A 57,671-nucleotide genomic window follows, 5' to 3' on the forward strand; every position below is an offset into this window, starting at 1 on the left:
TGGTTCGCGCTGACCTGCTCACGGTTGACTTCGGCGACCGAAACGAGCGTCTTGCCGATCTTGCCGGCATAGATGCGTTTGCCGCCGGTAAAGAGGGGCCAGGTCAGGTTGGCATCGATCGTCGTTACGTTTTGCGAGATGAGGGGCAGCGTTAATGTGTTCTGTCCGATCTTATCGAGAAGGGAGGAGATGAACTGGTCGTTGGGGAGGATGGAATGGACATACTCTTTCGCCGGATCGGTAAACTGGTTCAGGGACTGGCGTACCTCGACCGGGTTCGACATATGCACATAGGCTCCCGCGGCACTGATCGTGGGGTACCAGAAAGCGTTGAGCTTTTGCTGTTCGTTCTTCGCCAGCTCCACTTCTTTTCCGGCTATACGGAGGCTCTTGTTCTCGCTTTGCAACAGCGTAAGGGATTGCTCGAGCGACAAGTCCATCGTCTCTGTCTGTCCGGAGGCAAAGGCAGGTAAAAGCCACAACAGGGCAATGCTGAAGTGCGTAAAGTTATACATCATAAATGCGTCTTTGTTTAGTTTGTGCGAAATTTATGATGTATAACAAGGCGACCGCCTTTATTGTTCCCTTGCTCCTATCCTTTCTTTTTAAGGTCAGGCAGGAACCAGGTGACCAATCCGATGAGGGGCATATAGCCGCAGACGTTATAGACCGCCTCTATCCCGTAACGGTCAGCCATGTTTCCCAGCACGGCCGATGCGATCCCCGCCACCCCGAAGGCAAAGCCGAAGAAGAGGCCGGAGATCAGCCCCAATTTATAGGGTAGCAATTCCTGTGCGTACACTAAGATCGCCGGGAATGCGGACGAGAGCGTCAGGCCGACGCAGAAGCTCAGCACCGCCGTCAGGTAGAGGTTCTCCACATGGGGCATGATAAGGGTGAAAGGCGCCGCTCCCAAGATAGAAGCCCAGATCACGTACTTACGCCCTACCCGGTCGCCGATCGGTCCGCCCAACAGCGTCCCGATTGCCGTTGCGATCAGGAACACGAACAGGTAAAGTTGGGAGGCTTGCACGCTGACGCCGAACTTATGGATGAGGTAGAAGGTATAGTAGCTGTTCAGGCTCGCCATATAGATGTACTTGGAGAAGATCAGAATCAGCAGGATCGTTATCGAGAAGACGGTCTTTCCCATCGGCAGGGGTGTTTGTATGTGCACCTTCGCCGTCACCCCTTCCGCTCTCTTCAGACGGAGCAGCAGGCCTTTGTACCAATGTCCGACGGGGATCATCACCATAATCGCGATAAAGGCAAGGATCGAAAACAAAGCGATATGCCGTCGCCCGTAGGGAGCGACAAACACGGCGGCAAGCAGCGGTCCCAATGAGCCGCCTAAGTTTCCCCCGACCTGGAAGAGCGACTGTGCCAATCCCCGTTTCCCGCCCGATGCCAGCGACGTCAACCGGGAAGCCTCCGGATGGAACACCGACGAGCCGATCCCCACCAACGCGACCGAGCATAGCACAAACGGCAGCGTGTTGGCAAAGGCCAGGCTCAGTAACCCCACGAGCGTAAAGCTCATCCCTACCGGCAGCGACCATGCCGACGGCCACCGATCGAAGAACAACCCTGTCAATGGTTGGCACACGGATGCTGCCGACTGGTAGACAAGTGTTATCAAACCGATTTGGGCAAAACTCAACCCCAAATCATCCTTAAATAGTGGATAGACAGCCGAGATAACGGACTGTAGCGTGTCATTCAAGCAGTGACATATACTCAAAGCGACCAGTACGCGGAAGGTGATCCCCGTTGTGGCCTGTACCCTGTTCTGTTCCATTAATTAACCTTATTGCCTCTTTCGATTGCAAAAGTACATATAAATCAGCGAAACGACGGTAGGATTGTTCGAAATAACCGAATTAACACTTACATTTTAATAAGAGAGGGAGGCTATCGGCTAATTAATAGGTAATTAAGGCATATCCGGACGGAATGAGCGAAACCCTTATTCAATATCTTTATGGTTCTTTACGTAAAAGGGCGTGAGCCAAACTGGATATAGCTTGTTCTATACTCGAAGTCTAAAACAAAAAGCATGAATAATGATTCTTTATCTTAGTGTACTGCACCGGAGCTGAAAAGGCTTCTGTACGTCCATCTCTCCCGAAACCTACGCCAAATTCCCCCTATCTCCCTTATCGCCCTGATGTATGGAGGTCGGTTCGCTCCGGGCAGTATCTAAGATTTTATCGCATGGTCTACTCTTTTTCCCCTCCCGGTTCGTGAAGGATGAAGGTCGTCGCACCGATCGTTACAATGGCGCCTTCTTCGATCCGTATCTGTTCTTTCTTCCCGACAAGGACGTTGCACAGGAATGTCCCGGTAAGGCTTGGGAAATCGCGCAATGTGTAAACGAGCTTTCCTTCCTTGTCTTCCTTTACATTAATAATACAGTGTTTACGGCCCATGCTGGGGTCGCTCGTGATGATGGGGACGTCGACTCCGTCGGTGTCTTTGTTGCGGCGGCCGATCACGTTGTCGCCCATGACAAGGGGCAGTTCTTGCTTGAAGCCGAACGTGTTCTCGATTACCGTGATATAGCCGCAGGAGAAGTCGGGTTCTTTCACTTCTTTCTCCTGGCCGCTCTCGTTACGAACGACTTTGCGTCCTAACTTGATCTTAAACTGTGAACCGCATTGAGGACAGACAAACGCCAGCACTTTCCCTTCCGGGTATTTAGTCTCGTCAAAACCGATCTGGTTGTCGCACTTGGGGCAGAAAACTCTCTTCATATCTTATTATTGGATCTTGTCATATATCTTTGGACAAAGATACGGTTTTTCCCTTACATAACACAAAGACAGCACAGTTCTGCGGCTATCCTGCAAATCCGTGCCATCCGTATGCAAAGGTTACGGCCTTCGCGTTCAATAGGCCGCCGGCGTGCTCCACCCGCCCGACAGCGACAGGTTGTCGATGCCTAACAACGGCAGGTTGACCGGAACCGTGACGGTTATATTCTTCACCGGGGCAAGAACGACCTTTAAAGTGGTGTTCAACAGGGGGCCTAAGATAGGAATGCCGGTCAGAATGTCATCTATATTGGCAATGTCTCCAATCCGGACGGAGAGCGAAAGGGAGTGGGCTCCGTCTGTCTGCGTCGTATAGGATTTCAGGCCGAGGTCAAGGAACGAATAGTTCGATTTATACCGTTTGTTCGAAGGGACCGATGCCTGTATGGGGTCCGTGATATTAACAAACGTCCCGTTCAGCAGCAGGGAGCCGTCGACCACATTGTCCACCAGCAGGCCGCCGACAAGCGTATTACTGGACACCTGTATCTTGCGGACGTCGAACACGCCGTTCAACCCTCTTATCAGGATGTCTTTTTCATCGTACGAACTGGCGGAGGTGAAACCGTATTGGAACAAGTGGTCGCCCGTATAGTAGTCCTTGACCGTGAGGTTCAGATCCATCGTCTTCGGGAAGTTGCGTATGGTGACAATAGCGTTACCGGCTGTCGCATTGTTCCACGGGTTCAACAAGGCTCCTAACCCGGACAAGGCTCCTTGTTGGTTGGCATTGCCGGTCAGGACAAGCCCGATCTGGTTGACCAACTGCTGGAGCAGGATGTCGTAAAGGACATTGGTGACGGGGATAAGCAAGACGCTGGCAAATGCGTTCACCGCGTTATCCAGGCCGCCGACTAAGGTAAGGAGCAACGTCCCGATTCCCGGCTGGTTCAAGGCGGGCTTCAGGAGGTCGGGCAGGAGATTGTTCACCTGGTTCTGGATGATGTTCTTATAGCCGATCTGTGTGACGATATTGTTCGTCAGCTTGTTCAGGGCAGTCTGGGCATCCACGAAGTTACGGTGCAGGTTCAGCATCCCGACCACCCGCTGGAGCAGGACGTAGGGGTTCGGGTTGGTGTCCGAGAAAGCCACTTTCGACCAATAGTACTCGGAAGTATCTGTAAAGGGGGCGTTCGGCAATACGATGCGTGCATCGGTCATTTGCCCCTGGAAGTTTGTCAACACATCTGCATAGACCGTGCCGCCCGATGTGGCCACAGGGAATAAGTTTTTCTCGACATTTCCCAAGAACACGGCTGTATAACTTCCTTTCGGCAACGTGTCTTTTACGGCGGCAAGCGGCCAGACCGTATATCCGGAAGTCGAAAGGACGACCTTCTCTTTCACGAACGTGCCGGCCGAGTTATAGATAACATAACGCAGGTTGCGTATGCGCAGGTCGGCCCCGGTGATAGCGGTTTTCGTCTCTCCCCACCCGGTAGTGAAGTCGGCGACGAAGTAGCCTTCCGGCACATCGCCTGTACTTCCGGTGCTTTCCTCTTCTTCGGGAGCGGGCAGGACCTCCGCCGCCTCTTCCAGTTCATTACTGCAACTAAAGGCGGTGACCGCAAGCAGCATACCGATTACCACCGGTAATATGTTTATCTTTCTATTTGCTCTCATCCTGTCTATATATATTATAATGTTATTGTAACCCATATCATAAGGTCATTCTAACCCGCATAACAAAGCTATTGCAACCCGTCCCATGCATTGTCATCGAGGTTGATATTCTCGCTCCATTGGAACCCGAAGTTGATGTTTACATAATCGCCGGCAACCTTTACCCAATGGTTGGGCGTAAACGTAATCCGGTTACCGGACACGACACCTGGATTATCCGCAATCTTAACCGTATAGCGGTCTGTCACGGTTCCATATTTCAAATCCAAATAAAACAATGTCTTACGTGCATCCATCGTCGGCAACATATACAAGTTAAATGTAACCTTCCCGCTCTGTGGAGACAGTGTCACAAGTGATTTGACACCCGTATCGCCCGCCGTCTGCCATAGCAAAGGTGTCCCGTCCAATGCCCGCGTCGCCGTAACCAACTGCTCCGCTGCCAATGTCACAGTCGTTACATAAGCCGGTATATTCGATACAGTCAGCGTAAATCCGCATACAATACGCTTCAACTCCCCATGCACGCTATTGATCTGGCTGGTCTTGAACGTATTTCCCACCACAGCCGCATCCTTATAGCCTACCCCGATACAGGAAAAAAACTCGGGTATCACCGTCGGGTTAACAGGCTTCAGATACATATTCGCCTGTGTTGCGCTCCCTGTCGCTCCTATATCGAACCGGCGGCTTCCCCACGACTGGTTGGCAAAGTTATAGTCCACCTGGTTATACCCAATTGCCATTATCTGGTAGCTCGACTCCGGAAGCAGATTCAGTTTGGTGGAGATGGAGGGATAAGAACTCACATCCACCTGCTTCGCATGCTCGTAATCCGGGACAAAGTTAGCCGGATCGTTGCTCAAACTCTCATCCGCTTTACGAAACGGCAGGATAAGTATCCTGTTCACGGAGATAGTGGCATCGCCGGGAGCTTTCGTTTGTCCCGAAATGTCATTAATAATATCGAAACGCACAGATACAGATTCGTCCGGCCGCATCGATAACACCTCTTCTTTCGAGCATCCGGCCAACCCTACAGCCCAACTGATCCCAATTAAAAAACAAAACAGACGACTCATCTTTTCCATACTATCTGTGCGTTGTCAATTTATATCCTTATTGAATAACCAGATTATGAATCAACTCCCATGCCGGGCTGATTGTAATCACTATATTCTGATCCGTCAGCAAGTCAACCGGAGCATCATCGTCTCCCGGATCACCCGGCTCGCCTGTAGTCGTATTGGCTTTCGCTTTCATACCCAATGAATAGAAATGGTTAGCCTGGATGTCGAATGTCGTCAGGTTACCTGAACTGTCTTTCACAACCCACTCTTTGATAACAGTACCGTCAGCCGTATAAAGCCCTAACGTCAGGGTGACACCGCTTACCGGGATCAGGAACAAACCTCCCAACTGCGAATTAGGGACTTTCACGACACCCGCACCAGACAAATCGTTACCTGAATACACGCCGCCAACTACCGGCTGGGTAGTAAGATCAAGGTCGATAATCCGGAAAGGAGTGACAGCCGTATTGATACCGGAACCGGAGGTCAGGTTAACTTGTTGGTTGACATTATTTACAGTCAGGCGCAGATACTTCACGGCCTGTCCATCCAATGTCTGGGGTACATTTTTAAAATATCCTAAAACACCTGCCACCTTACGAATCATCTCGATGCTCACACGGGCACCTCCTTTATCCGATATCTGTGCGGCTGCGAAACCTGAGAATATCTCCGATTCATTGCCCGAAGCCGTAACCGAAGCAATCACATTTTCAAATTTCACAGAGCCCGACATGGCCGGTAGAGTAAACATATCAGATGCATCACGTCCTACTGCCAGAAATTTATAATCACCTGCCGGTAACTTATCTGCGTCTGCTACTGCATAGCGTTTGAAAGAAGTCCCGACTGTCCAATCTGAAATAGTAAAGGTCTTAGCCCAATAGTAGTTTGTTGCATCAGTCGACACAAATGCATAGACTTTCACATCCGTCACATTCTGAGTAGCTTCCTGACTGTACACAGCCCCTTTCGTATCCTTTCCGTCACTCAGTTTATTGACTGCCGAAATCTCAAACACAACATTTCCATCGTAGCCCTCCACATCCGGGGTTACTTCGTCTTCACTGGAACACGCCGCCATCAACATGGTGAACACTGCTCCCATCATAAAATACTTCATAACAAAACAAGCTTTAAATTAATAAAAGAGAAAACTAAAAAAAAGAAAATCAGATATCCAGGTGATGAATCAATGTCCACTCACCATTGATAAATGTCCATATTTCCCAGGAAGTCGTTTCGGGACTATAATCCACGGAGATGACAGATATTTTATTTCGTGATAATGTCACATTAAATTCCGGAAATTCTATTGCAGAATTTTTGTCGGTATTGTTCGGGTTAAAGAACCGGAGGTTTACTTTTGAATTTGTTCCGGTCACAGTCGGAGCCAGAAAGAACTGGTTTACCGGCAGCAAAGAGGCTGTCTTTACAACCCCGGTATTCCCCGCATACACAAAATGGGGATCAACGGACTGGTAAACCGAGCTAACCTTTTCTTCCACATGCGTAAAGTCAGAAGGGAAATTATTGCAAACGAGCAGTAAATCCGCTTTTGCCCGTTTCATCATTACATCCGTAGTCTGAAAACCTGATGTAAAATCAAGAGTGGATGTCGCCATATACAGATCGGTCTGTTCGGAACCATTCGCATGCAGGATACGAGGGTCCGTATCTTGCGTTACGTTTCCCCAGATAGTCAGTTCATAGCGACCATCGGGTATATCGTTGAATGCAATCGTGTAAAACTGTGCGTCATCAATAACAGGAGTAAAAGAGGATGAATCAGCAACTTCACCGGTTAAAAGATTATGTAAGGAATAATGAATCGTACCCACAAAATCCCGAAACGGAAGAGTCTCATCTTTCCGGCTCAACTGCGGAATCTCACTGATATTTATATATTGTTTATCCTCGATGAATACTTTTACCGTAAATTGGGCGGGACATTCCTCCAAATCCTCTTTTATGCAGGAGCTAACCGACAACAATGAAACCAATACCCAAATATAAAATAGAATCCTGTTCATAACCTTTCTTTTCGTTTATTGCGATTAAACAGGGGTTTTCTAATATTTGTTTCAAAAAAACGACCACTTATTTCTTAAAAAACAACAGGTTATGCGACTTTAGCAATAATATAGGATTGTTATAGATATAACTGTTATTTTAAAGACAAAAGCCCAAACAAAACAGAACGAAAAATTGTATTTACATATTGAAGGAAAATCATGACTATCTGATTTGTTGCAAACACGTGCCATTCACTGTCAATTCGTTTTGTTTTGGACGTTTTTACTGACATGCATATTCTTGTTTTTATGCTTTTTAGCCAAAAGAGCGCTTGTTTTTATACCTTTTCCTTCAAATCATCTAAATGATTTTTCAAATGATCTGAATGCTTTAGGAAAAACATTTGGATGTTTCAGGCAAACCATGCGGATGAATCCGCAATATCATTTAGATGATTTTGCCGGACGGACTGTAACAAAGCAAAAAAGGGGTGTGTAAAGGCTCTCGAAAGGCCCTAAAAAACTATTTTTACATCTCATACGCCCTATAAGGAAGACATTTCGTGATTGACGTTTTGACAGAAATCCGCCCTTTGGACCGACATTCCTATTCATTCTTCTGCACCATTCCGGTTTTCCGGAGACAGAAAAATACTTTCTGGTGACCCTGCGAACAAAATGACAATCGTAAACCCGATCTCCTTGTCCTGTTTGCAAACATTTTGGCAAATGGACGCATACGGACGAATCTAAGGATGGTAAATTCGACATTTTGACAATTTGTTTATACGGATATGTACAACACCGAATGTTTTAGGAAAAACTTTGATCGGAAAGGACACATGCTTTCCGAAAAGAGGATGCATGCTTCTTGGAAAAAGGGCGCACCCTCTTAGAGCATCCGATAATTGAGCCGATATTCAATGAATATCAAGGAGCCGATATTTTCTCTATATAATTAGAAGAGCCCAATTATAGGCAAAAAAAAGGCTATCCATCACGGACAGCCAATCTTCATTGTTAACCTTAAATCTAATACCATGAAAAACACAGTGCAAATATATGCACTTTATGTTATGTAGCATACATTTTTGTTTGGAAATCTCATCTCGTTAACCAGATTTAACGAAAACATGCTACAAAACATAGTTTTTCATCCTTATTTCATTCTCGTATCGGCTCCCCACATGAGTTTTTCACGGAGAGTCTGATAAAAAGTATGATTGTACCGTTTGATCACTTTGGTTGTATAATCAGCTTTGCTCACCCGCAGTTGTATACCGGTAGGAAATATTTCGGAACGGCCGTCGAGAGCGATCAGAAAATATTTATTCCGGCTTTCCACCCCTAAAGTGATCGTAAAAGAATCCGGAATTACCAACGGACGGACATTCAGCGAATGCGGAGCCACCGGACTTAAGACCAGATTCTTACTTTGCGGAATTATAATCGGCCCATTCACGCTCATCGAATAGGCTGTCGAACCTGTCGGAGTGGATATAACCAAGCCGTCGGCCTGATAAGAAGTCAGATATTCCCCGTTAAGAGCTGTATGAATCGTAATCATGGAAGAGGTGTCCCGTTTTAAAATAGCGATTTCATTCAAGGCATAATTATAACCGTGAAACACCCGGTCTTCCGTATGAAGGCGAAGCAACGTTCGCTCCTCTATCTTATAGTAGTTTTTGAATAATTCATCCAACGTATCTTCGATATCATTGCTTGCCACATCTGCCAAAAATCCGAGACGGCCGGTATTGATCCCTAAAATAGGAATGTCCTGTTTATTCACCCGTGCAGCCGTGCGCAGGAATGTCCCGTCACCTCCCAGGCTTAACGCCACATCCAAATCGAACTCGTCGCTTGTCAGGATGCCTGATACCGGCGGTTCGTAATTCAATGCATCCGTAAGAAAGAGGTAAAAGTCACGGTCGACAAAAATCTCTGCCTCCAAAGAAGCCAGCTTTTCAAATAAACGCTTAATCACAAGTTGCTTGTCCGCCTGATATTCACTTCCGAAAACCCCAACCTTTTTCATCTCCAGTCTTTAATTTTCAATTTTCAATTTCCTATATGTTCATATAACGAACCAACTCTTCCATCCGCTGTTGCAACAGATCGTCCACCATCCCTTTTTCCATAAAATAATAGAGAACCGTATAATTAAAGCGTTCAAAACTACGGATCACAGGAGAAGCATCCTCCAGGTCAATCTTGATAATCAGGCGCAGCCGCCCGGTTATCTTATCCGTATTAGAGAGTAGGCTCAGGACATGCGCATTATTAGCCTCGATCAAGCGGGCCACATCCGTCAGTGAATAATCCTGGGGCATCACTTCCAACACGAAAACACTTCCGGCCGCATCGGCGTTGCAAAGCTCGGAAAGTATATCGATCAGTTTATCACGCGTAATGACCCCGCGGTATTCCCCCTCCAGATTTACGACCGGCAAAAGGCTCAACTGATAACGGGTCATCAATGCCAACGCTTCATAAATATGGGTATCTTCCTGAATACTTGGCGAAAGCAGTACCGGATCTCCGATAGTAGCAGCCGGATCAGGCATCGCCAACAGGTCTTTTTCCGAAACCAGACACCGATATATATTTTCGCTCAACAATGGCAGATGCTTTAACTTAAAATCGTCCATCAAAGCCAATGCGTATTCTCCAGTGTCAAAACTTTTTAACACCGGAAGTTCCTTCGTTATGAAATCTTTCACCAACATTCTTCTGTATATTCCCTAAATACTGCTAAATTTGCCGATACTTTTGTGCAAATGTAATGAAAGAAAAAAGATATAACGATATACGATGACAAATTTAAGTGTAAACATTAACAAGGTTGCAACCATTCGTAACGCACGCGGTGGCAATGTACCAAACGTATTAAAAGTAGCATTAGATTGTGAAGCTTTCGGTGCACAAGGGATTACCGTTCATCCCAGGCCGGACGAACGTCATATCCGGTACAGTGACGTATATGCCCTGAAACCGGAAATTAAAACAGAGTTTAACATAGAAGGTTATCCTTGCGAGAAGTTTATAGACCTGGTACTGAAAGTAAAACCGACGCAGGTGACACTTGTCCCGGATGCTCCCGATGCCATCACATCCAATGCCGGTTGGGATGTAAAAGCCCATTTCGAGCTGTTGAGCGAATTAGTCGATACCTTTACTTCACACGGCATCCGTACCTCTATATTTGTCGGGACGGATCTTGAAAACATCGAGTCGGCAGCTAAGACGGGAACCGATCGTATCGAATTATACACGGAACCTTATGCGACTCTTTATCCGGTAAATCGTGAAGAAGCAATCGCCCCTTTCATAGCCGCCGCCGGGCTTGCCAAAAACCTGGGACTGGGCGTAAATGCCGGTCATGACCTGAGCTTAGAGAATCTGGCTTATTTCCATCAAAACATACCGGGACTGGATGAAGTATCCATCGGGCACGCCCTGATCTGCGATGCTCTCTATCTTGGTTTGGAAGAAACAATCAGATCATACAAAGAATGCCTTCAATAATTTATAATTTATAATTTATAATTCATTAAATATGAGTATTTTACTTTCCCTACAAGCCGTAGGGGCACAAACAGCAGAACAGATGCCGGACCTCACGGCCGTTACAGCACCCACCGAAGCTGAAATCAATGTAATCGACCTGGCTTTCAAGGGAGGGTGGATTATGGTTGTCTTATTATTACTGTCGTTGATGGCATGTTATATATTTATCCAACGCCTGATGGTCATCCGCCGGGCCGGTAAAGAAGACGAGACGTTTATGAACCGTATCAAAGACTACATCCACGAAGGGAAAGTCGATTCGGCCCTGAACCTGTGCCGGAGCACCAACACTCCTTCCGCCCGTATGATCGAGAAAGGTATCACCCGCCTGGGACGTCCGATGAACGACGTACTGGTAGCAATCGAGAATGTGGGCAACCTGGAGATTGCCAAACTGGAAAAAGGATTTCCGCTGATCGCCACTACAGCTGCCGGTGCTCCAATGTTAGGGTTTCTCGGTACGGTGACCGGTATGGTCCGTGCTTTCTTCGATATGGCAAATGCAGGAACGAATGTAGACGTGTCCCTGCTGTCCGGAGGTATCTATGAAGCGTTGGTAACGACGGTAGGTGGTCTGGTAGTCGGTATCATCACGCTGTTCGCTTACAACTACCTGGTTTCGCAGGTAGACAACGTTGTGAACAAGATGGAAGCACGCACCATGGAATTTATGGACTTATTGAACGAACCTGCTAATTAATTATGGCTTTAAAACGAAGAACAAAAGTAAACGAAAGCTTCAGCATGGCATCTATGACGGACGTCATATTCCTGCTGTTGATTTTCTTTATGGTTACCTCAACGGTGGTCATTCCGAACGCCATCAAGGTGACACTCCCGCAGGCGCAAAAGCAGACTGCTGCCAAGCCGCTGACGCGTGTCACAATCGATGCGAATCTGAATTACTTCGTCGCTTTCGGTAACCAGCGGGAAAAACAGGTGTCTTTCGAAGAGATCACCCCGTTCCTGCAAGACAGTTATGCAAAAGAGCCCGAGATGTTTGTAGCTTTGTATGCTGACGAAACGGTCCCCTATAAGGAAATCGTGCGCATTCTGAACATCGCAAACCAGAATAAGTTCAAGATGGTGCTTGCCACAAGGCCAAATAGTTAAAAGTGGAAAGTTGAAAGTTGAAAGTGGCTTCGCGTCGCTATCTTTTTCACTTTCAACTTTCAACTCTCAACTTTCAACTTTCAACTTTCAACTTAAAAAATTATGAAGTTAAATAAAGATGACATATACGGTATAGCGGGTTCGGTGGCTTTCCACCTGTTCATTCTGCTGATTCTGGGGTTTACGGTCCTGAAGACTGTCGTTCCCGATGAGGACGGCGGTATTCTGGTGAACTTCGGGAATGTCAATGCGGCAGCAGGAACATTTGAGCCTAAATATACCGGACAGGAACCTCCTCAGGAAACGACTACTCCCCCTCCTCCCGTACCCGAACCGAAGGTTGAGACACCCAAGGAAGAGCTGGTAACGCAAGACATAGAGGAAAGCGTTGCGATCGAAGAAGCGAAGAAGAAAAAAGAAAAAGAAGAGCAACGCAAGAAAGAGGAGGAAAAGAAACGGAAAGAGGAAGCAGAAAAAGAACGCATCCGCAAGGAAGAGGCCGAGAAGAAACGTCTCGCCGAAGAACGCCGTAAGAAAGAGCAGGCCATCAGCAACAAGGTCGCAGGTGCTTTCGGCATGGGCAACCAGGAAGGGAACAGCCAGGGGGATGCAACATCCGGAACCGGCAACCAGGGTAGCCCGTTCGGTAACTCCGACCACGGAGCCAATGAAGGCGTGGGCGGCTACGGTTCGTTCAACCTGAACGGCCGTTCGATCGGTGCAGGAGGTCTTCCCCGTCCTGCCTACACGATCCAGGAAGAGGGACGAATCGTGATCAACATTACGGTAGATCCGAAAGGAAATGTTATATTTGCAGAAATAGGCAAAGGTACCAATATCGACAACGGTTCCATGCGCAAGAGTGCTCTGGATGCGGCCAAACGCGCCAAATTCAACAGCATCAGCGGGGCAAACAACCAGAGTGGCACGATCACCTATCTGTATAAACTAAAATAGAAATAAGATGAAGAAAGCAATTGTATTCTTAGCGAACGGTTTCGAAGAAATGGAAGCCTTAGGTACCGTCGATATTCTGCGTCGCGGAGGTATCGAAGTGACAACTGTTTCCATCACAACCGACCCGGTTGTCATTGGTGCACACAATGTTCCGGTCACAGCCGACACTACATTGGACAATGCCATATTAAACGATGCCGATGCCCTCATTCTCCCCGGAGGTATGCCGGGCGCATCGAACCTCAACAATTCGGAGGCTCTCAAAGAAGCATTGCTCCAGCAATACCGCGAAGGCCGTATCGTAGCAGCCATCTGTGCCGCCCCGATGGTATTGGGTGGCCTGGGATTATTGAAAGGCCGTAATGCGACCTGCTATCCGGGCTTTGAACCGAAACTGATCGGCGCGAATGTCACCGGTGAAGCCGTCGAAGTTTCCGACAACGTGATAACCGGCAAAGGCCCGGGATTAGTCATGAACTTCGGCCTCGCCCTTGTAGCAGCCATCAAAAACGATGCGGTTGCGGAAGAAGTCGCCGCCGGATTGCTTTTGTAAAATAACGACCGGAACACTTTTCCAGGTCCGATAAAGGAGGATATAATTTCGTTATTCGCATGCATAGCGCAGCAATACCGGATTATCATCCTCCTTTATCATTTCAAAACCTTCCTTACCAGTCAGGTCGGCAGCTTCCCTAATCGCATATAGAGAACCGGGGACAGATGTCTTCATCAGCCTCCTGCCCTTATCAACCGACAGGCAAGCATTAGGCGAAACGAGGTTCGTATGCGGATAAAACAAATCCTGTTTCTTGTCATATAGCGCCATAAACGGTTTCATCTGCTCCCCGTCATATTTCGAAACCGTATAGAATGCAAAGGCATACCCTTTCGTTTCAAACAGATCGAATATTTGTACACGCGGACCGTCCGGCCTTACTTTCGTCGTAAAATCAGCCGTCAACGTTAACTCATCATACGACCATTTCATTTTGCCGGTCTGGAAAAGCCATGCCGGTTCGATCCGGTTTTCGCCAACCCGGTAAACGGTATCGTTAAAGTAATGGAACATATATAAGCAATCATCGAGGTCATAGGTAAAAGTCTGCCCCATAAACCCCTCCGTTCCCATTTCCCGGTCACGTTTACATAATGTGTCCATCCGGGCGGCCTGTACATCATAGCAATATAAGTCCGGCATAACCGAATTACCGGTTGTCAGATAATATATTTTCCCATTCTTATACCTGAAATTATCCATCCAGGTTTCTTCCGGCAACTTGAAAGAATGCAGGAAGCGACCGTCAAAATCATAGACAGTCATTTTACGGCCGAAGTAATCCATCACATATAAAGAATGCTCCTTTTCAACCGGTTGGATGGCTTTGGCAGACACATATTCCTCCGGTCCCTGTCCAACCGCACCTATATGCTGAAGGAAACGGCCGGACTTGTCAAACTTATAAATCAGATTATCAGATATCAACCAATAGAAATCGGAGCTTTCCTCCAGCACTGATATATTCTTGATCAGACAATCGTCCGTCGTTTCGAGCGGTATCGCATCACCCTTCATTCCCAAAGCATCAAGAGACAACTCCTTATCCGGATCGATCAGCCCTGCATCATTCAACGTCAAAGACAATAAGCCTGAGTCTGTTTCCCGCTGGCAGGAACAAAACAGCAACCCCAATAAAAGCCCTGTCAAATTCAATGTTTTCATCTCTTTTTATTTTTTATAGGTATCCAATAGAAGTAATTTAAAATCAAGTTATCCCGATCCGGGGCATTCTCCAAATTATACGGAAGTTCCTTTTTCCCCTCTTTGAGATGGTCGGCCGGATCATATATCTGTAAAAAACAGGTTCCCTCCTCGTTCAGATAAACAGGGAACCGGGTATCCATTGCGATCGTCTGCCCCTGAATAAAAAACTCATAGCCTGAATCCTTTATCTTTAGATCTTTATAGAGGATAGCCATCGTGGTACACCTGTACAACTTTTCTTTCACGAGATAGTCGGAACGGTACTGTATCCACCAATAGTCTTTAGTTTCCCAAAAACCGGTTATGCATAAACGCCTGTTATTTTTCAATACATGCGTCTTATTTCCCAACCGTGCCCCGTCCTTTCCCATGTTACAGGTGAAAACCGGAAGGCAGCTATCCCCTTTCAACAGGTACAGCGTATCGTTCAACAAATACTTATAGAATCTGCCTTCCACCCCATTACCGGCCACCTGCAACGGGCAAGCCATGCTATCGGGCAGAGTCGTCGGTTTCCGTCCTTTTCCCCTGATAGGCAAACGGACAGGCTCCCCGCCGAAAGTTTTTATTCTGAATACAGCCGGATCGGGAAATTCATCTGTTAACAAGACAAGTTGTCCGCCTCCCGTACAATCGACCCCCGTATATGTATACGTCCGGTCGAGCAGCATACGTCCATTTTCCTTTCCATCGGACGAGAAAGAAACCAGTTCCGCCGTCCTCCCGTCCAGCCCGTATAACGTGCTGGTTAGCGTGTCGAGTGCGAAAGAGCTAAAACTGTCCGATGAAAGAAAGCGATGTCTTAACTTCCCGGATGGAAATTCGTAACAACGCAATTCACCGTCTGCCAATACGTATAAAGATTCTCCCATAACCGTCATCTTAGAAAGATCCTTCGGATGGAAACCACTCGTACTATCCAGGAATAAAGCTCCATAGTTCCGGATCTGATAGCCGGGAGAATCATCCAGTACGATGCAATCGATATTTTGTAGCTTTTCGATATCCAACACCGGCAAAGGTTGTTTTCTCCCGCAGGAGAAACAACTTATAATAAAAAGCAAAACAAGTACTTTTTTCATAATTCCTTTCTTTTCAGGTAAAAATAAACAGCAACCGGATACAAATAGGATGTAGGAGCAGATTTAACAAAAACGAGCAAACAGATTGTCCAAATATTGGACAATCACTGCTTTGTCGTAGCCAAAGCATAGTTTTAGCCTCCCTAAAGCTATGCGTTACGTCCCGTAACTAAGTACCATGCGTAAATTTTGGTGCGGTTGCCCGTTTCAACTATCTTTGCAACCGTTTTATAAAGAAGAAGGAGTAGTGCTATGAATAATTTAAAAGGGTTTGCCTTTGGTATATTGACATCCGCGACATTCGGGTTAATCCCGTTGTTCACGTTGCCTTTGATGGCGAAAGGGATGCAATTCGATTCCATCCTGTTCTATCGTTTCCTATTTGCAGCACTGGCTTTGACGGGTATTATGGCCGCAAAGAAAGAATCTTTCCATGTGGAAAAGAGGGAAATCCCGGTATTGGTGCTATTAGGCTTTTTCTATACCGCCTCGGCCATGTTCCTGTTCTGGGGATATAACTTCATGTCGGCCGGAATCGCTACGACGCTACATTTCACCTATCCGATATTCGTGACGCTGATCATGCTGCTCGTCTTCCGGGAAAAGACATCCTGGATCACCTTGATGGCGATCGTATTGGCTATTTGCGGAGTGGCGCGCCTTTCGATCAATGAAGGAGAAATGAAGCTGAGCGCGGTAGGTGTTTTCATCGTTTTGTTGTCCGCGGTAGGATATGCGCTCTACATCGCAACCGTCAATAAATCGCGCGTACAAAGGATGACCGGGCGCAAACTGACCTTTTACGTGTTCATCGTCAGCACGATTCTGTTTGCCATCAAAGCCGGAACCAACGAAGGCATACAACCGGTTCCCGACATAATGTCTCTTGTCAATCTGATTCTGTTGGCGATTGTTCCGACGGTTATCTCCAACATCACCCTCGTTCTGGCTGTACATAATATCGGAGGGACGCTCACCGCCGTATTGGGAGCCGTGGAACCTATCACCGCCGTTTGTGTCGGGGTATTGGTTTTCAGTGAGCCGTTCACTCCCGACCTGGCGACAGGCATCCTACTTATCATCATCGCCGTAACCCTGATAATCCTATCCAAATCTATACAGGGCACACTACGGAAAATATACAGGAAAGCGACTCATTCACAGATACTGAAATAAGTCTTTACAATCGATGTCCTACGTTTATAGTCCCGTGAGCCGACGATACTTACTCTCGCAAAGAGAACTTACGGCAGCCCTATTACAGGCCAGATCCAATATATACGAATAAAAGGGAAAGAGTTGCCGCAAAAAGGAATACATTGCGTGCGGTATGTCCCAATGTGCGGTTCAAGGCTCTTCCTTCCAGCACGAACAGTTCCCGTGTCGTATAAAAGCAAAGGGCGAACAGGATTCCGAATAAAAACAGAATCCACCAGGGGGCATCCAGAATAAGCGGGAGAACCAGGATAAACGCGATACATTCATTCAGGATATAAAACACCCGCCCGAAGCGGCGGCCGAACAAAACGATCGTAGTCCGTTTGCGGGTAGCCTTATCCTGCTCGTAATCCCGATAATTATTGACAACTAAGATATTCACAGACAACAATCCCAATGCCACAGACAATAAAAAAGACAATAAGGAGAAGCTCAGCGTCTGTACATAATAGGTGAAACAAACGGGTATAACCCCGTAAAACAATAATACGCAGACATCCCCCAGCCCGTTATAGGCCAAAGGAAAAGGGCCGGCAGAATAGGCCAGCACACATATGGCGATCGCAATCCCCACCCATATCAGCCGCCAGTCCGCAAAACAGATCAGCAACAAACCGAAGAGGCAGGCCAACCCCAACGTAACAAACGTGCCCGTCAGCATAGCCTTCGGCGTGATCCAGCCTTGTGCGACCGCACGCTCCGGTCCTAACCGGTCTTCCCGGTCGGCCCCCTTCTTAAAATCGAAATAATCATTAGCAAAGTTACTGGCTATCTGGGCAAAAAGAGCCACAAGGAAGCACAATACCGCCGGTACGATATCGAACGCCCCGTCATAATAGGCCAATGCACATCCCAACAAAACCGGACTGACAGAGGCTGGCAAAGTTCTGGGACGTGCCGCCTCCGCCCAAGCCCCAACAAGAGATTTTTGATCTTCCATATCTGTTTTCAGCATAATTTGCGTGCAAAAATAAAAACAAAAAGGGCACATATTTGTTTTTTAAGTAATAATTCATATATCTTTGCAGCATGAAGAATTTCCTATTCATATTGACTCTGCTGTTCGGTATGTTGCTTTTTGTACCCGAAGAAGTACAGAAGGATCATACTATGCTTGATCTGCATACACAGAAAGAGGCTATTATGATGGAGAAAGGGACTTCCGATATGCAGCATAACCTGGAAATCCTGAGTAGCGACCTCAAAGGCAGCAATTGCCTGACACCTCGCAGAACAATCCAGAATGCCGGCAATACATCAAACATACGGTTACTGAAAATTGAAGAAAAGGCAATCCAGTTCTTTCGCCTGAAAGAAATCAATCTTCTCCGGAAAGTATCCGAAGAGGTGACAATATGTCAAACCATTAACTTCTCATCCCTCCTTTGCCGCATGGGATACCATGTGTATGGCCTGCGGAAAATCATTATTTAATTGTATGTGAATAATCTGATTTCGTATGGGACATTGGTTCCATACCATTCCCTTATTGCATTTTTTCGAATGCGAACAATACATTATTCACCTTTAAATTAAATAATTATGTCTACTAAAAAGAATAAATTCAGCATCTATATTTATGTCGTTATTACTATTGTCGGTTGTGTACTCGCTTGCAGTTCCATCATCCCGAATGATTATCTGAAATTAGTGATCGTTATGGGAGCACTCGGCGTGGGCCTGTATGGTATCATGAGAGGTCTTAGCACTCCTTCCACCACGGAAGAAACAGCTATCGATGAAAAATAAAGAGTCGTTTCACAACTAAAAAAGTACAGACATGAAAATAAATAAAGATCTTGTGGATGCAACTATGATGTTGGCATTCATTATTTTGGTATTAATTGGAACAACCGACTTCTCTAATATGTTATTAAAAGAAATAACAATGGGTAGTCTTGCCCTGCTAAGTGTAGCAATGATTGCTTTACGGGTCATTCAAATGCGGCAGGAAGCCAATAGTCCTCGTGAAGAAGAATACAAATATTAAATAATTCCTAACCACCCTAACTGAATGTCTATTAGCTTCCTGTTGTTTGCTTCGGGGTGATCCCGAGGATTTCCGAGGTACGTTTTTCTGCCTATAAAACAACTTGCTGTTTACTTGGTCACGGTAAATATTCTTTGCCGGGCAACAGGAAGCAAGACATTTTAATAGATTCACAAACTAAAAGGATGAAGGGGCCATGATAACAAGTCTGACGTTATTGATTCTTTCGCTGGTTGCACTTTACATAGGAGCCGGCTGGTTGGTTCAAGGGAGCTCTGCTTTAGCTCTCAAAGCCAAAGTTTCACCGTTGGTGATCGGTTTGACAATTGTCGCATTCGGCACAAGCGCACCGGAACTGGTTGTAAGCCTGAATGCCACGCTCAGTGGACAGGGGGATATCGCAATCGGGAACATTGTAGGCTCGAACATCTTCAACATCGGGGTTATATTAGGAGTCTCGGCAACCATCTGTCCGCTTCAGGTAAAAAAACAATTGCTTCGTATCGATATCCCGGTCATGCTGGCCGCAACCCTATTACTGACCGTCCTTTTCTGGAACGGGACATTAAGCCGCGTAGAAGGCTTTTTCTTCCTGGCCGGTATTATCGTTTATACATTATTCAGCCTGTTCTATTCCCGCAAACATGGAGAAGGGCCGAACCTGGAACTCGAAGAACAGCCTAAACACTGGGCTGTCGACACACTGGCGATCATAGGCGGACTGGCCGTCTTAGTCTGTGCCTCCCGCTTATTGGTGGACAACGCGGTTTCAATCGCCAAAGAGCTCGGCATGAGCGAAGCAGTTATCGGACTTACGATCGTTGCAGCCGGAACCAGTATGCCGGAGCTGGCAACCTCCATCGTTGCCGCCTACAAACGTAAAACGGACATCGCCATAGGGAATATCGTCGGCTCAAGCTTATTCAATATACTGGCTATAGCTGGTTCCTGCTCGCTTGTACATCCCATCGAAGCTAAAAATGTAAACTACATCGACCTGTTGGTCATGCTGGCCATATCCGTCCTGCTATTGCCACTGGTAAAAAACGGACAAAAAATATCCAGGACAGAGGGGTTCGTCTTGATTCTCTTCTATGTGATTTACATATTCTGGCTACTTCGCGACACCATCTGACGACATTTATGCAAAAACACAAAAAAGAGATGCATCAAAGCAATACAACTTCGATACATCTCTTTCTGTAAATGATTTTTGTGAACTACCGCACACTCACTTTCCGGCAAGAACCGTCAGAAAGCCGGACCACATAAACGCCCGGTTGCAAACCTGTGATCTGGTTGCTGCCGGAAGAGAGATGCAGGTGACGGACGATGCGGCCTCCAATCGTCAAGACCTGTGCCTCGGCAGGTACCAGCCGGTCGATATAGACAACATCGCGGACGGCGTAGATACGGTTTCCGTCTTCAACGACGGCATTGGCGGTCGGATCGTCAATCGGCTCGACAGAGGCACGGACATAGATATCGTTGTAGACGGAACGGATGCGGTAGGTTCCGTTTGTCGACGGCTCGACTGTTTTCCAACGTCCGGTACGCCCGCTTTTATATTCCACGACCAAAGTCGACGGGTCATAACCTTCGGCTACTTCCGCTTTGACTACGAACGAGTAGCCTTCCTCAACGGTCGTCACGTTTGCAGAAAGCAAGACACTATCGTTCGGTTCGAACGATATATCATAGTAGGAAGGGACATAAGGCGGAACCACGACATCTTTCTCGAAGTTGGCAATCAGTGCGACCTCTCCTGTCACGGTCAATTCATATGGATTCGCCGTCTGCCCGTCACTCCAGCCCTTAAAGTGATAGCCACTATTCGGAGTGGCGGTCAGCGTCAGCTTCGCCCCTTCGGGATACAAACCGCCTTCTTCCGGGGTGGCATCAGTAATGACCGTCACGCTGCCCATGGCGGCATCATTGGGGGAGACGGTGACTTTGAAGAACGTTCCGGGGACAAAATCTTTCTCTGCCACGCCGCTTGTCAGGTCATCCATTATGGCGATTGCTTTTACGGTCATCTGCTCGTTCAGGGTAAAACTGTCGTTATAAGGTGTGCTCTCAGATGTAGGGTCCGATCCGTCAAGCGTATAATAGATCTTGGCACCGGCCAAAGCCGTTATCGTAACGGTTGTCTCCTGTTTAAACGGGGTCTTCCCCTCAATAACCGGGGCACTCAAACCAAAGACAGGATTATTATTGGCATCAAACTTCCAGGTCTTCGCAAAAGGCCCGTCGGGATGGGCGGCGTTGTATTCGTTTACATATTGATTCATTTGGGTAATCCAGGCATCGCCTTCCATTTTATTTAATCCTTCAATTTTCAGGCTTTCATCCGTTGGTTCTACATCTGTAGCAATACCCTCCAAACCGTCTTGCTTTTGATAAAAGTTATTTTTGGTACTAATAATGCCTTCCCCTGGTAAACATAAAGCAAAAGATGCTTTCGCCTCTCCAGCACTCGTCACCTTCCCCTTACTGAAGCCAAGTTCAATAGTCGTAGTACGGCCTTTCTCCGCCTGCACCACGCCAAATCCACCGACAAATTCGGCTCCCGATATATCAGCAAAGTTTCCGCTATTTATAATTGAAATATTACCTTCATTAGATGGAGATTCCGCCGGTGTCAGTCCTATAATACCGCCGGTACAGTAGCCTTCGTTACTAACGGGTCCTTTATTGATTGTATTTATCAATGCAATACCATCATTACATCCGGATGCCCCGTTTGAAGCAACACCAAGAATTCCTCCTGCTGACTGAAAGTCTGTGCCTTTCCCCACAATAGAACCGGAATTAACGCAATCCATAATAACGGTATTTCCTTCACTATTTCCGAGAATTCCTCCGACTCCACTTCCATTCACTGGGCCGTTCACTCCGGTTATCATACCCGAATTCACACAATTCGTTATTTTCCCGTTATAGAAATTACCTGCAATTCCACCAATAAAACTCCGACCTGTTATTGTAGCATCATTCACACAGTCTGTAATATTGCAACCTTCTGCATTACCGACAATACCGGCTATAGAACTTGATCCTTCGCCGCGCAAGATCCCTTTACTCTTAACATTAGAGATCTCTCCTCCTTTCATTTGTGCCACCACGATCCCGGCATTATTTCCACTATTATAGATATCTCCATCTACCGTCAGGTTCTTTATCGTGCCGCCTTTCACAGCTCCGAAGAACCCTTTATACATATATGTAGTACGCGGATCCGGAATTTTAATCTTAACCGTTTGGTTATTGCCATCAAACGTACCGGCGAAATAATATGGCATCTCCATATTCGATACTGTGCCGATCGGTATCCATTCCTTTTCAGTCATATCCCAGTCGTTTGTCTCTGCCAACTGAACCGTTTTCCCGGCAAAGGTCTCATACATCCTGTTCACCCGCTCGACAAACCAAGCCAGACCCTTTTTCGTCGAGATCGTGCATACGTTATCCTGGCAAGTATAATCCACATCCTCTTCCGCCTCTTTCCTGGGTATAAAACTTCCGTTTTCGTCCCATGACAGATATTCTTCATCCGTATTCTTTTGTTTAACCCAACCGTTCAGTTTTGCCGTCAAATCGGTCGGTATCACCGTAGCTCCTGTAACCGTACCCGTCACATTCCCAAACACATTCAGGTTGCTATTTTCTGCATAGAAGCAATTGTCCAAGGTTACTGCACTCGCAGACATTCCGACCAATACGCCTTGATAATTCGATTTGGTGGTCTCGCTCGGCGACAAAGACGAAAGCGTCCCCTTATAATAACTGTTGGAAATGGCCAATCCTGTAGTAGAAGAACTCTTATGGCCTAACAACCCTCCTATCGAAATCTCAGCAGAGGCTTTAGTCTGTATACCTTGCAAATTAATGGCAGAGGTAGAAGCGCTATTCTCAATCTGGCAAGCTGTAGTTCCCGTATCAAAACAGCCTACCAATCCTCCCGCATACACCGTTGTCATGGAATTAGTCCAACTTCCCCCTACCTGGATACTCCCGGACGAAAAGCAATTGCGCACGGTGATGTCATACGCATTTCCGACAAGCCCCCCAACAGCAATGCCAAAATTGCTGTCTGGATTTGTAGTATTATAATCGACTATAGTACAACTGACATTTGCCTTCGATGACAATATAGTCGCATATGACGAATAACCGACCAGCCCTCCAATAGAAGAATAACTGCTACCACCCGTTGCAGATATCGAGCCTTCGACATCGCAGTTTTCAATCGTAGCCTGAGATTGTGTTCTACTGGCCAAAACCCCGACAGAAACTTTTAATTGGTTTGAACTTATTTCTGCACCTGTCAACTTCAAATCGGAAACGGTTCCTTCCAAAACCCCGAACAACCCTCCAACTGCGTTTCTTTCCAAACCCGTAACCGTCAGATTCGAGATCGTATGGTTATTACCTCTGAAACATCCGGTAAATGCATTAGAGCCATTGCCTATCGGTGTCCACTCCTTTCCCGCCAGATCGATATCGTCCATCAGAATAAACACCTTATACTTTAATGTTCCATCATTCACTTTTTGGGCCACCCAAGCCAATTGCCGGGGAGTTTCGATCCTATACACAAGATCATCCCTTTCCGGCGTGATTGCCGATACATCGTCACTCCAATTGCCCTCTGCACGTAGTTGAGTTACAGAGAGAGAAAAAAGAATAGTTAATAAAAGCAGTAATTGTTTCCTCATATTTATATGCTTTAAAGATTAGTCATTTTAACATTTTTTCCGTAGGGTTCCTCCGGGCATACCCGGAGGCCGTCTCCCCTTATGCCCGTAGGGCGTCTCCGGGCGTACCCGGAGACGCCCTACGGTTAGGCTGGTAGGCAGGCTCCGGTATCAGAGTTCGCCAGGACGTTCTTCTTCTCCCCCGCCACCCGGTTTGTTGCCGACATAAAGCAGGGTCGGGAAAGTATATGTACGCGCTGATTTCACTAAGCGGTTGCCGGAGGCATATTGTGTAGTGATACTCAAAGTATATTCACCGTCTTCCATTGCAGGCATAAGGACAGTCAGTTGGGAAGGATTGTTATGGATCACCAAAGGACATTTCTGAGCCGTGCCACCTGTTTTGGTGAAGAAGACGCCGATCGTTTCACCTTCGCCGTCCACTCTGATATTCGTTCCGTTGATGATGGCGGCGCTTCCGGAGGTCAGCAGCATGTTTTCTTCGCCGGTAGCAGAGTCGATAATATCGTTGATTACCGGGCCGGTAGTCGCCTTGCGGGTCTCTACTTTAACGGCGTTCAACATGTCGCGCAGGAGCTTCCCGATCGTGTACGTCACTCCTAACTTGTTCTTGGCGGGATCAAACGAGGCTGTTTCTCCGATAAAGGGACCGCTGATGTTCACTAAGTATTGGCCCACTCCGTCCACGACGCTCTTTCCCATCGAGATAAGAAGGGCCTTTTCCTGGTCTGCCATATTGAGGATATGCTCGATCGTTTCCACTCTGAACTCGGAACCGCGGGCGACGATCCTTTCGGCAACCTGACGGTTACGTGCCGTCCCGGTAACACGGGGCTTGGCGGTGTAATCGTCCGTGCGTTCTGTCACTGCATTGTTGTACAGATCGGCACTTAAGATAATTTCTTCTGCCATGATTGTATGGTTTTTAATTAATAAATAGATTACCCTTATTTGCGATATAAGGGTAGCAGTTATTGCCTGTTATCCAAAATGATGTATCTTTGCTCACATAAACTAAAAACAGGAAGATACATTATGACAGCAATAGAATTAGAAGCTCGAAAAACAGAACTAATCCGCGAAATACTCAATATTGATAATAGTGAAGTATTGGATAAGGTCCGTCAAGAAATTCACAAATGGCTTTCCATTAGTGAAAAAATTCCGTGTGCCTATACGTTAGAAGAAATCAAACACCGACTTTCTTTAACTGCAGAAGATGCTATTGCAGGTAGAGGCATAGAAGAAGATGAAGCCAATAAAATAATAGATAGCTGGATATGAGACTAATCTGGCATCCCTTGGCTATGGATGATTTTAAGCAAATCATTGAATATTGCCGTCTTAACTTCGGAAAACATATATCTCGTAAAATACGGGCCAAGTACAAAAAAGATATTAGTTTATTGAAGGAACAACCATATTTAGGCTTTGAAGAACCCTTATTGAAGTAATTAAACTTATTGCAATATCATTCTTTGATAATCAATAATACAAAAGTTATTTATACAGTCCACTCTGATTATATATTTATTCATGTTTTATGGAATTGCCGTCGACAGCCTGAGTCTTTAATATCTGAAATAAAGAAAAGACAATAAATTTCCCCTCTACCTAAAAACATAAGCAGAATAATTTGTTATTGTTTGATAAATTATATTTACCTTTGGCGCGATTCGTAAGGTTAGAGGCTCTTAACCTTTGATTTACGTTTCAACCCTTATATCGCAAATAAGGGCTTATGCCCTCCTTCCCCTCATCAAGCAATCCACTTCACGCGTGACGATTCTGTTTGCCGCATCCAGTTCCGACTGGTCGAGGGATGCCAGATAATTACGGGTAGTTTTCTCCGACGTATGGCCGAGTGCCTGGCTGATAACAGCGACCGGCGTATGACAGCGCAACGCCTCCGTCGCCCAAGTATGCCGGAAAACATAGGAGGTCAGGGCGACCGGGACGGACAGACGTTCGCCTATGGCCTGAAGATTCCGGTTATACTGCCGCAAGTCACGTTTATACGCTTCGTGAGACGATTTACCTTCCGCCAGTGTGAGGGCGGGAAACAGATACGGGCTTTCGGACGAGACGTATTTGCCTAAGATATACCGCATCCCCGAAGTGATCCGTACCCGGATAAGCGTTCCGGTTTTAATACGGTTATATACCAACTCTTCTCCAACGATATTATCATGCGTCAGATGGGAAAGATCCACAAATGGGATTCCGCAGCCGAGGAAAGAAAAGATACAATAATCACGGGCTGTCTCCAAGCCGGGTTCATCTTTCATATCCATGCTGGCAATCTCCTTAATGGTTTCCAGACGGATGGCACGTTTTACCGTCTTTCCGGCATGAAGGGTAAGATGCGCAAACGGATGAACCGCAGGCGGGAGAGCCATTTCCTCCCTTACAGCAATATTATACATTGCCCGGAAATTGCTCATATAACTATTGATTGAATTCGTAGCCAGATACTCTTGTGAACAAAGGAAGCTATAGAATCCATCTACCAATGCAGGGGTAATCTCGGAAAACAGCAACTTATCATTTCCCCGGAACTTTCGCAACCAGTTGCAGGAAGCGCGATACAGGTCGGCTGTCGATTCTTTCCCTGCCGATCGTTTCCGCCGGATCAGCCGGTCCAAATACGGAAACACGCATACAGCCGGAATCTTTCGTTTTACATTCTTCTTTTTCATATCTCTTTCTGTTTTTAGATGAAGATACAACAAAGAAGGGGAAAGAGGGGTTTATCCTGGCACATAACAAAAAATCTCCTGATGCAAAGAAACTTACATCAGGAGATTCCTATCTATTCGGATTTTCCACCTTACCAGATCACCACCCGGTCAGCCGGCAGCATATACATCGGGTCGCCTTCTTTGATATCGAATGCGGTGTAGAAAGGATCGATGTTGCGGAGGGCGGCGTTGACACGCCATTTGCCTAATGAGTGCGGGTCGATCTTGGTCAGGCGCAGGATTTCTTCGGGGCGGATGTTTTGGGCCCAGAGATTGGCGTAGCCGAGATAGAAACGCTGTTCGTTGGTGAAGCCGTCGATCGGTGCCGGCGTTTCTTTGCCTTCCAAAGAATTGAGGTAAGCCAGGTGGGCGACCATCAGGCCACCCTGGTCGGCAATATTTTCACCCAAAGTGAAACGGCCGTTGGCATGAACGCTGTCCACCACGATGATATCGCTGTATTGCTGGGCCAGACGGTCGGCACGCTGCGTAAAGAGAGCGGCATCTTCGGCCGTCCACCAGTCGTTCAGGTTACCTTCCTTATCGTAGTTGCGACCCTGGTCGTCGAATCCGTGCGTCATTTCGTGACCGATCACGACACCGATAGCGCCATAGTTCACTGCATCGTCAGCAGCCGGATTGAAGAAAGGAGGTTGCAGGATGGCGGCCGGGAAACAGATCTCGTTCGTTGTCGGATTGTAATAAGCGTTTACCGTCTGCGGGCTCATTCCCCAACGAGCCTTATCGACCGGTTTGTCGACATCGGCCAGCATATAATTGACTTCAAAGATATTGGAACGGCGCACATTTGCCCAGTAAGAATCGTTCTTGATCTCCAGGCCACTGTAGTCGCGCCATTTGTCGGGATAACCGATCTTGACGATAAAGGCAGCCAGTTTCTCCTGTGCCTTCGCCTTCGTTGCGTCGCTCATCCATTCCAGGCCGGCGATACGGTCGCCTAAGGCTTTCTGCAGGTCACCGACCATCTTCAACATCTTCTCTTTGGAAGAAGCCGGGAAATATTTAGCCACATACATCTGGCCGACTGCTTCCGACAGTGCGTCGTTTACCGTAGACAGAGCACGTTTCCAACGGGGCTGCTGTTCCTGGCGGCCGGACATCGTCTTGCCATAGAAATCGAAATCGGCAGCTACAAACGGATCGCTCAGGTAAGGAGCGGCAGCGCTAAGCAGATTGAATGTCAGGTAATATTTCTGTTCGTCCAGAGTCGTGTTTTTCATCAGGGCGGACAGGCCTTCGTAGAACGGAAGCTGCTTCGCATCCAGATATTTGATTTCCATCATCCCCATACTTTCGAAGTAAACGTCCCAGTTCAACGGATCGTTTTTCGCTTTGAAGTCTTCTATGGACATCTTATTATAGTTCTTCTGCGAATCGCGCAGGTCTTCGCGGCTGAACGAGACTTCGGCAATGCCCTTCTCGATCTTCATGATTGCATTGACGGCTGCATCGGCCTGTTCGGGAGAACTTCCGATCAGGGTGAACAGACGGGTGATATAGTTTTTATAGGCTTCGCGCATCTTCAGGCTGCCTTCGTCTTCCAACAGGTAATAGTCGCGATCTCCCATGCCGAGGCCGGCCTGGTACAACTGTACGATGTTCATGGAACTGTTCTTCTCGTCGGCCCCGACATACAGGGCGAAGAAAGGCGCCATCCCCTCTTTGTGCAGGGTTGCCACCATCTTGGTCAATTCGTCTTTCGTACCTAATTTGTTAATCTCGGCAAGCTGGTCCTTGATCGGGGCATAGCCGTCTTCATTCAGTTTCACGCTATCCATCCCCATTGCGAACAGCATACCGATCTTCTGTCCTACGCTTCCCTCCTGCTGCGGAGTAGCGCTAAGACCTTCGATAAGCGTACGGATCTGTTCCTGATTGTTGTCCCGGAGCTGGTCGAAAGTGCCGAAACGGGCATATTCCGGTTTCAACGGATTGTTCTTCATCCAGCCACCACAAGCATACTGATAGAAATCGGTACCCGGAGCTACGGCAGTATCCAGGTTTGCCAGATTGATAGCGTCATTCTTCGCAGCCTCCTTCACAGGGGTCTTGCTGCATCCCACCATTGCAGCCATTCCGGCTGCGACAAGTGGTATCACCATTAACTTTTTCATTTTGTTCAACGTTTAATCATTACATTATGCGGCAAAGGTACACAAATTGAGGTAAACGGAACTATATTTTACCTTTTATGAACCATAAATATACCTGCACATAAGTGTTATTTATGTACTTTTATCCCCGGAAAATATTTATAAACTAATTTTATATCATGAAGTACCTACAGAACACAGCCGCATGGCTGATAGCCCTGTTTCTTTTTGTCTTTTCCGGCTGTAACCAAAAGCCGGCGGCCGAGCATACTTTTGCAATCGGCGACAAAACATTCCTGTTAGACGGGAAACCGTTTGTGATCAAAGCTGCGGAAATCCACTACACCCGTATTCCCGCCGAATATTGGGAGCACCGTATCCAACTTTGCAAAGCGCTCGGCATGAATACGATCTGTATTTATGCATTCTGGAATATCCATGAACAAAAACCCGGCGAGTTCGATTTCAGCGGACAGAACGATATCGCCGCTTTCTGCCGCCTGGCACAGAAACACGATATGTATATCATGCTGCGCCCCGGCCCTTACGTTTGTTCCGAATGGGAAATGGGAGGACTGCCTTGGTGGCTGCTGAAAAAAGAAGACATCAAACTGCGTACCAACGATCCTTATTTCCTCGAACGCACCAAACTGTTCATGAATGAAATCGGGAAACAGCTTGCCGACCTCCAGATCACAAAAGGTGGCAATATTATTATGGTACAGGTCGAGAACGAATACGGATCTTATGCGACAGACAAAGAGTATATCGCCAATATCCGCGATATCGTGAAGGGAGCAGGATTCACAGACGTGCCCCTGTTCCAGTGCGACTGGAGTTCCAACTTCCAGAACAACGCGCTCGACGACCTGGTATGGACCGTCAACTTCGGTACGGGAGCCAATATCGACGAGCAATTCAAGAAACTGAAAGAAGTGCGTCCCAACACCCCGCTGATGTGTAGCGAGTTCTGGAGCGGCTGGTTCGACCATTGGGGACGCAAGCACGAGACACGCGATGCGGAGACGATGGTTTCCGGCCTGAAGGACATGCTCGACCGCAACATCTCGTTCTCCCTCTATATGACACACGGAGGAACGACTTTCGGCCATTGGGGAGGCGCCAACAGCCCAGCCTACTCGGCTATGTGCAGTTCTTACGATTATGACGCGCCTATCAGCGAAGCAGGATGGACGACACCCAAATATTTCAAGCTGCGCGAACTCCTTGCGGGCTATATGGACGAAGGAAAAACACAGTCAGAGGTACCGGCAGCAAAACCGATCATCGAAATACCCGAATTCGAGATGAAGGAGGTAGCTCCTTTATTCGGTAACCTGCCGGAACCGAAGACTTCCGAAGATATCAAACCGATGGAACAGTTCGACCAGGGTTGGGGAACGATCCTGTACCGGACCACTTTGCCCGCCGTAACATCCGGCACGACCCTTCTGATCACGGAAGTACACGACTGGGCACAGGTCTATGCGGACGGAAAACTGTTGGGCCGCCTGGACCGTCGCCGTGGCGAGAACTCGTTGAAACTGCCCGCACTGGCAGCCGGAACCCAATTGGATATCCTGGTAGAGGCTATGGGACGCGTCAACTTCGACAAGGCGATCCACGACCGCAAAGGGATCACCGAGAAAGTGGAATTGCTCAACGAAGGCTCTACCCAAGAGTTGAAGAACTGGCAGGTGTACAGCTTCCCGGTCGATTACCCGTTCGTGAAAGACAAAAAGTATGCTCCTGGCAAGAAATTAGACGGACCGGCTTACTACCGCGCAACGTTCAACTTAGAAGAAACAGGCGATGTATTCCTCGATATGCAGACCTGGGGAAAAGGTATGGTTTGGGTAAACGGGAAAGCCATGGGCCGCTTCTGGGAGATCGGACCGCAGCAGACACTCTTCATGCCGGGTTGCTGGTTGAAGAAGGGTGAAAATGAAATTATCGTCCTCGACCTGTTAGGCCCGGAAAAGGCGACGATCACAGGTCTGAACAAACCGATCTTGGATATGCTTCGCGCCGAAGCGCCTATGACACACCGTAAAGATGGTGAAAACCTGGATCTCAAAGGTGAAAAACCGGTAGCCGCAGGCGCATTGAAAGCCGGCAACGGCTGGCAGGAAGTCAAATTCGACGCTCCTGTGAAAGCCCGCTTCTTCTGCCTCGAAGCATTGAATGCACAGAACGGCAAAGACAATGCAGCCATTGCCGAATTTTACCTGTTAGGTGAAAACGGCAAGCCGCTCTCCCGCCAGCACTGGCAGATTGCATACGCCGATAGCGAAGAAACACAATGGGGCAACTATACTGCCGATAAGATCTTCGACCTGCAGGAATCGACCTTCTGGAACACGGCCTGGGGAGACAAATATCCGCATCAGGTAGTGATCGACCTGCGTGAAGACGTAGTCATTTCCGGCTTTCGCTACCTGCCTCGCGCAGAAGAAGGTTATCCGGGTATGATCAAAGAATACAAGGCGTATGCAAAGATGAGCCCGTTCAAGTTCTAAATCCATAGACATGAAAAGCATATTCATTAGTTTGATGGCCGCCGTCGCGCTTCCCCTGTTTGCCCAGGCGGAAGCGCCGGATAACGGGCGTGCCGTAGTCGATCCGTCGCAACGCTATCAGAAGCTCGAAGGCTGGGGCAGTTCCCTTTGCTGGTGGGCTGCGCAGGTCGGAAACTGGGATGAGGAGAAAGTGGACGAGATCGTCGACCTGATCACGTCTCCCGACAAACTGAACATGAACATCTTCCGTTATAATATCGGAGGAGGCGACGATCCGGCACATGCTGACGGCCACATGGTCAAAGGGAAAGGGAAACGGGCGGAAATGGAAGGATTCAAGGACTCCCCCACCGCCCCCTACAACTGGGAAGCGGATAAAGGGCAGCGTACGATCCTTCTGAAGATCAAAGAGAAACGCCCGGATGCCATCTTCGAAGCATTCTCCAACTCCGCCCCCTACTGGATGACCTATAGCGGTTGCGCCGCCGGGAATGCAGACCCGTTGAAAGACAACCTGAAACCGGAATATTACGAAATGTTTTGCGACTACCTGTTAGCTGTATGCAAGCATTACAAAACAGCCTACCGGATCGATTTCAGGACATTGGAACCCTTCAACGAGTCTTTCTCCGATTACTGGTATGCGGAAGGAAGCCAGGAAGGTTGCCATTTCGAACCGGAAAGCCAGATGAAAATCATCCGGATGTTATATCCCAAGCTGAAAGCTACGGGCCTCAACACCGTACTATCCGCATCCGACGAGACCAACCTCCGGCAATTCCTGACCGTCCAAAAAGCCTACCGGGCAGCCGGCGACATCTGGGACAAATTAGGGCAACTCAACACCCATACCTATTCCGGCACAAATGCCGAACGGGAAGAAGTGCGCCAACTCGTCCTGCAATCCGGCAAACCTTTCTGGCAATCGGAAACGGGACCCAGCGGCGGACAAGGCCTGGAAAGCAACCTGTTGCTCACCCAAAAACTATTCGACGACATGCGGATCATGCGTCCGCAAGCCTGGCTCGACTGGCAACTGATGGAAGAGGGCAATAACGAATGGTGCGTATTGCGCGGTAATTTCAAGACACAGGAATACAAGGCGATCAAGAACCTGTACGTCCGCATGCAAATCACCCGCTTCTTCAAACAAGGCTATACCTTTATCGAAACGGGCAACGCCGGGACGCTTGCCGCCCTTTCCCCCACGGGCAAAGAATTGGTTGTCGCCGTTTTGAACACGACCGGCTCGGAGCGTCCTTTGGTCATCGACCTGGACAAGTTCTCCGGCAAAATTGCTTCCATCAACAATTGGCGCACAAGCGAAACGGAAGATTGCCGCTCTTTCCGGCCGGTCGAAACCCAAGGGAAAAAGTTAGCTTACACCCGGCCGGCCAAGTCATTGACAACCTTCGTGATTGAATTGGAATAAGCCGCTTCCATTATAAACGACAGGTTTACCCGAAGTAAAACATAACTTTCATTCAAACAAAACATAGTAAACGAAAATAACATGAAAACAGTATTAGTGAGCTTAATGGCAGCCGCCACACTGCCACTCTTCGCCCAGAAAGACGCGAGCATCCGCATCTATCCGGAGCAGGGAACACAAGAGATCAGCAAACATATCTACGGACAGTTCGCCGAACACCTCGGAACCTGCATCTACGGCGGGTTGTGGGTCGGCCCCGAATCCGAAATACCCAATACCGAGGGCTATCGCAACGACGTGTTGAATGCCTTGAAAGATCTTCATATCCCCAACCTCCGTTGGCCGGGCGGCTGCTTTGCCGACGAATACCATTGGATGGACGGGATCGGTCCGAAGGAAAACCGTCCGAAGATGGTGAACAACAACTGGGGCGGCACGATCGAAGACAACAGTTTCGGCACGCACGAGTTCCTGAACCTCTGCGAACTGCTGGGTTGCGAACCTTATATCAGCGCCAACGTCGGTAGCGGGACCGTAGAAGAGATGGCCAAATGGGTAGAATACATGACATCGGAAGGCGACAGCCCGATGGCCCGCCTGCGCCGTAAGAACGGGCGTGACAAGGCATGGAAAGTCAAATTCATCGGCGTCGGCAACGAAAGTTGGGGATGTGGCGGAAGCATGCGCCCCGAATACTATGCCGACCTCTACCGCCGCTACTCCACCTACTGCCGCAATTACGACGGCAACCGGCTTTTCAAGATCGCCAGCGGCGCCAGCGACTACGATTATAACTGGACGGAAACGCTGATGAAAAACGTGGGCGGCCGGATGGATGGCATCTCCCTGCACTATTACACGGTGACCGGATGGAACGGCAGCAAAGGATCGGCCACGGATTTCAATAAGGACGATTACTACTGGACAATGGGCAAATGCCTCGAGATAGAAGATGTCGTCAGGAAACATATCCAGATCATGGACAAATACGACCCGCAGAAGAAAATCGCCCTGATGGTGGACGAATGGGGAACCTGGTGGGATGAAGAACCGGGAACGATCAACGGGCACCTGTTCCAGCAGAACACCATGCGCGATGCTTTCGTGGCAGCCCTCACCCTAAACGTATTCCATAAATATACGGATCGCGTCAAGATGACCAACATCGCCCAGATCGTCAACGTGCTCCAGTCCATGATCCTGACAAACGGTCCGAAGATGTTGCTCACGCCGACCTACTACGTTTTCCAGATGTACAACGTGCACCAGGACGCCACTTTCCTGCCGATGGACCTGATCTGCGACAAGGCTAAAGTGCGCGACAACCGCGAAGTGCCGATGGTAAGCGCCTCCGCCTCCAAGGACAAGAGCGGACGCATCCATATTTCTTTGGCTAATATAGATGTCGATAATGCACAAAACATCACTCTCGACCTGCAGGGACAAAAGATCAAAAACGTGAACGGCCGCATCCTGACCTCCGCCTCCATCAACGATCATAACACCTTCGAGAAACCGGACGTCGTAAAGCCGGCCAGCTTCAACGGTGCGAAAATCGAAAAGGGACAGCTCAAAGTCAATCTGCCTGCCAAGTCGATCGTAGTGTTGGAAGTGGAATGATTTATGATTGAACATGGCATCAAGTCAGGAGTAAGCGAATAAATCACAAATCATAAATCATAAATCATATTTATTTCCTACTTTTGCCCGAAGAAAACAAAAACACTATATAAACTTAAAGATTATGAAACCTACATTATTCTTATTGGCTGCCGGAATGGGAAGCCGTTATGGGGGCTTGAAACAATTGGACGGACTGGGTCCTAACGGTGAAACAATCATGGATTATTCCATCTACGACGCTATCCACGCCGGTTTCGGTAAACTCGTTTTCGTTATCCGTAAAGATTTTGAACAGGACTTCCGTGACAAAATCATCTCCAAATATGAAGGTCACATTCCTTGCGAACTGGTATTCCAGGCATTGGACAACCTGCCCGAAGGATTCACCTGCCCGGCAGAACGTACCAAACCGTGGGGGACGAACCATGCCGTCATGATGGGTGCCGATGTGATCAAAGAACCGTTTGCCGTTATCAATTGTGACGACTTCTACGGTCGTGACTCTTTCCAGGTGATGGGCAAGTTTCTTTCCGCCCTGCCGGAAGGTTCCAAAAACGTATATTCGATGGTAGGCTTCCGCGTAGGTAACACGTTGAGCGAAAGCGGTACGGTTTCACGCGGTATCTGCGGTACGGACGCAAACAACCTGTTGACATCCGTTGTCGAACGTACTAAAATCCAGCGTATCGACGGCGAAGTCAAATATATCGACGACAACGGCGAGTGGACCGCTACTCCCGACACGACTCCGGTAAGTATGAACTTCTGGGGCTTCACTCCTGATTACTTCGCTTACAGCCAGGAATTCTTCAAGACTTTCCTAAGCGATCCGAAGAACATGGAAAACCTGAAGAGCGAATTTTTCATTCCTCTGATGGTGGACAAATTGATCAGCGACAAGACCGCTACAGTCGAAGTTCTGGACACAGCCAGCAAATGGTTCGGCGTTACCTATCCGGAAGACCGCCAGGAAGTGGTAGATAAGATCCAGGCATTAGTCAATGCAGGTGAATATCCCGACAAACTGTTCTAAAAAAGTATTCAGAGGGCTGTAAGCCCGATAGTAAATAGCCCGGTAAAGGCAGACACTTCGAATTGGTATTGTGTCTCTCCTTTACCGGGCTTTTCTTTATTCGCATGAAATAATTCTATACATCCGGGTGTAGCCGCCCTGTACATCCGGATGTAGAAAGCGGCAACATCCGGGTGTAGAAAGCCGGAAGATGGGCGTGTTTCTGAACATTTCTGTGTGATACAGGTGTGACACAGGTGTGATACATGAATTCGGCATGTGTCACACCTTTTACATCTTGTTTATCAATGTCTGCAAGGCGAAGTGTGATAGAGTGACAGAGAATTCCGGAAAACAATGGAGGGGGATCTATCGTTTTTAGTAAAATTTTAATAAATAAAATAGGCTCGTAGGGGTGGGGTTCTACTCCACAAAAAAGAATAACAAGTTGATATTTAATACGTTGTAGGAAAAGAGTAGAGCCCTGCCCCTACGAAATGACAATCATTTGTATAACCCTGGCATCCATGTTTCATGCTGGCAAATCATCATTTATGGTTCAAACCGGCCGATAGTTACACCTTTTACATTCATACTAAAAATTCCGTCCCGTGTCCCACCATAAACGGCTTCCGGCATGATCCGGCTTGCCAAAAGCGTTGACCAGCTTTTCGTATAGAGGGGCATCCGTATCGGCCAGGTCAGCGGGAAAATTCAGGCGGCGGATCATGACCTCGGTATCTATGCAACCGTCCTTGCTGTTATTGAAACGCACCGGGAGCAGACGGGGATAACCCGTACGCCGTTGTTCGGCCCAGGCTTCACCGCCTTCGGGAAATACCGCCAACCATTTTTGTGTCAATATCTTTTCAAGTTTCACCTCTTTCGAAGCATCTTCTTCCCATTTTGGGGAAACCTTACAACGGGCTTCGATATTGTTCGCCGGATCGAGAACATCCACATAGTCCGCACCTACCCGGTCGGATTGCAAATAGTCGTCCGCCCCATCGATCCCCCACTGGTAGAAAGAGGCAATCACGCCATTGCGATAACATACTTCCGGACTCTCCACCGTCCACCCCCGCAAAGCCGCCTCCGCCCGGAGGAACCAGATTTCGGCTGCCGTCATCAGAATAGGTTCGGTGGTCTGGTTTACGTGGATCTTGGAATGGGAGGCATACAGGAGATGGGAAAAGCAAGTTCCCTGACGGATTCCTTTATAGCGCCCTTTCAACTCTAATGTAGTATATGCCCCGTCTTCATCGGATATCAAGACATCATCCATACAAGGTTCGAAAAACACTCCGATCCGTGGATCTCCGTAGCCAACCAGGATCGACTCCATCGAAGCGTTCATAAAGACTTCTCCCCATACCCGATTGATCTCGCCCAGCGGATTCTGGTAACCGTTGCGAGTAGAGACCTTCACACATTCGGACGGTTGTTCGAAGACGCCTGCCCGGTCGCGGAAGGATCTTATGAATTCCTCTTTCGCCTTTACCGGATCGGCCATCGCGATGCGCACCGCCAACCGCATCCTCAAGGAGTTGGCAAAACGTATCCAGGAGCGAGGATCACCATCCAGCAGGATATCGAAGTCCGAAATATCCGGTCCCCGGTTCCCGTTATCCACATACTTATGCAGAATCTCAATCGCCTCGGCCAGGTCACTAAAAAAAGCGGCATACGCCTCCTGCTGCGTATCGGGACAGTATTCTTCTTCTTCATTGGCAAAATGAGTATAGACGACAGGGCCGTAGATATCCGAAATACGGTGCATCACCTCCACCTTCAGAATCTTGGTCACTGCATAGACAGAAGGATAGGCGACACGCGTAGAATCTTCGAGTTTTTTGATCTGCGGCATGATATAGGCATAAGTATATCCCCAGTCCGTACCGTTCCAACCATTCTGGAGGTTATAATCGGAATTGCTGCTCCCGCCGTTATGGGGTTTATAATCGTGCATATAGCCACTGAACATATCGGCATTCAGATTCTGCATCAACTGATAAGGCCAGTTCTTCCCTTTCCCGAAATCGTAGTTGAAATAGATTCCTTGCTGAATGATATCCAGTGGAATGCCCAGATTATTGAAGTCGATCTTCATATCTTCATCGGTAATACCCGACTGATCCGTATTAATATCCTTGAACTCGCCTGTGCAGGACAGGAAAATAGAGGAGGTGGCAAGCCAGACGACAGACAGGATGAAGGAAAGAGTTCTCATATTTCTGAACAATTAGAATTCACATTTGATATTAAATCCGAAGCTCCGTGTGGTCGGCATCCCGTATACTTCTATCCCCTGGTTATCATTACCGGTCGATAGTACCAGATCCGGGTCGAACGGCGCCTTCTTGTAGATGAAGAACAGGTTGCGCGCCACGAACGAGAAGTTCACCTGGCTGAACACGCGCGACGCCTCCATCCATTTCTGCGGCAAGCGGTAGCCCAACGAAAGTTCACGCAGGCGGATATTGGTTGCGTCATACATATAATATTCCGTCACCCCGGCGCGTCCTCCCACCACATTCTTATAAAAGCCCTCCACGTCCTCGATCTTATGTCCTTCCAGCATCACAAAACCGGCATCGCGGGCGGCAGCCGTTTCCTTCGTCACCCCGAACAGGTCCATATCCGCCTGGGTCTGCGAAAGGATATCGCCACCGATACGGCTGTCGATCAGAAAGGAAAGAGTCACGTCCTTAAAGCTTATGGTGTTGCTCCAACTCATTGTCAGCTTGGGATTACAGTTGCCGACTTTTATCAGGTTGCCTTCTCCCTCGACTTGCGGCAGTCCTTTCTTGTCGCCTTCCGTCTCATACAGGATTTGTCCGTTTTCGTCCCGGCGGAACGCCTTACCGTAGATATCCCCGAAAGAGCCGCCCTCCCGGAGCCGCATCGCGTAGCTGGAAGAGAAACCGCTGGGACCGTAGACAAAGACCGGCAGCTCCTCATGCAGCTTGACGACCTTATTCTTATTCGTAGACAAATTCAACTCGCTTTTCCAGTTTAAATCTTTTCCCAGAACGGGCGATCCGCCTATGCTTATCTCCCACCCCATATTCCGGATATCCCCCGCGTTCACATAGCGGTAGGCATAGCGGTCACCGGACTTGGCAGGTAGCTTAAAGAACTGATTACGCGTATTCGTCTTATACCAGGTCCCGCTAAAGCTCAACCGGCTATTAAAGAAACGCCATTCCGTCCCCAGCTCGACGGAAGTCGTCATTTCCGGCTTCATATCTTCAAACGGGGCGGCATCCGAGTATTCGATCTCGCCTCCCGCTCCCACATGCGACACCGGGTTTGTCACATAGAGCGGTATATCGTTGCCGACCTTGCTCCACACCCCCCGTACCTTGGAGAAAGACACCCATTCGGGAAACGCCAGCATTTTATTCATAATCCACGCCGCCCCTACCGAGGGATAGAAGAAGCCGGAACCTTCGTTCGGGGTATAAGCCAAGGTGCTCGCCCAGTCGTTACGGGCGGTCAAGTCGATGATCAGGCTCTCCTTGTAACCCACCTGTGCCGTCGCAAACACTGACTGCATTTGCCGGCGGGCATCTATCTGCTGATCGATATAGGCCGAACCGTTCATATTGATATTGGCGATATTGAAGACATTCGCATATTTGAGCGAAGCAGTCTTGGAATCGTAGCGAAGCGAGTTGACCGTCTTGTCGTTGATGCTGGCTCCCACGGCTCCCTGGAGAGAGAAATCGCGGAATTTCTTTTCAAACATCCCCATGATATCCCCATAGAACATCGTCTCCTGGTAATCCGCCTCAATATAACGTCCGTTCATTCCTGCAAGCGCGGGAGCGGTCGAGGCATAGAACTTCTGCCGGACCTTATCCGACACGTTATCGGCGCTACCGCGGGCCTGTAGCCGGAACCAATCCGTCACTTTCAAATCTGCTGTCAGCGACGCCATTGTACGGTTCCTCACATCCTTACTCCGGATGCGATTCACCACCCAATAGGGATTCTGTTCGAAATCTTCCGTCCCCGAATGCCAGTTCTGCACATTCATATTACGGGAATCGTCCCATACCTCGAAATGATCCCTGTACTCCGTTATATCCTTTCCGCGCGGGAAGCGATACAAGCCCACCAGTGAGTTCATATAAAAGCCGCCGCTCGGACTCCGGTCGTTGATAATCTGGCGGAAGAGGTTGATGTTCGCATCCAGCATCAAACGGTTGTCGAGTAACCTCGTCGTTTCCCGGAAATTAATATTATGCTTATTTAATTTATTGTTCTCTATAATCCCTTTCCCGGTCGTATTGGCATACGAGAAATAGGTCTGATAGTGCTCATTGCCGGTACTGACGGACAAGGAAGTCATGGAAGTCAGGCCGGTACGGAAAAAATCGCCGGCATTGTCATAGGTGGGCATCTCCTGCTTCTTGCCCCAACTTTCCACCCCGTCACTTTCCCCGTAAGTGTTTTGAAATTCGGGGAGGCAAAAGGATTTGTCAAAGGTAAGATTGGTTGAGAAGGTAATTTCCCGCTTATCGCCCCGCCCCTTCTTTGTCGTAATCAGGATCACGCCATTCGCCGCCTGGCTGCCATACAATGCGGCCGCCGGCGAGCCTTTCAACACGCTGATGCTTTCCACATCCTCCGGGTTCAGGTTCGAGATACCGTCTCCGCCATCCCTGTTACCGGCATCCGCCGTGCCGCCTATAGCGGTAAAAGCTTGCTCGTTGGAAGTATTCAGCACCGGAACCCCGTCGATCACATACAAGGGTTGGTTATTACCGGCTACGGAACGTATTCCTCGCATCAATACTTTGGCTGAGCTGCCGAGGCCGGAAGATGTTTTATTGACCTGCATACCAGCCACTTTACCCGCCAGCGAGAAGATCATGTTCGGTTCTTTCACACGAGTCAGTTCTTCCCCGTCAACCTGCTTCGCAGAATAGGTCAAGGCCGATTCTTTGCGCTTCAATCCCAAGGCGGTGACAATGATGTCATCGAGCAGCAACACGTCTTCCGACAACTTCACATAGACATACTGCCGTCCCCGGACAGGTACTGCCTTCGGTTTGTATCCGATAAAAGAGATATTCAATATCGAACTGTCGGCCACAAGTATTGTAAAATTTCCGTTCGCACCAGCTATAACGCCATTAGTTGTACCCTCCTCTACAACATTGGCCCCCGATAAAGGCTTTTCATTCTCATCGACAACCTTACCGGATATTTTCACTTTGGACACCAGAGTTCCGGATGTTCGCAAATCCGTCAAAGTAGAATCGTTACCCCCATATGCATATACTGATACAAGCAATAGAAACAATAGGGAAAAACTTCCCGTCAAATATTTCATCCCGCTTATTCATTAGTTATTATCAAGGGCAAAGATATATAAAAAAAAGAACTGTATCAAATTATTACGAACCGGACGCAGACAGATGTAGAGAATGGACTGTTTTTGTCTGCGTCCGGCAAATATTTTAGAAACTATACTGCACCGCCAGGTTCATCCGGTTGGCATGACGGGTGTCGCCGTTGAAATCCGTACGCCAGCCGCGGAGGTATTCGGCTCCGACTTGCAGATCGGAAGTGATATTCCAGAAAAGCGTGGCATTCAGATACTGCCCGTACCGGTACTGTTCGGAGGGAGTGGCGGGATAACCGTCATGGCTATACAGGCGTGACTGGCCGTATGTACTGGTAATGAACACCTTCGGAGAGAAATTATACTGCATACCGGCAAACCACCCCATCATCGGGAGCACCTGCATCTTCCCTTCCTTTTCCGGATTCGGAACGACATCGACATTCAGCATGCTCATATCGTTCAGGAACTGTCCGATACCTTTGCCGTAAACGCCCTGCCCGTAGACCTGCAAACGGTTCGTCAGATTGAAGGTGGCAGAAGCTAAAACGCCCCATCCGATCTCCGACTCAGCCTTGTGAGCAGTCAAATTGTCGTAAGTCATGCTGCGGATGATAGCCGCTGCGCGGAAATGGCTTTTAGGGTTCCAACCGTACTGCACGTAAACCGGGAAGTTCGGCATCCGCTGTTTGGCAATGCTGACATGGTCGTTCGTCAAACCGTCCACAACCGGCATTTCCACACCGATACCGGCTTTCAAGCCTTTGGCAAGCGCATGTTCGTAGCGGATCTGCGTAGCATGATAGATCGACATCCCGTTAGGACCGGCAAAGTCGATCGTTGCAGGCACGTTGCCCAAGTCCATGAACGAACCGTAGTCGTAGCCCGCCGTAAAGCCGCGTGCCGACACGTAAGCATTCCTTAACTCGAATATCTTACCGCTACCACCGCGGAAGTTTCCGGCGGTATAGACAACGAAATCGCCCAGCAGGTCCGTATGTCCGACCAGCTTCAAGAAGATGGTGCTGGTAGTAGCGTCCATTTGGAACTGGTTCCGCACGTAGGACTGTCCTCTGCCGGGGATCAAAGCCGGATAAAAGTCTATATTATCGGAGATACCGCCAAAATCATATTCGGCTGCCAGTTTCACATATCCTCCGATACCGAGGGCAAACTTGCCTTTCCGGTCTGTCAGCAGGAAGCGGGGCGCTTTCGGTTCGTGGAAACGGGGACTCTGTGTCTCATTCATGATCCGGACAATCTCATTGCCAGCCTTATCGATCGTGACAAACATGACCGAGTTCGGTTCGTTATCCTCAACCACAACTTTCTGAGCGTTGGAATGGGCAGAAACCAATCCCATTCCGAGCAGTAAAACTGCGCTTTTCAACAATGTTTTCATAAATGTACTTTTTGTTTAGATGAATTACCAACTTGAACAGATACCGGCGAAAAAGGTTGTGTTAAATGATTGCTTTAACGAGTAAATATCACTATTTTTGTTGCCATAATACAAAAATAAGATGAAGATGAAAAAGCTGTTTGCTATATGTTTAGTAGCCCTCTCGGCTCTGATATCCGTCCATTTGCAAGCGCAAGAGGTTGAAACGCTGGTACTGATCGATACCGATATGGGGAAGATCAAAGTGAAACTTTTTAACGACACACCCCAGCACCGCGATAATTTTATTAAAAATGTGAATGAGCATCGCTACGACGGCCTGTTGTTCCACCGTGTCATCAAGCAGTTTATGGTACAAGCAGGCGACATCAACTCGAAAGACGCGCCGCTGGAACAACACTTGGGAGACGGCGACCCGGATTATACGATCCCGGCAGAGATCGTGTACCCGAAATACTTCCATAAACGCGGCATGTTCGCCGCCGCCCGTACAGGGGATGAAGAGAACCCGGAACGCGCCTCGTCGGCCACCCAGTTCTATATCGTAACCGGCAATTTCTTTACGGAAATGGAATTGGACAAGATGGAAAAGGAACAAGGCATCACCTTCACCCCCGAACAGCGGCACGCCTATATGCTGGAAGGCGGTACACCCCATTTAGACGGAAAATACACGATTTTCGGCGAAGTCATAAGCGGCATGAAAGCGGTCGACAAGATCCAGTTCACAGAGACGAACGCAGACGACCGTCCCGTCAAAAACATCAAGATCAAATCAATGAAGATTGTCAATAAATAAACAACAAAGAATGGAAACAAAAGAAACATTAGTGGTGATGGATACCACACTCGGAAAGATAAAAATCAAATTATATAACGACACGCCGCTGCACCGCGACAATTTCATTAAGTTGGCAAAAGCCGGGCAATACGACGGCCTGCTGTTCCACCGTGTCATCAAGGACTTTATGGTGCAAGGCGGCGACGTCACTTCCAAAGACGCCCCGATGAACAAGCAGCTCGGAGCCGGCGACCTGGGTTACACTGTCCCGGCGGAGTTTAATTACCCTAAATATTTCCACAAGAAAGGAGCCTTATGTGCCGCCCGTACCGGAGACGAGATGAACCCGGAAAAGGCTTCATCTGCCTCGCAGTTCTACATCGTCACCGGCAAGAAATATTCGGAAGCCGAACTCAGTCAGATGGAGAAGCAACTCGAAGGACGCCTGAAACAAGCCATCTTCAACCGCCTCCAGACGGAAAACAAACCCAAGATCATGGAACTGTACCGCAGCGGCAACAAAGAAGAACTCGCCGTGCTCCGCGACACTCTGATCGGAAAGACCGAACTGGAAGCCGAAAAGCGGAAAGACGAAACGAAGATGCCCGCAGAACTGCGCGAAACCTACAAGACGACCGGCGGCGTGCCTTTCCTCGACAACCAGTACACCGTGTACGGCGAGGTGGTGGAAGGCCTGGACGTGGTAGACGCCATCCAGCAAGTAAAGACAAATAAACAAGACCGCCCGACGGAAAATGTAGTAATCAAGTCGGTAGAGGTTTTGGAATGATACAGCTTTCGGTCTACAAGGAACATTATAAAGAAACAATACGCCTGGGTGTCCCGATCATGTTGGGGCAGCTGGGCATTATTGTTGTCGGCTTCGCCGACAACATCATGGTCGGTCACCACAGTACGGCCGAACTGGCTGCAGCGTCGTTCGTCAACAACTTCTTCAACCTCGTGTTCATTGCCGGGATGGGATTCTCCTATGGGCTAACCCCCATCATCGGAGGTTATTTTGCGCGGAAAGAATATGCCCGGGCAGGCGAGACACTGAAGAACAGCCTCTGCATCAACTTCGTCGTAGGGCTGCTGCTAAGCCTCTGTATGCTGGCACTGCTTCTGAACATCCACATTCTGAAACAGCCGGAAGAGTTGATGCCTTACATCGTACCTTACTACATATTGCAGCTTTTCTCGATCATTTTCGCTATGCTGTTCAACTCGTTCAAGCAGTTCAGCGACGGCACGACAGACACGGTCACCCCGATGTGCGTCATGCTGGGGGCCAACGTGCTGAACATCATCGGTAACTACCTGCTGATATACGGCAAGTTCGGATGTCCCGAACTGGGGCTTACCGGTGCCGGCATCTCGACGCTTTTCAGCCGTATCCTGACATTCGGGATATTCTGTTACCTGTTTGCCAAACATTCCCGCTACAAACCTTACCTGGAGGGGTTCAGGAAAGGGACTCTCAATAAGATTAGTTTAGGCAACCTGGTCCGCCTCGGCCTGCCGGTGGGATTCCAGATGGGAGTCGAGACAGGCTCGTTCAGCCTGAGCGTCATCATGATGGGCTGGCTGGGAAGCACGGCGCTTGCGGCCCACCAGGTGGTAGGCGTGATCACCACACTCGGCTTCATGGTCTATTACGGCATAGCGGCGGCGGTCACCATACGCGTAAGCAGCTACAAAGGCTGGAACGACTGGACGGCCATCCGGAACGCTTCTTTTGCGGGCCTCCATCTGATCACGGGGACGGCCGCTATCGTGATGCTGCTTATCCTGTTTTTCCGCAACAACATGGGCTATATCATCACCCCCGAAAAAGAGGTGGTCGAACTGGTCGCCCTGCTTGCCTGGTCGGTGATCCTGTACCAATTCGGCGACGGGCTGCAAATCCTTTTCGCCAACGCCCTGCGCGGCATATCGGATGTGAAATATATGGCCTATATGGCGTTTCTCTGCCATTTCGGGCTGGCGCTTCCCATCGGTTACCTATGCGGATTTACATTGGGTTGGGGACCTATCGGCGTTTGGTGCGGCTTTCCGGTCAGCCTGACCACCCTCGGCCTGTTGCTTTGGAGACGTTTCAATAGATTGACAATAAAAAAATAATGTATGACTAAAGACATAACAGCAGAACACGTATTAAGCGACCTGCGCTACCTGACGCTATTGGCACGCAGCTTTCCGACAGTGGCGGACGCCAGTACGGAAATCATTAACCTGGAGGCCATCCTGAACCTGCCGAAGGGGACGGAGCATTTCCTGTCCGACATTCACGGCGAGCACCAGGCTTTCAACCATGTACTGAAGAACGCCTCCGGTGCGATCAAGCGCAAGGTGAACGAAATATTCAGCAACACATTACGCGATTTCGAGAAGAAGGAACTGTGCACGCTGATCTACTACCCGGAACAGAAGTTGGAGCTGATCCGGCAACATGAAAAAGAGTTGGACGACTGGTATCTGATCACCCTGAACCAGCTGGTGCGCGTATGCCGGAACGTCTCGTCCAAATACACGCGCTCGAAGGTACGCAAAGCGTTACCGAAGGAGTTTTCCTACATCATCCAGGAGCTGCTCCACGAATCGAGCGACGAGCCTAACAAGTCCGCCTATGTGGACCAGATCATCAACACGATCATCTCGACCGGCCGTGCGAACGACTTCATCATCGCCATGTGCAACCTGATCCAGCGCCTCACGATCGACCTGCTGCACGTCATCGGCGACATCTACGACCGCGGACCGGGCGCCCATATCATCATGGACACGCTTTGCAACTACCATAATTTCGACATCCAGTGGGGCAACCACGACATCCTCTGGATGGGAGCCGCCGCCGGCAATGCGGGGAGCATCGCCAACGTGATCCGTATGTGCCTGCGCTACGGCAACCTGGCAACCCTGGAAGACGGCTACGGCATTAACCTCCTGCCCTTAGCGACCTTCGCGATGGAAGTCTATGGCGACGATCCCTGCGAACTGTTCATCCCCCGCACAAACGCGTCGGATGCTACTTTCGACGAAAAGACAACCCAACTGATCGCCCGTATGCACAAGGCAATCACAATCATACAGTTCAAACTGGAAGGCGAGATCATCCGCCGCCGTCCCGAGTTCGGAATGGACGACCGCCTATTGCTCCACCACATCGACCTCCGGCACGGGACCATCCGCATCGAAGGAAAGGAATATGAACTGAAAGACAAGAACTGGCCTACCCTCAAAGCCAAAGATCCCTACGCCCTCTCCATCGAGGAGGAAGAGTTGATGCGCCGTATCAAACACTCGTTCGAGTGCAGCGAGAAGCTGAAGAAACACATGCGTTGCCTGTTCACGCACGGCAGTATGTACCAGGTCTGCAACTCCAACCTGCTCTTCCACGCCTCCGTCCCGATGAACCCGGACGGCACGCTCAAAGCGATCCGGATCGAAGGGGCGGAATATAAGGGCAAAGATCTGTTAGACAAAGTGGAACAATTGGTACGTACCGCCTACTTCGACGCCGACGACAGTCCGGAGAAGGACTTCGCGATGGATTACATCTGGTACCTCTGGGAAGGAAAGGACTCCCCCCTCTTCGACAAGAGCCGAATGGCAACTTTCGAGCGTTGTTTCATCGACGACAAATCGGTGCAAAAGGAGGAAAAAGGCGCCTACTACTCCCTGAGGGAGGAGGAGGTGGTCTGCGAGATGCTGCTGGACGAGTTCGGCGTTACCGGCCAACACCGCCACATCATCAACGGGCACGTCCCCGTCCGTTCCATCAAAGGCGAGAACCCGATCAAGGCGGGCGGCAAACTGCTCGTCATCGACGGCGGTTTCTCCAAAGCCTACCATCCCGAAACGGGCATCGCCGGCTATACCTTAGTCTACCATTCGCGCGGTTTCCAACTTGTGCAGCACGAGCCGTTCCTGTCGACCGACCAGGCCATTAAGGAAGGCAAGGACATCCGCTCCACTACCATCGTCGTGGAGCTGAACTCCCACCGGCAGATGGTCAAGGACACAGACAAAGGGGCGGACCTGCAAAAGCAGATCCATGACTTGGAAAAGCTCCTCTATGCGTTCCGCAACGGGTTTATCAAAGAAAAAGAACGTTATAAATAAAAAACAACGGTCATGAACAGCGAGAAACTGAAAGGTCACATTCTGATATTGGTAACCAATATCCTGTTTGCCGTCAATATGCCGATATCCAAATATCTGCTGCCGGCCCACGTTCCCCCCGAAGGCCTTACGATCATGCGTATGGCTTTCGCCTGCGTGATGTTCTGGATCGTGTCTCTGTTTACGGTAAAAGAGAAAGTGCCGTCGAAAGACCTGGGGATGCTTTTCGTCTGCGCCCTTTGCGGGGTGGGGATCAACCAGGGATTGTTTATCGTCGGGCTGAACCGTTCTTCTCCTGTCGACGCCTCCATCATCGCCACCGCCGTGCCGATCTTCGTCCTGCTGTTGGCAGCCGTCATCCTGAAGGAGCCGATCACCCGGAAGAAATCATTCGGGGTATTTATGGGGGTAAGCGGCGGGCTGCTGCTTGTCTTCAGCTCCACGCACGCCGCCGACAGTATCAGCAGCCTGGACGGTGACGTGATGATGATCGTCAGCGGGTTGATGTATGCCATCTACCTGGTTCTGTCGAAGCCACTCTCCTTACGCTATTCATCGGTCACGATGATGAAATGGATGTTCCTGTTCACGACGCTGACGTTGGTTCCCTTCACCTTCCGGCATGTGCTCGACGCTCCCGCCTTCCACCGGGAGGTTTGGGATTTCAAGGAGCTGAGCGCGATCTTCTACGTCCTCTTCGGGGCGACGTTCCTCCCCTACCTGCTCATCCCGATGTCATTGAAGCGAATCCGCCCGACAACGGTCAGCATGTACAACTACGTGCAGCCGATCGTCGCCTCGTTCATCGCCGTCATGATCGGACAAGACACCTTTTCCTGGCAGAAATTTCTGTCGGCGATCCTGGTCTTTACTGGCGTTTACCTGGTGACACAGAGCAAAAGCCGGGAGGACATGGAGAAGGGAAAAACGGAGGATAAAAACAGACAATAACCCTTATTAGAGCATTTTTCTATTTGGAATGAAATCTCGAACGATTCGTGTCTGACATTTTCATCTTTCAGATCAGTATTAATGAGCAGTCGATAAAACGAGGTCGGCAGAAAACAGAAAAACGAAATTCTTTTGTTACTAAAAATCAGAAAATCCTAACATTGTGGAAAAACTGAACTTCCGGAGAATCGTCTGTAGCAAACGAAAGCCGACACAGGCCTGAATATTCCAAAAGAGATTTGCCTCTTTATCGGCATGACGACCGTCTTCATCACCACGACGACCGTCTTCGTGGCCATGACGACCGTCTTCATGATGTATGCCTCCGGCAACTCACGGCAACAACGACCGTCTTCGTGGCGAAAAACTGCGCACCTCATGACAGGAAGTCCTTTTTTCCCTATGAAGAACCGGAATTTGCAGCCTTTTACAAAGGATGTGTTTTATCGTTAACAAAACAATATTATACAATAACCCCCTTTCTATATTGCCATAAAAAGTGAAATTCATCTTCAGGATCATTCTCTCAAAAAAAGAGGGTGTGTCGAAACAAAATCCTGCTTACTAATAGACATAAATCAGGAACGGATTGCACGGCTTCTCCCGTTACTATTTTCAACAGGTACAAGCCATTACCTACTCCTGATGTCTCGATCGTGCCACCAGAAACAGGCAAGGATTTTTTCTTGCCAATGTACCGGTTTCCATCCGGTACAAATCGTATTGCACCAGACTATTTTGATTTTTAGCAGAGACTGTATTAGAACTGTCTTCCAGCACAATGCAAATCTGACGTGACGAAGAATTTAAAGACACTTTATAATGAGTTCTTATTTCTGCTTCCGCTTCAAGATTGTATGACCATGTCTGTCATCCATGTTTTACGCCGGTAAATTATCATTCAATTATTGATCATGTATGCCATCGCCTTAAGCAATAAATACTAAAAAATAAAGTCTGATGTAGAACAGGATATCATTTAAATTTTAGTATATTTGTATAACAGACTCTGATAGCTCAACTTCTAAATAATAATATTATGAAAAAAGGAAAAATCATTTCATCCCTTGTGTTCGTACTTGGCTGTTACTTCACAAGCCATGCACAAACGTATGAACATTTTGACCTGAGTTCATTCATCACTCCTGATATCGTCAGGAACGAATTGGACTTTTCTTTGAATTCATCCGGCCTGATCCAAGACAATAAAGGATCGAGCCAGGATCACTCGTCTTTAGGAGGAGACTTCGGCACGGCATTCAACCGGATCAAGAACACACGGCCTTACTGGGGTAAACAGGAAGGACGGATAAATCTTAACGGGAAATACGCCCGCGACAAATCCAATGATTACAAAGCGAACGAATACCAGACTTCTTTCTCTTACTATACCGACAACCGATTCTACAAAACGAACAAACGTTTCTGGTCTTTATCGGGAAACCTGTTCGGATATGTAAACGGCAATAAGCAGGACCAACCTTCTTATCAAAAATATAAATCCAAATATTTCAGCGGTGACGTCTCCCTGGGTATCGGAAAAGGCCGTATCGAATCGGTAACCGATGCCAGACAAGCGATTTATATACTAGACAATCTCTCTAAAAAAGGGGTATTAAAACGGCAACTGACCAATAATGAAATATTGGAACTCTCCAAGTTGATCGCCATTGTGAAAAACAAACGCTTTTTCGACTCCCGTCTACGGATGATAGACGAAGTTTCAGCAGTAGACTCTTTCTTCGTTACCAACCGTTTGTTGGAATCATCCGGAGCCTCCTACTTCACAACGCTGTATGACTACTGGATGTACGGGGATCGTTTCGAACGCGGGGCTGGGTTGGTATTCAGCGGCTCGATATTGGGTGGCTACGGGCACACACGATCCGACAATATCAGAGAAAACAACAACGATAATAGTGGGTCAAAATCTACCATTCCCTTTGCCGGTGCCCTCTTTACCATGGAATACGAAAAGCCGGTCAATCTTTACTGGCAGCAGTCCGCTTCTTTATCTTTAAGAGGACAATACGAACGGACATCCAGCAACGATCCTTACATCGAAAACGATCCTCATCTCAAATTAAACCAATATTCAACCCAGTTTTCCGGTTCATACAATTGGGGCTATTATCCGAATTCACGCACAAATCTCAACTGGGGTATAAGAGAGTTTTTATACTGGAGAGATATCGACTACATGAATACGAAACAAACTTCAAACAATAATTATTGGAATACTTCGACCGAACTCTATTTCAAAACCTATTACTATTTCTCCCCTCAAATCCGTCTGTCAGCCGATGTAAGAGGCGGTTTGGAATATATTAAGTATAAGCATTGGGACACAGGACAATTGGGTTGGAACGGTTCGTTTCAGTTGACTTTCACGTATTCGTTGTTCTAAATTTCGATCGCATCTATCCACATAACATAATAAAAAAAGCCTCCGGAAATTCTGAAAAATCCGGAGGCTTTTTTAATCTTTCTGATATTTACGGTTCATAAACTCCACTATACGGATTCTGATCGCCTGCCGGCCAGATATCGTCAACCAATGCCTTATTATTCTTCAGTTCGGAATTTGGCAATTGGAAGATGAAACGCCAGGAACGAGCTGGAAGTTGAACACTTCCACCATTATAATCAACATGATTGCCTGTACGAAGCAAAGGTTTCTGGTTACGGACAATATCAAACAATGCATAACCTTCTCCATACAATTCCTTGCGCCTTTCCAATAAAATCGATTCGATCAAATCATCACCTGTCGTTTCGGAACGTTTTGCATTACGCATATCCTGAAGTTGCCATAATAATTCTTTAGCTTCAGCCTCTTTACCTTGACGGGCGCATGCCTCTGCCGCATTCAACAACATTTCATCGGCACGCATAAAAGAATAAGATCCCCGGCATTCCTCATTATCACGGAATTTATAAGATACATAAATCTGATCCCACCACCACTCAAACTGGCTTGCACGAATATCTTCTTCTTCAAACAGATTCACAAAGTCTGTAGCCAAAAACCAACCTGCAAAGGTATAACATTTACGTGTTCCGTTTGCCCACATGGCAAATTGAGAATAATCCCCCATATTCTGTTCTTCAGTCTGCTTCATACCCCAAATCCAAGATGGAATGGTATGATCGTTAAAACCAGACAAGAACTCTTCATTCGTTGTCAACGGATAAATAGCCAACAGTTTCTTTGCATATTCCTCTGCTTTAGGCCAATTATTCATCGTTTGATATACCTGCGCCAACACCCCTTGCACAACTGTTTGATCGAAATTATTAATACGGTCTCCACGATTAAATCCATCCAATAAAGTTTCAGCTTGCGTCAAATCAGACAGAACTTGATCGTACGTTTGCCGCAAAGTTCCACGAGGTTTTCCTTCAGTCGCTTCAGTTGTAGGTTCGGTATAAATCGGCATACCCGGCATATCTTGAGCAATCGCATAGGTCTGTTGGAAAAAACGTGCCAAATCAAAATAAGCCCATCCGCGCATCGCATAAGCTTGCCCTTTTATAAATTGCTTATCTTCCTCATCTCCTGAGCATTGATCTACATAAGCCAAAATAGAATTCACATTATTAATCAATCTATAATGAAAAGTCCACAATTGGCTTGAACGAAAAATATCAGCACGCGTTTCACCCCAGTAGTTATATACAAAAGTGTACCATCCACCCCAAGCTATAATATCTTCACCACACATATCTGAAATATGCATAACGGAAGGCAGACCATAATCATCCTGTCGATCCGCTCCTCCACTATTATATGCGCGCATCTGGTAATAACATCCGTTTAAAGCAGCCTGGGCTCCGGCTACAGTTTTAAAGACTTCACTATCAGCAACCGATGTTGACGGGCTCGTTTCCAAAAAATCACTGCACCCCATTAATCCACTTGCAAGAATTCCCGCTACAAGTGCTAATGTATTATATTTTAACGATTTCATATCTTTTATTTGCTTTACTATTTAACAATAACATATTCCTACAAATTCAATTGTAAACCAAAAGAGACCGACTTCGTTACCGGGAAACGGTTAGAAGTCGTACCTGAAACACTTTGCTCAGGATCTGTACCACGCTTCGCTGCACTACCGACAGTCAGTAAATTATCACCCTGGATAAAGAATCGTAAAGAATTCACCTGGAATTTATAAGTTAACGACTTAGGAAGCGTATACCCCAATGTTACATTTCTTAAACGGGCAAACGTATTATTATATAAGAATTTGGAAGAATAAGACCCCATTGTGTTTGCATAAGCTGTAGACAAACGCGGGAACTTTGCATTCGTATTTTCTGGAGTCCATGCGTCCAACATATCCGGATGCATGCTATAGCCCGTACGGTAGGCCATCATCTGAGAGTAGTCGCCATCATAGAGCTTTCCGCCAAAACTATAGTAAATCATAAATGACAAATCAATTCCTTTATAAGAGAAATTATTGGTAAAACCACCAAACAATTTGGGAATGGCATCTCCCAAATATTTCTTTTGGTTATCACTTGTCAAAGCATTCAGGTCTTCTGTTTTTCTTCTTTCGACAAGAACTTTTTCTCCATCGGCATTCGTCTCGTAGATATTTTGCCAATACTGATCATTTCCTGTTTCCGGATTGACACCAGCATATTCAACTCCCCAGAAATTATAACGAGACTCTCCTTCACGCCATTTGAAATAGCCGGAATTCATTTCGTCTTGCGGCAATTTTGTGATACGGTTTTTGTAGGATGTTCCGTTCAAATCGATTGTCCACTTGAAATCTTTCGTTGTAATGGCTGCATAATTCAAAGAGAACTCGATACCGTAGTTTTTAACATCGCCAATATTTCTGTCTATACCACTAAAACCGGTAGACGGAGCCATAGGCATCGTAAACAACAAATCTTTCGATTTACGATTAAACCATTCAAAACTACCACTCAGTTTATTAAATACGGCAAAATCCGCACCTACATTAAACTGCATATTACTTTCCCACTTCAAAGTCTTATTCGGCAAACGGCTAATCATCACACCCGCATTATTGTAGTCATTATTTCCTGTTGCATACAAACCTTGATAAGCATAATAAGTACCCAAATTGTCATTTCCCACGGCACCATAACTTGCTTTTAACTTCAAGTTATCCAACCAATCTTTATAAGGCTGCATAAATTTTTCATTCGAAATACGCCAAGAAGCACCAACCGACCAGAATTTACCCCAACGGCTATCCGGGTGAAAACGAGAAGAGCCATCTGTACGGAAACTTGCCGAAACATAATAACGATCGTTATAATCATACTCGGCACGGCTAAACCAACTCAGTAAGCGATACTTATTATAATAAGAACTCATGCTGTTCATTTTCGAAGCTGCATTGATCTCTGTCAATCCGTTAAAAGGGAAACCTCTTTTTGAAGCCGACAAATTTTTATAATGAGTCGAATAGGCTTCCTGTCCCAACAGAACTGTCAAAGTATGATCCCCAAAAGATTTATTATAAGTCAACAAGTTATTGACAGTATATGCAAAATTACGATCACTTTCTTTGTAAGCCTCTCCACCATATCCTGCAGCGAAACCGTGTTCACCATTCGTATATCCGTCGTATGTGTACTGATAAAAATCGACACTTAAGTTAGTACGCCAAGTCAGTTCCGGTAAGATTTTTATCTCAAAATAAGTACGCATAGATGCGTCGTCATGCATCCAGGGTGAAGGATTGTAAACAGCATCAGCCAAAGGATTCCAACCGATCCAACTCTGACGATTGTCTCCATAATCATAAATCAGATTACCATTACTATCTTTTTTATATGTTTGTGCATTGGCATCCCATTCATAAATCGGATAGTTAGAAGGAACTGTTCTTAAAAACCAAACTGTTGTTTCTCCAGCAGACATCTCACGTACGCTATGAGACAAATTGATATTGGCTCCTACCTTCAGCCATTTCTTCACTTCATAATTCAAATTGGCGCGAGCAGAGAAACGTTCGAATTTCTGAGTGGAGAACACACCTTTATCATTCAAATAACCGGCAGAAAGGAAATAGTCCGCTTTATTGGATTTACCACTAAAGTCTACTGTATATTCCTGACGTAAACGGGATTTCAACAATTCATTTCTCCAATCACCAGAATATAACAACTGTGCATTCGGATCGATTTTACCATCCAGTCCCACAGGGTTAGCCATATTATAAGGATTAAGTTTCAACTCGTTTCCCAATGCACCTGTTGCATATTGAGCCGCTTCTTCCGCAGAAACCCCCTTATTATCCATATAACCATTCTTCAAAGCCAGCCAAGTTAATTCGGTAAACTCGTTCGGGCTCAAAGCTCTTGGCAGATCCACCGCCAAACTGGAGAATCCCCACGTCGAACGGAAATTAATCTGGCCCTTCTCACTGGCTCCCTTGCGCGTTGTGATCATCACGACACCGTTAGCTGCACGGGAACCGTACAAAGCGGTGGCCGAAGCATCTTTCAGAATAGTCATGGACTCGATGTCGTTCGGGTTGATAGCATTCAGATAACCATCATAAGCCGTCCCGTCGACCACATAAAGCGGGGAGCTGGATGCGTTCATGGAGCCGATACCGCGGATCATGATTGTTGCGTCAGCTCCCGGTTCACCGGAATTGTTGACAACCTGCACACCGCTGCTCTGCCCCTGCAAAGCCTGTGTAATGTTGGATGCTTTGATTTTTTCCAGCGATTCTTTCTTGACTACGCTGGCCGATCCTGTAAAGGTCGATTTCTTTCCCGTACCGTAGGCTACGACCATCACCTCGTCGATCGCTACCATATCCGGCTCCATTTCGATTTTCATGCTATGGCCGGTAATGGCGACCTCTTTCGTCTTATACCCCAAATAAGAGAGATGCAGTGTTTTCGTACGGGGAGAGACCGTCATCGAGAACTCTCCTTTTTCGTTGGTGGTTACGCCATTCATCGTCTGCTTGTCTACGACAGCCACGCCAATCATCGGTAAGCCGTCTTCGGTAGAAATTACGATACCAGACACTGTCTTTTCTTGTGCTAACAGCAAATGTCCCCATAAGGACATTACAAAAAGAATCCAAAAGAACCTCTTCATAATCAATAGATTTAAATGATACATTCAAGTAGAGCGACATTGACCTATAAAAACATTTCCTTTTAATTTAAGGTATATAAAGCATAAACGATCCCCAATTATAAGGACGTAGTTCTAACAGGACATTGTATTCGACACACTAATAGGCGCAAATATATTAAATTTACAATTAATCAAACTAAAATAAGACATTTTTTAATCGGAAAGACTAAAAAATATTCAAATTATAAAACTATAAAGCGGTTAAAACAACTGTTTCAACGCTTTTTTTCTACTGGTTCTATACCCTGCATATACAATGTGCGACTTTATAATCTTCCCTTCCGGCAGCATGAAAGGTAGATTGCAAAGGCCTTTTCATATATCGGATCTATTCATAAGGAGAAGTCAAACTGCTAAGTTCTGTTAGAACTACGTCCTTCGTTTTGGCGTGATATTGAACTTTTCTCTGTCAAATTTCAACTTTCAGCTAAAAAAATGCTTGCATTTGGAAAATAATGCGTAATATTGCCGACGTAAATATAAATACAAAGAAAATCGCAAATGACATTAACAGGTTTTACATATCATACCTGGGCACTGACAATGACCCCTTGGGGGGTTTAGCATATATAAATAAACAAGTGCGGAGACCACGTCCCGCTTTGTTGCAATTCTCACATTGCACCTGTTTTTCTTTTTTTCCAATCAACTAAATAAATACATATCGATGAAAGTATTGAAATTCGGCGGGACATCCGTAGGTTCCGTGGATAGCATTCTGAGCGTAAAGAAGATAGTAGAGGCTATTGAAGAGCCTGTAATCGTTGTCGTATCCGCCTTAGGGGGGATCACGGACAAACTGCTGAAGACAGCCTCGATGGCAACAAACGGAGATGTAGCCTACGAAAGAGAGTTTTCCGAAATCGTTACCCGCCATCTCGACGTCATACAAGGTGTTATCCCCGATAAGGCAGAGCGGATCGAAGTGCAGAAACAAGTGATGGCTTTGTTGGATGAATTAGGTAATATATACAAAGGTGTGTACCTCATTAACGACCTGTCGGCCAAGACTTCCGACACGATCGTCAGCTATGGCGAACGCATCTCCTCGCTGATCGTTTCGAATGTGATAAACGAAGCCAAGCTGTTCGACTCACGCAAATTCATCAAGACGGTCAAACAGTTCAACAAGCATATCGTCGATTTCGAATTGACAAACAAACTGATCGAAGAAACCTTCAACCCGCTGCCCAAAGTATCGCTGGTTCCCGGTTTCATATCTTCCAGCAAGGAAGGCGAAGTGACCAACCTCGGACGTGGAGGCTCCGACTATACCGCCTCCATCCTGGCAACGGCCTTAGGCGCGCGCCGACTGGAAATCTGGACGGATGTGGACGGCTTCATGACAGCCGATCCGCGTGTGATCAGTTCTGCTTATGTCATCGACCGGCTGACTTTCACCGAAGCGATGGAGTTGTGTAACTTCGGCGCGAAGGTGATCTATCCACCTACGATTTACCCGGTTTATCACAAAAATATACCGATCCGCATTCTGAACACCTTCAATCCGACTGCAAGAGGGACTTATATCTCCAAAGAACGGGTGCAGGACGACAGCAAAGCGATCATCAAAGGGATCTCGTCTATCAACGACACGTGCCTGATCACGGTACAAGGTCTCGGCATGGTGGGTGTTATCGGTGTCAACTACCGTATTTTCAAAACGTTGGCAAAGAACGGCATCAGCGTGTTCATGGTGTCGCAGGCCAGTTCGGAAAACAATACGACATTTGCCGTCCGGAATGCAGACGCGGACCTGGCGGTCAAGGTGCTGGACGAAGAGTTCGCACTCGAACGCGCCCAGGGCGATATGAGCGACACGGTAGCGGAAAAGGACCTGGCAACCGTCGCTATCGTAGGCGAAAACATGAAGCGCACGCCGGGCATCGCCGGCAAGCTGTTCGGGACATTAGGCAGCGCCGGCATCAGCGTGATCGCCTGTGCACAGGGGGCTTCCGAAACGAACATTTCGTTCGTCATCAAGCTGAAATACCTGCGCAAGGCATTGAACTCCATCCACGACTCCTTTTTCCTCTCCCAATACAAGGTGTTGAATCTTTTCATCGCAGGCGTCGGCACAGTCGGCGGCAACTTGTTGGAACAGATCCGCATCCAGCAACCGAAGCTGATGCAGCAGAACGGGCTAAAACTGAATGTTGTCGGCATAGCCAACAGCAAACATGCCATCTTCTGTCGCGAAGGGCTGAACCTGGAAACCTGTATCGACGAGCTGAAAAAGAACGGGCAGGAAAGCTCACCCGAACATCTGAAAGAAGAGATCCTGAAGATGAATATCTTCAACTCGGTATTCGTGGATTGCACAGCTAACCAGGCGGTATCCGACCTTTACGAAGAATTGCTGAACAACAACGTCTCGGTCGTTGCCGCCAACAAGATCGCCGCCTCCTCTTCATATGACAACTATATGAAGCTGAAAGAGACGGCCCGTCACCGCGGCATCAAGTTCCTGTTCGAAACGAACGTCGGGGCCGGACTGCCGATCATCAACACGATGAACGACCTGATCA

At 47.7% G+C, this 57,671-nt stretch carries 45 protein-coding genes (2 of these 45 running past the window's edge); 23 read left to right on the forward strand and 22 right to left on the reverse strand.

The features are described from left to right. From ACPYIV_RS09130 to ACPYIV_RS09170, 9 genes are all read right to left on the reverse strand, one after another. Nucleotides 1-518: the start of a TolC family protein gene (locus ACPYIV_RS09130; RefSeq protein WP_293732217.1), read on the reverse strand. Its footprint begins 916 nt before the window's first position; 518 of the gene's 1,434 nt are visible here — the first part of the coding sequence; its start codon is at nt 516-518; its stop codon lies off the left edge, out of view. A 74-nt stretch (nt 519-592) separates the two neighbouring features. After that, the gene (locus tag ACPYIV_RS09135) at nt 593-1,798 is read right to left on the reverse strand and encodes an MFS transporter (protein ID WP_301704862.1); all 1,206 of its coding nucleotides are present in this window, start codon (nt 1,796-1,798) and stop codon (nt 593-595) included. Between the two features lie 421 nt (nt 1,799-2,219). Next, the gene (locus ACPYIV_RS09140; protein ID WP_293732219.1) at nt 2,220-2,753 is read right to left on the reverse strand and encodes an FHA domain-containing protein; all 534 of its coding nucleotides are present in this window, start codon (nt 2,751-2,753) and stop codon (nt 2,220-2,222) included. 135 nt (nt 2,754-2,888) lie between these two features. Continuing rightward, nucleotides 2,889-4,436: a hypothetical protein gene (locus tag ACPYIV_RS09145; protein WP_293732220.1), complete on the reverse strand. Its 1,548-nt coding sequence runs from the start codon at nt 4,434-4,436 to the stop codon at nt 2,889-2,891. A gap of 68 nt (nt 4,437-4,504) precedes the next feature. Continuing rightward, nucleotides 4,505-5,527 (reverse strand): hypothetical protein, encoded by a 1,023-nt coding sequence (locus ACPYIV_RS09150; protein ID WP_301704860.1) that lies wholly within the window; start codon nt 5,525-5,527, stop codon nt 4,505-4,507. 28 nt (nt 5,528-5,555) lie between these two features. Continuing rightward, entirely contained in the window at nt 5,556-6,632 is a 1,077-nt protein-coding gene (locus tag ACPYIV_RS09155) for a FimB/Mfa2 family fimbrial subunit (RefSeq protein ID WP_425886388.1), read from the reverse strand. A gap of 49 nt (nt 6,633-6,681) precedes the next feature. Continuing rightward, nucleotides 6,682-7,542: a hypothetical protein gene (locus ACPYIV_RS09160; RefSeq protein ID WP_293740345.1), complete on the reverse strand. Its 861-nt coding sequence runs from the start codon at nt 7,540-7,542 to the stop codon at nt 6,682-6,684. Nucleotides 7,543-8,683: 1,141 nt separating this feature from the next. Further along, entirely contained in the window at nt 8,684-9,562 is an 879-nt protein-coding gene (locus ACPYIV_RS09165) for an NAD kinase (RefSeq protein WP_293732224.1), read from the reverse strand. Nucleotides 9,563-9,593: 31 nt separating this feature from the next. Then, nucleotides 9,594-10,253, reverse strand: a complete 660-nt coding sequence (locus ACPYIV_RS09170; RefSeq protein ID WP_425886389.1) for a CBS domain-containing protein — start codon at nt 10,251-10,253, stop codon at nt 9,594-9,596. 85 nt (nt 10,254-10,338) lie between these two features. Here ACPYIV_RS09170 and ACPYIV_RS09175 point away from each other — a divergent pair, with 85 nt between their 5' ends. The 5 genes from ACPYIV_RS09175 to ACPYIV_RS09195 all read left to right on the forward strand — a co-directional run bounded on the left by ACPYIV_RS09175 (nt 10,339) and on the right by ACPYIV_RS09195 (nt 13,717). Beyond that, nucleotides 10,339-11,052 carry a pyridoxine 5'-phosphate synthase gene (locus ACPYIV_RS09175; protein WP_293732226.1) on the forward strand — a complete coding sequence of 238 codons (714 nt, stop codon included), beginning with the start codon at nt 10,339-10,341 and terminating at the stop codon, nt 11,050-11,052. 31 nt (nt 11,053-11,083) lie between these two features. Then, nucleotides 11,084-11,794: a MotA/TolQ/ExbB proton channel family protein gene (locus ACPYIV_RS09180; RefSeq protein ID WP_293740348.1), complete on the forward strand. Its 711-nt coding sequence runs from the start codon at nt 11,084-11,086 to the stop codon at nt 11,792-11,794. Nucleotides 11,795-11,796: 2 nt separating this feature from the next. Further along, the gene (locus ACPYIV_RS09185) at nt 11,797-12,207 is read left to right on the forward strand and encodes an ExbD/TolR family protein (protein WP_293732228.1); all 411 of its coding nucleotides are present in this window, start codon (nt 11,797-11,799) and stop codon (nt 12,205-12,207) included. A gap of 102 nt (nt 12,208-12,309) precedes the next feature. Next, nucleotides 12,310-13,164, forward strand: a complete 855-nt coding sequence (locus ACPYIV_RS09190; protein WP_293732229.1) for an energy transducer TonB family protein — start codon at nt 12,310-12,312, stop codon at nt 13,162-13,164. A gap of 7 nt (nt 13,165-13,171) precedes the next feature. Then, nucleotides 13,172-13,717, forward strand: coding sequence for a DJ-1 family glyoxalase III (locus tag ACPYIV_RS09195; protein ID WP_293732230.1), 546 nt, complete (start codon nt 13,172-13,174; stop codon nt 13,715-13,717). A 51-nt stretch (nt 13,718-13,768) separates the two neighbouring features. Here ACPYIV_RS09195 and ACPYIV_RS09200 read toward each other — a convergent pair whose 3' ends face one another. Further along, nucleotides 13,769-14,884, reverse strand: coding sequence for a 6-bladed beta-propeller (locus tag ACPYIV_RS09200; protein WP_425886390.1), 1,116 nt, complete (start codon nt 14,882-14,884; stop codon nt 13,769-13,771). After that, nucleotides 14,881-16,008 carry a hypothetical protein gene (locus ACPYIV_RS09205; protein ID WP_425886391.1) on the reverse strand — a complete coding sequence of 376 codons (1,128 nt, stop codon included), beginning with the start codon at nt 16,006-16,008 and terminating at the stop codon, nt 14,881-14,883. The genes ACPYIV_RS09200 and ACPYIV_RS09205 overlap by 4 nt, the downstream gene beginning before the upstream one ends. Nucleotides 16,009-16,260: 252 nt before the next feature. Here ACPYIV_RS09205 and ACPYIV_RS09210 point away from each other — a divergent pair, with 252 nt between their 5' ends. Beyond that, a complete protein-coding gene (locus tag ACPYIV_RS09210) occupies nt 16,261-17,184 on the forward strand; it encodes a DMT family transporter (RefSeq protein WP_301705415.1) in 924 nt (307 codons plus the stop codon). 82 nt (nt 17,185-17,266) lie between these two features. Here the strand turns inward: ACPYIV_RS09210 and ACPYIV_RS09215 are convergent, their stop codons facing one another. Continuing rightward, the gene (locus tag ACPYIV_RS09215) at nt 17,267-18,166 is read right to left on the reverse strand and encodes a 1,4-dihydroxy-2-naphthoate polyprenyltransferase (RefSeq protein ID WP_425886392.1); all 900 of its coding nucleotides are present in this window, start codon (nt 18,164-18,166) and stop codon (nt 17,267-17,269) included. An 89-nt stretch (nt 18,167-18,255) separates the two neighbouring features. Here ACPYIV_RS09215 and ACPYIV_RS09220 point away from each other — a divergent pair, with 89 nt between their 5' ends. The 4 genes from ACPYIV_RS09220 to ACPYIV_RS09235 all read left to right on the forward strand — a co-directional run bounded on the left by ACPYIV_RS09220 (nt 18,256) and on the right by ACPYIV_RS09235 (nt 20,351). Beyond that, nucleotides 18,256-18,660 carry a hypothetical protein gene (locus tag ACPYIV_RS09220; RefSeq protein WP_293732235.1) on the forward strand — a complete coding sequence of 135 codons (405 nt, stop codon included), beginning with the start codon at nt 18,256-18,258 and terminating at the stop codon, nt 18,658-18,660. Between the two features lie 108 nt (nt 18,661-18,768). Continuing rightward, nucleotides 18,769-18,975: a hypothetical protein gene (locus ACPYIV_RS09225; RefSeq protein WP_293732236.1), complete on the forward strand. Its 207-nt coding sequence runs from the start codon at nt 18,769-18,771 to the stop codon at nt 18,973-18,975. 31 nt (nt 18,976-19,006) lie between these two features. Continuing rightward, nucleotides 19,007-19,216: a hypothetical protein gene (locus ACPYIV_RS09230; protein WP_293732237.1), complete on the forward strand. Its 210-nt coding sequence runs from the start codon at nt 19,007-19,009 to the stop codon at nt 19,214-19,216. Nucleotides 19,217-19,412: 196 nt separating this feature from the next. Next, the gene (locus ACPYIV_RS09235; protein ID WP_425886393.1) at nt 19,413-20,351 is read left to right on the forward strand and encodes a calcium/sodium antiporter; all 939 of its coding nucleotides are present in this window, start codon (nt 19,413-19,415) and stop codon (nt 20,349-20,351) included. An 85-nt stretch (nt 20,352-20,436) separates the two neighbouring features. Here ACPYIV_RS09235 and ACPYIV_RS09240 read toward each other — a convergent pair whose 3' ends face one another. Both ACPYIV_RS09240 and ACPYIV_RS09245 read right to left on the reverse strand, forming a co-directional pair. Further along, complete coding sequence (locus ACPYIV_RS09240; RefSeq protein WP_425886394.1) at nt 20,437-23,934, reverse strand: chitobiase/beta-hexosaminidase C-terminal domain-containing protein; 3,498 nt, start codon at nt 23,932-23,934, stop codon at nt 20,437-20,439. A gap of 150 nt (nt 23,935-24,084) precedes the next feature. Further along, a complete protein-coding gene (locus ACPYIV_RS09245) occupies nt 24,085-24,846 on the reverse strand; it encodes a DUF4469 domain-containing protein (protein ID WP_293732240.1) in 762 nt (253 codons plus the stop codon). Nucleotides 24,847-24,969: 123 nt separating this feature from the next. Here ACPYIV_RS09245 and ACPYIV_RS09250 point away from each other — a divergent pair, with 123 nt between their 5' ends. Beyond that, complete coding sequence (locus tag ACPYIV_RS09250) at nt 24,970-25,218, forward strand: hypothetical protein (RefSeq protein ID WP_293732241.1); 249 nt, start codon at nt 24,970-24,972, stop codon at nt 25,216-25,218. Further along, nucleotides 25,215-25,388: a type II toxin-antitoxin system RelE/ParE family toxin gene (locus ACPYIV_RS09255; RefSeq protein ID WP_425886395.1), complete on the forward strand. Its 174-nt coding sequence runs from the start codon at nt 25,215-25,217 to the stop codon at nt 25,386-25,388. The genes ACPYIV_RS09250 and ACPYIV_RS09255 overlap by 4 nt, the downstream gene beginning before the upstream one ends. A 285-nt stretch (nt 25,389-25,673) precedes the next feature. On the opposite strand, the gene ACPYIV_RS09260 is transcribed toward ACPYIV_RS09255, so the two are convergent. Both ACPYIV_RS09260 and ACPYIV_RS09265 read right to left on the reverse strand, forming a co-directional pair. Next, a complete protein-coding gene (locus ACPYIV_RS09260) occupies nt 25,674-26,633 on the reverse strand; it encodes a tyrosine-type recombinase/integrase (RefSeq protein WP_301705631.1) in 960 nt (319 codons plus the stop codon). 131 nt (nt 26,634-26,764) lie between these two features. Next, a complete protein-coding gene (locus ACPYIV_RS09265; RefSeq protein ID WP_299363394.1) occupies nt 26,765-28,810 on the reverse strand; it encodes a M13 family metallopeptidase in 2,046 nt (681 codons plus the stop codon). A gap of 158 nt (nt 28,811-28,968) precedes the next feature. On the opposite strand from ACPYIV_RS09265, the gene ACPYIV_RS09270 reads away from it, so the two are divergent. From ACPYIV_RS09270 to ACPYIV_RS09285, 4 genes are all read left to right on the forward strand, one after another. Further along, entirely contained in the window at nt 28,969-31,308 is a 2,340-nt protein-coding gene (locus ACPYIV_RS09270) for a beta-galactosidase (RefSeq protein WP_300761521.1), read from the forward strand. 10 nt (nt 31,309-31,318) lie between these two features. Next, the gene (locus ACPYIV_RS09275; RefSeq protein WP_293732244.1) at nt 31,319-32,740 is read left to right on the forward strand and encodes a glycoside hydrolase family 30 protein; all 1,422 of its coding nucleotides are present in this window, start codon (nt 31,319-31,321) and stop codon (nt 32,738-32,740) included. 81 nt (nt 32,741-32,821) lie between these two features. Beyond that, on the forward strand, nt 32,822-34,360 hold the full coding sequence (locus ACPYIV_RS09280) for an alpha-N-arabinofuranosidase (protein ID WP_425886396.1): 1,539 nt from the start codon (nt 32,822-32,824) through the stop codon (nt 34,358-34,360). 124 nt (nt 34,361-34,484) lie between these two features. After that, nucleotides 34,485-35,396 carry a nucleotidyltransferase gene (locus ACPYIV_RS09285; RefSeq protein WP_293732246.1) on the forward strand — a complete coding sequence of 304 codons (912 nt, stop codon included), beginning with the start codon at nt 34,485-34,487 and terminating at the stop codon, nt 35,394-35,396. Between the two features lie 574 nt (nt 35,397-35,970). On the opposite strand, the gene ACPYIV_RS09290 is transcribed toward ACPYIV_RS09285, so the two are convergent. The 3 genes from ACPYIV_RS09290 to ACPYIV_RS09300 all read right to left on the reverse strand — a co-directional run bounded on the left by ACPYIV_RS09290 (nt 35,971) and on the right by ACPYIV_RS09300 (nt 42,133). Continuing rightward, nucleotides 35,971-37,605 carry a SusD/RagB family nutrient-binding outer membrane lipoprotein gene (locus ACPYIV_RS09290; RefSeq protein WP_425886397.1) on the reverse strand — a complete coding sequence of 545 codons (1,635 nt, stop codon included), beginning with the start codon at nt 37,603-37,605 and terminating at the stop codon, nt 35,971-35,973. 12 nt (nt 37,606-37,617) lie between these two features. Then, on the reverse strand, nt 37,618-40,719 hold the full coding sequence (locus tag ACPYIV_RS09295) for a SusC/RagA family TonB-linked outer membrane protein (RefSeq protein WP_425886398.1): 3,102 nt from the start codon (nt 40,717-40,719) through the stop codon (nt 37,618-37,620). A gap of 127 nt (nt 40,720-40,846) precedes the next feature. Further along, on the reverse strand, nt 40,847-42,133 hold the full coding sequence (locus tag ACPYIV_RS09300) for a DcaP family trimeric outer membrane transporter (protein ID WP_293732249.1): 1,287 nt from the start codon (nt 42,131-42,133) through the stop codon (nt 40,847-40,849). Nucleotides 42,134-42,260: 127 nt separating this feature from the next. Between ACPYIV_RS09300 and ACPYIV_RS09305 the strand changes: the two genes are divergently transcribed. The 5 genes from ACPYIV_RS09305 to ACPYIV_RS09325 are packed head-to-tail and all read left to right on the forward strand — an operon-like array spanning nt 42,261 to nt 47,990. Further along, nucleotides 42,261-42,932 (forward strand): peptidylprolyl isomerase, encoded by a 672-nt coding sequence (locus tag ACPYIV_RS09305; RefSeq protein ID WP_293740359.1) that lies wholly within the window; start codon nt 42,261-42,263, stop codon nt 42,930-42,932. A 10-nt stretch (nt 42,933-42,942) separates the two neighbouring features. Then, nucleotides 42,943-43,704 (forward strand): peptidylprolyl isomerase, encoded by a 762-nt coding sequence (locus ACPYIV_RS09310; RefSeq protein ID WP_299359632.1) that lies wholly within the window; start codon nt 42,943-42,945, stop codon nt 43,702-43,704. Next, the gene (locus ACPYIV_RS09315; protein WP_299359629.1) at nt 43,701-45,038 is read left to right on the forward strand and encodes an MATE family efflux transporter; all 1,338 of its coding nucleotides are present in this window, start codon (nt 43,701-43,703) and stop codon (nt 45,036-45,038) included. Before ACPYIV_RS09310 ends, ACPYIV_RS09315 begins: the two co-directional genes overlap by 4 nt. A gap of 3 nt (nt 45,039-45,041) precedes the next feature. After that, the gene (locus ACPYIV_RS09320; RefSeq protein WP_301705603.1) at nt 45,042-47,039 is read left to right on the forward strand and encodes a fructose-1,6-bisphosphatase; all 1,998 of its coding nucleotides are present in this window, start codon (nt 45,042-45,044) and stop codon (nt 47,037-47,039) included. Nucleotides 47,040-47,051: 12 nt separating this feature from the next. Continuing rightward, nucleotides 47,052-47,990 carry a DMT family transporter gene (locus tag ACPYIV_RS09325; protein ID WP_300761518.1) on the forward strand — a complete coding sequence of 313 codons (939 nt, stop codon included), beginning with the start codon at nt 47,052-47,054 and terminating at the stop codon, nt 47,988-47,990. Nucleotides 47,991-48,145: 155 nt separating this feature from the next. Here ACPYIV_RS09325 and ACPYIV_RS09330 read toward each other — a convergent pair whose 3' ends face one another. Continuing rightward, entirely contained in the window at nt 48,146-48,370 is a 225-nt protein-coding gene (locus tag ACPYIV_RS09330; protein WP_301842641.1) for a hypothetical protein, read from the reverse strand. A gap of 659 nt (nt 48,371-49,029) precedes the next feature. Here ACPYIV_RS09330 and ACPYIV_RS09335 point away from each other — a divergent pair. Next, nucleotides 49,030-50,397, forward strand: a complete 1,368-nt coding sequence (locus tag ACPYIV_RS09335; protein ID WP_293732256.1) for a hypothetical protein — start codon at nt 49,030-49,032, stop codon at nt 50,395-50,397. Nucleotides 50,398-50,485: 88 nt separating this feature from the next. On the opposite strand, the gene ACPYIV_RS09340 is transcribed toward ACPYIV_RS09335, so the two are convergent. Both ACPYIV_RS09340 and ACPYIV_RS09345 read right to left on the reverse strand, forming a co-directional pair. Continuing rightward, entirely contained in the window at nt 50,486-51,961 is a 1,476-nt protein-coding gene (locus ACPYIV_RS09340) for a RagB/SusD family nutrient uptake outer membrane protein (RefSeq protein ID WP_293732257.1), read from the reverse strand. Nucleotides 51,962-51,999: 38 nt separating this feature from the next. Then, a complete protein-coding gene (locus ACPYIV_RS09345) occupies nt 52,000-55,101 on the reverse strand; it encodes a SusC/RagA family TonB-linked outer membrane protein (RefSeq protein WP_301706025.1) in 3,102 nt (1,033 codons plus the stop codon). Between the two features lie 709 nt (nt 55,102-55,810). Here ACPYIV_RS09345 and thrA point away from each other — a divergent pair. Continuing rightward, a protein-coding gene (gene thrA, locus ACPYIV_RS09350) for a bifunctional aspartate kinase/homoserine dehydrogenase I (RefSeq protein ID WP_293740199.1) crosses the window boundary here: on the forward strand, nt 55,811-57,671 show its 5' portion. 578 nt of this gene lie beyond the right edge of the window; the window shows 1,861 of its 2,439 coding nt (coding positions 1-1,861); its start codon is at nt 55,811-55,813; the stop codon falls past the right edge of the window.

The organism is Parabacteroides vesiculifaciens, from assembly GCF_049860805.1.
Classification (GTDB): domain Bacteria; phylum Bacteroidota; class Bacteroidia; order Bacteroidales; family Tannerellaceae; genus Parabacteroides.

Coding starts and splice junctions, on each gene's coding strand:
- ACPYIV_RS09135 (WP_301704862.1), bottom strand. CDS start 1,798: ATGGAACAGAACAGGGTACAGGCCACAACGGGGATCACCTTCCGCGTA.
- ACPYIV_RS09140 (WP_293732219.1), bottom strand. CDS start 2,753: ATGAAGAGAGTTTTCTGCCCCAAGTGCGACAACCAGATCGGTTTTGAC.
- ACPYIV_RS09145 (WP_293732220.1), bottom strand. CDS start 4,436: ATGAGAGCAAATAGAAAGATAAACATATTACCGGTGGTAATCGGTATG.
- ACPYIV_RS09150 (WP_301704860.1), bottom strand. CDS start 5,527: ATGGAAAAGATGAGTCGTCTGTTTTGTTTTTTAATTGGGATCAGTTGG.
- ACPYIV_RS09155 (WP_425886388.1), bottom strand. CDS start 6,632: ATGAAGTATTTTATGATGGGAGCAGTGTTCACCATGTTGATGGCGGCG.
- ACPYIV_RS09160 (WP_293740345.1), bottom strand. CDS start 7,542: ATGAACAGGATTCTATTTTATATTTGGGTATTGGTTTCATTGTTGTCG.
- ACPYIV_RS09165 (WP_293732224.1), bottom strand. CDS start 9,562: ATGAAAAAGGTTGGGGTTTTCGGAAGTGAATATCAGGCGGACAAGCAA.
- ACPYIV_RS09170 (WP_425886389.1), bottom strand. CDS start 10,253: ATGTTGGTGAAAGATTTCATAACGAAGGAACTTCCGGTGTTAAAAAGT.
- ACPYIV_RS09175 (WP_293732226.1), top strand. CDS start 10,339: ATGACAAATTTAAGTGTAAACATTAACAAGGTTGCAACCATTCGTAAC.
- ACPYIV_RS09180 (WP_293740348.1), top strand. CDS start 11,084: ATGAGTATTTTACTTTCCCTACAAGCCGTAGGGGCACAAACAGCAGAA.
- ACPYIV_RS09185 (WP_293732228.1), top strand. CDS start 11,797: ATGGCTTTAAAACGAAGAACAAAAGTAAACGAAAGCTTCAGCATGGCA.
- ACPYIV_RS09190 (WP_293732229.1), top strand. CDS start 12,310: ATGAAGTTAAATAAAGATGACATATACGGTATAGCGGGTTCGGTGGCT.
- ACPYIV_RS09195 (WP_293732230.1), top strand. CDS start 13,172: ATGAAGAAAGCAATTGTATTCTTAGCGAACGGTTTCGAAGAAATGGAA.
- ACPYIV_RS09200 (WP_425886390.1), bottom strand. CDS start 14,884: ATGAAAACATTGAATTTGACAGGGCTTTTATTGGGGTTGCTGTTTTGT.
- ACPYIV_RS09205 (WP_425886391.1), bottom strand. CDS start 16,008: ATGAAAAAAGTACTTGTTTTGCTTTTTATTATAAGTTGTTTCTCCTGC.
- ACPYIV_RS09210 (WP_301705415.1), top strand. CDS start 16,261: ATGAATAATTTAAAAGGGTTTGCCTTTGGTATATTGACATCCGCGACA.
- ACPYIV_RS09215 (WP_425886392.1), bottom strand. CDS start 18,166: ATGGAAGATCAAAAATCTCTTGTTGGGGCTTGGGCGGAGGCGGCACGT.
- ACPYIV_RS09220 (WP_293732235.1), top strand. CDS start 18,256: ATGAAGAATTTCCTATTCATATTGACTCTGCTGTTCGGTATGTTGCTT.
- ACPYIV_RS09225 (WP_293732236.1), top strand. CDS start 18,769: ATGTCTACTAAAAAGAATAAATTCAGCATCTATATTTATGTCGTTATT.
- ACPYIV_RS09230 (WP_293732237.1), top strand. CDS start 19,007: ATGAAAATAAATAAAGATCTTGTGGATGCAACTATGATGTTGGCATTC.
- ACPYIV_RS09235 (WP_425886393.1), top strand. CDS start 19,413: ATGATAACAAGTCTGACGTTATTGATTCTTTCGCTGGTTGCACTTTAC.
- ACPYIV_RS09240 (WP_425886394.1), bottom strand. CDS start 23,934: ATGAGGAAACAATTACTGCTTTTATTAACTATTCTTTTTTCTCTCTCT.
- ACPYIV_RS09245 (WP_293732240.1), bottom strand. CDS start 24,846: ATGGCAGAAGAAATTATCTTAAGTGCCGATCTGTACAACAATGCAGTG.
- ACPYIV_RS09250 (WP_293732241.1), top strand. CDS start 24,970: ATGACAGCAATAGAATTAGAAGCTCGAAAAACAGAACTAATCCGCGAA.
- ACPYIV_RS09255 (WP_425886395.1), top strand. CDS start 25,215: ATGAGACTAATCTGGCATCCCTTGGCTATGGATGATTTTAAGCAAATC.
- ACPYIV_RS09260 (WP_301705631.1), bottom strand. CDS start 26,633: ATGAAAAAGAAGAATGTAAAACGAAAGATTCCGGCTGTATGCGTGTTT.
- ACPYIV_RS09265 (WP_299363394.1), bottom strand. CDS start 28,810: ATGAAAAAGTTAATGGTGATACCACTTGTCGCAGCCGGAATGGCTGCA.
- ACPYIV_RS09270 (WP_300761521.1), top strand. CDS start 28,969: ATGAAGTACCTACAGAACACAGCCGCATGGCTGATAGCCCTGTTTCTT.
- ACPYIV_RS09275 (WP_293732244.1), top strand. CDS start 31,319: ATGAAAAGCATATTCATTAGTTTGATGGCCGCCGTCGCGCTTCCCCTG.
- ACPYIV_RS09280 (WP_425886396.1), top strand. CDS start 32,822: ATGAAAACAGTATTAGTGAGCTTAATGGCAGCCGCCACACTGCCACTC.
- ACPYIV_RS09285 (WP_293732246.1), top strand. CDS start 34,485: ATGAAACCTACATTATTCTTATTGGCTGCCGGAATGGGAAGCCGTTAT.
- ACPYIV_RS09290 (WP_425886397.1), bottom strand. CDS start 37,605: ATGAGAACTCTTTCCTTCATCCTGTCTGTCGTCTGGCTTGCCACCTCC.
- ACPYIV_RS09295 (WP_425886398.1), bottom strand. CDS start 40,719: ATGAAATATTTGACGGGAAGTTTTTCCCTATTGTTTCTATTGCTTGTA.
- ACPYIV_RS09300 (WP_293732249.1), bottom strand. CDS start 42,133: ATGAAAACATTGTTGAAAAGCGCAGTTTTACTGCTCGGAATGGGATTG.
- ACPYIV_RS09305 (WP_293740359.1), top strand. CDS start 42,261: ATGAAAAAGCTGTTTGCTATATGTTTAGTAGCCCTCTCGGCTCTGATA.
- ACPYIV_RS09310 (WP_299359632.1), top strand. CDS start 42,943: ATGGAAACAAAAGAAACATTAGTGGTGATGGATACCACACTCGGAAAG.
- ACPYIV_RS09315 (WP_299359629.1), top strand. CDS start 43,701: ATGATACAGCTTTCGGTCTACAAGGAACATTATAAAGAAACAATACGC.
- ACPYIV_RS09320 (WP_301705603.1), top strand. CDS start 45,042: ATGACTAAAGACATAACAGCAGAACACGTATTAAGCGACCTGCGCTAC.
- ACPYIV_RS09325 (WP_300761518.1), top strand. CDS start 47,052: ATGAACAGCGAGAAACTGAAAGGTCACATTCTGATATTGGTAACCAAT.
- ACPYIV_RS09330 (WP_301842641.1), bottom strand. CDS start 48,370: ATGAGGTGCGCAGTTTTTCGCCACGAAGACGGTCGTTGTTGCCGTGAG.
- ACPYIV_RS09335 (WP_293732256.1), top strand. CDS start 49,030: ATGAAAAAAGGAAAAATCATTTCATCCCTTGTGTTCGTACTTGGCTGT.
- ACPYIV_RS09340 (WP_293732257.1), bottom strand. CDS start 51,961: ATGAAATCGTTAAAATATAATACATTAGCACTTGTAGCGGGAATTCTT.
- ACPYIV_RS09345 (WP_301706025.1), bottom strand. CDS start 55,101: ATGAAGAGGTTCTTTTGGATTCTTTTTGTAATGTCCTTATGGGGACAT.